55 protein-coding genes (2 of these 55 cut by a window edge) are annotated in these 56457 nt (G+C 66.4%); 34 read left to right on the top strand and 21 right to left on the bottom strand.

What is annotated here, in order from left to right:
• The 11 genes from J2T23_RS01915 to J2T23_RS01865 form a co-directional block, all read left to right on the top strand.
• Positions 1-590: the 3' portion of a lysophospholipid acyltransferase family protein gene (locus J2T23_RS01915; protein ID WP_307356644.1), read on the top strand. It extends 79 nt beyond the left edge of the window; the window shows 590 of its 669 coding nt (coding positions 80-669); its start codon lies beyond the left edge, outside the window; it ends in the stop codon at positions 588-590.
• 79 nt (positions 591-669) lie between these two features.
• Positions 670-2670, top strand: coding sequence for an excinuclease ABC subunit UvrC (gene uvrC / locus J2T23_RS01910; protein ID WP_307356641.1), 2001 nt, complete (start codon positions 670-672; stop codon positions 2668-2670).
• A gap of 67 nt (positions 2671-2737) precedes the next feature.
• Positions 2738-3658, top strand: coding sequence for an RNase adapter RapZ (gene rapZ, locus J2T23_RS01905; protein ID WP_141160510.1), 921 nt, complete (start codon positions 2738-2740; stop codon positions 3656-3658).
• The gene (locus tag J2T23_RS01900; protein WP_141160509.1) at positions 3658-4677 is read left to right on the top strand and encodes a gluconeogenesis factor YvcK family protein; all 1020 of its coding nucleotides are present in this window, start codon (positions 3658-3660) and stop codon (positions 4675-4677) included. Before rapZ ends, J2T23_RS01900 begins: the two co-directional genes overlap by 1 nt.
• 9 nt (positions 4678-4686) lie before the next feature.
• Entirely contained in the window at positions 4687-5667 is a 981-nt protein-coding gene (gene whiA, locus J2T23_RS01895) for a DNA-binding protein WhiA (protein WP_043454785.1), read from the top strand.
• A 102-nt stretch (positions 5668-5769) separates the two neighbouring features.
• Positions 5770-6396, top strand: coding sequence for a superoxide dismutase (locus J2T23_RS01890; RefSeq protein ID WP_141181542.1), 627 nt, complete (start codon positions 5770-5772; stop codon positions 6394-6396).
• Between the two features lie 259 nt (positions 6397-6655).
• Positions 6656-7666 (top strand): type I glyceraldehyde-3-phosphate dehydrogenase, encoded by a 1011-nt coding sequence (gene gap, locus J2T23_RS01885; RefSeq protein ID WP_141160507.1) that lies wholly within the window; start codon positions 6656-6658, stop codon positions 7664-7666.
• Positions 7667-7676: 10 nt separating this feature from the next.
• Entirely contained in the window at positions 7677-8903 is a 1227-nt protein-coding gene (locus J2T23_RS01880) for a phosphoglycerate kinase (protein WP_307356638.1), read from the top strand.
• Between the two features lie 106 nt (positions 8904-9009).
• The gene (gene tpiA, locus J2T23_RS01875; protein ID WP_307356636.1) at positions 9010-9825 is read left to right on the top strand and encodes a triose-phosphate isomerase; all 816 of its coding nucleotides are present in this window, start codon (positions 9010-9012) and stop codon (positions 9823-9825) included.
• Between the two features lie 48 nt (positions 9826-9873).
• Positions 9874-10131 (top strand): preprotein translocase subunit SecG, encoded by a 258-nt coding sequence (secG, locus tag J2T23_RS01870; RefSeq protein WP_141160504.1) that lies wholly within the window; start codon positions 9874-9876, stop codon positions 10129-10131.
• 140 nt (positions 10132-10271) lie between these two features.
• Complete coding sequence (locus tag J2T23_RS01865; RefSeq protein WP_141160503.1) at positions 10272-10664, top strand: RNA polymerase-binding protein RbpA; 393 nt, start codon at positions 10272-10274, stop codon at positions 10662-10664.
• Here J2T23_RS01865 and pgl read toward each other — a convergent pair.
• From pgl to tkt, 6 genes are read right to left on the bottom strand one after another with little or no spacing between them, the layout of a single operon-like run.
• Positions 10617-11435 carry a 6-phosphogluconolactonase gene (pgl, locus tag J2T23_RS01860; RefSeq protein WP_141160502.1) on the bottom strand — a complete coding sequence of 273 codons (819 nt, stop codon included), beginning with the start codon at positions 11433-11435 and terminating at the stop codon, positions 10617-10619. The genes J2T23_RS01865 and pgl overlap by 48 nt on opposite strands.
• Positions 11425-12366: a glucose-6-phosphate dehydrogenase assembly protein OpcA gene (locus J2T23_RS01855; RefSeq protein WP_307356632.1), complete on the bottom strand. Its 942-nt coding sequence runs from the start codon at positions 12364-12366 to the stop codon at positions 11425-11427. Before J2T23_RS01855 ends, pgl begins: the two co-directional genes overlap by 11 nt.
• Positions 12363-13922: a glucose-6-phosphate dehydrogenase gene (zwf, locus tag J2T23_RS01850; protein WP_141160500.1), complete on the bottom strand. Its 1560-nt coding sequence runs from the start codon at positions 13920-13922 to the stop codon at positions 12363-12365. Before zwf ends, J2T23_RS01855 begins: the two co-directional genes overlap by 4 nt.
• A 15-nt stretch (positions 13923-13937) precedes the next feature.
• Positions 13938-15569, bottom strand: a complete 1632-nt coding sequence (locus tag J2T23_RS01845) for a phosphoglucose isomerase-related protein (protein WP_307356629.1) — start codon at positions 15567-15569, stop codon at positions 13938-13940.
• A gap of 5 nt (positions 15570-15574) precedes the next feature.
• Positions 15575-16690: a transaldolase gene (tal, locus tag J2T23_RS01840; protein ID WP_141181546.1), complete on the bottom strand. Its 1116-nt coding sequence runs from the start codon at positions 16688-16690 to the stop codon at positions 15575-15577.
• A 26-nt stretch (positions 16691-16716) separates the two neighbouring features.
• On the bottom strand, positions 16717-18834 hold the full coding sequence (tkt, locus tag J2T23_RS01835) for a transketolase (protein WP_141160497.1): 2118 nt from the start codon (positions 18832-18834) through the stop codon (positions 16717-16719).
• A gap of 519 nt (positions 18835-19353) precedes the next feature.
• On the opposite strand from tkt, the gene J2T23_RS01830 reads away from it, so the two are divergent.
• Complete coding sequence (locus J2T23_RS01830; RefSeq protein WP_141160496.1) at positions 19354-20313, top strand: heme o synthase; 960 nt, start codon at positions 19354-19356, stop codon at positions 20311-20313.
• A gap of 212 nt (positions 20314-20525) precedes the next feature.
• Positions 20526-22793: a SulP family inorganic anion transporter gene (locus tag J2T23_RS01825; protein WP_307356625.1), complete on the top strand. Its 2268-nt coding sequence runs from the start codon at positions 20526-20528 to the stop codon at positions 22791-22793.
• Positions 22794-22882: 89 nt separating this feature from the next.
• Here J2T23_RS01825 and J2T23_RS01820 read toward each other — a convergent pair whose 3' ends face one another.
• The 3 genes from J2T23_RS01820 to J2T23_RS01810 are packed head-to-tail and all read right to left on the bottom strand — an operon-like array spanning position 22883 to position 25567.
• Entirely contained in the window at positions 22883-23827 is a 945-nt protein-coding gene (locus J2T23_RS01820) for a COX15/CtaA family protein (protein WP_307356623.1), read from the bottom strand.
• 7 nt (positions 23828-23834) lie between these two features.
• Complete coding sequence (locus J2T23_RS01815) at positions 23835-24602, bottom strand: ABC transporter permease (protein WP_307356622.1); 768 nt, start codon at positions 24600-24602, stop codon at positions 23835-23837.
• Positions 24599-25567, bottom strand: coding sequence for an ABC transporter ATP-binding protein (locus J2T23_RS01810; protein ID WP_141181550.1), 969 nt, complete (start codon positions 25565-25567; stop codon positions 24599-24601). The genes J2T23_RS01815 and J2T23_RS01810 overlap by 4 nt, the downstream gene beginning before the upstream one ends.
• Before the next feature lie 156 nt (positions 25568-25723).
• Here J2T23_RS01810 and J2T23_RS01805 point away from each other — a divergent pair, with 156 nt between their 5' ends.
• From J2T23_RS01805 to J2T23_RS01780, 6 genes are read left to right on the top strand one after another with little or no spacing between them, the layout of a single operon-like run.
• Positions 25724-26530 (top strand): helix-turn-helix transcriptional regulator, encoded by an 807-nt coding sequence (locus tag J2T23_RS01805; RefSeq protein WP_246839683.1) that lies wholly within the window; start codon positions 25724-25726, stop codon positions 26528-26530.
• Entirely contained in the window at positions 26530-27993 is a 1464-nt protein-coding gene (sufB, locus tag J2T23_RS01800) for a Fe-S cluster assembly protein SufB (protein WP_141160490.1), read from the top strand. The genes J2T23_RS01805 and sufB overlap by 1 nt, the downstream gene beginning before the upstream one ends.
• A complete protein-coding gene (gene sufD / locus J2T23_RS01795) occupies positions 27993-29234 on the top strand; it encodes a Fe-S cluster assembly protein SufD (RefSeq protein WP_141160489.1) in 1242 nt (413 codons plus the stop codon). The genes sufB and sufD overlap by 1 nt, the downstream gene beginning before the upstream one ends.
• A 20-nt stretch (positions 29235-29254) precedes the next feature.
• A complete protein-coding gene (locus tag J2T23_RS01790) occupies positions 29255-29611 on the top strand; it encodes a non-heme iron oxygenase ferredoxin subunit (RefSeq protein ID WP_141160488.1) in 357 nt (118 codons plus the stop codon).
• 42 nt (positions 29612-29653) lie between these two features.
• Positions 29654-30448: a Fe-S cluster assembly ATPase SufC gene (gene sufC / locus J2T23_RS01785; protein WP_141160487.1), complete on the top strand. Its 795-nt coding sequence runs from the start codon at positions 29654-29656 to the stop codon at positions 30446-30448.
• A gap of 12 nt (positions 30449-30460) precedes the next feature.
• A complete protein-coding gene (locus J2T23_RS01780) occupies positions 30461-30793 on the top strand; it encodes a metal-sulfur cluster assembly factor (protein ID WP_018761278.1) in 333 nt (110 codons plus the stop codon).
• Between the two features lie 92 nt (positions 30794-30885).
• Here J2T23_RS01780 and ypfJ read toward each other — a convergent pair whose 3' ends face one another.
• Positions 30886-31767, bottom strand: a complete 882-nt coding sequence (gene ypfJ, locus J2T23_RS01775; RefSeq protein WP_307356619.1) for a KPN_02809 family neutral zinc metallopeptidase — start codon at positions 31765-31767, stop codon at positions 30886-30888.
• Between the two features lie 57 nt (positions 31768-31824).
• Between ypfJ and J2T23_RS01770 the strand changes: the two genes are divergently transcribed.
• Positions 31825-33231, top strand: a complete 1407-nt coding sequence (locus tag J2T23_RS01770) for a class I adenylate-forming enzyme family protein (RefSeq protein ID WP_307356617.1) — start codon at positions 31825-31827, stop codon at positions 33229-33231.
• On the top strand, positions 33194-34411 hold the full coding sequence (locus J2T23_RS01765) for a thiolase family protein (protein WP_307356615.1): 1218 nt from the start codon (positions 33194-33196) through the stop codon (positions 34409-34411). The genes J2T23_RS01770 and J2T23_RS01765 overlap by 38 nt, the downstream gene beginning before the upstream one ends.
• Before the next feature lie 22 nt (positions 34412-34433).
• Here the strand turns inward: J2T23_RS01765 and J2T23_RS01760 are convergent, their stop codons facing one another.
• The 3 genes from J2T23_RS01760 to J2T23_RS01750 are packed head-to-tail and all read right to left on the bottom strand — an operon-like array spanning position 34434 to position 36439.
• A complete protein-coding gene (locus J2T23_RS01760; RefSeq protein WP_141181556.1) occupies positions 34434-35057 on the bottom strand; it encodes an energy-coupling factor transporter transmembrane component T family protein in 624 nt (207 codons plus the stop codon).
• Positions 35054-35785: an energy-coupling factor ABC transporter ATP-binding protein gene (locus J2T23_RS01755; protein WP_307356613.1), complete on the bottom strand. Its 732-nt coding sequence runs from the start codon at positions 35783-35785 to the stop codon at positions 35054-35056. Before J2T23_RS01755 ends, J2T23_RS01760 begins: the two co-directional genes overlap by 4 nt.
• A gap of 9 nt (positions 35786-35794) precedes the next feature.
• Entirely contained in the window at positions 35795-36439 is a 645-nt protein-coding gene (locus J2T23_RS01750; RefSeq protein ID WP_307356611.1) for a biotin transporter BioY, read from the bottom strand.
• Between the two features lie 188 nt (positions 36440-36627).
• Between J2T23_RS01750 and J2T23_RS01745 the strand changes: the two genes are divergently transcribed.
• The 3 genes from J2T23_RS01745 (at position 36628) to J2T23_RS01735 (ending at position 38781) form a co-directional block, all read left to right on the top strand.
• Positions 36628-37191, top strand: coding sequence for a dihydrofolate reductase family protein (locus J2T23_RS01745; RefSeq protein WP_141160480.1), 564 nt, complete (start codon positions 36628-36630; stop codon positions 37189-37191).
• 48 nt (positions 37192-37239) lie between these two features.
• A complete protein-coding gene (locus J2T23_RS01740; RefSeq protein WP_307356609.1) occupies positions 37240-37677 on the top strand; it encodes a VOC family protein in 438 nt (145 codons plus the stop codon).
• Positions 37678-37773: 96 nt separating this feature from the next.
• Positions 37774-38781 (top strand): DUF808 domain-containing protein, encoded by a 1008-nt coding sequence (locus J2T23_RS01735; protein ID WP_141160478.1) that lies wholly within the window; start codon positions 37774-37776, stop codon positions 38779-38781.
• 24 nt (positions 38782-38805) lie between these two features.
• Here J2T23_RS01735 and J2T23_RS01730 read toward each other — a convergent pair whose 3' ends face one another.
• Positions 38806-39870: a spore photoproduct lyase family protein gene (locus J2T23_RS01730; protein WP_307356607.1), complete on the bottom strand. Its 1065-nt coding sequence runs from the start codon at positions 39868-39870 to the stop codon at positions 38806-38808.
• Between the two features lie 210 nt (positions 39871-40080).
• Here J2T23_RS01730 and J2T23_RS01725 point away from each other — a divergent pair, with 210 nt between their 5' ends.
• Positions 40081-41679, top strand: a complete 1599-nt coding sequence (locus tag J2T23_RS01725) for an ABC-F family ATP-binding cassette domain-containing protein (protein ID WP_141181562.1) — start codon at positions 40081-40083, stop codon at positions 41677-41679.
• On the opposite strand, the gene J2T23_RS01720 is transcribed toward J2T23_RS01725, so the two are convergent.
• Genes J2T23_RS01720 through J2T23_RS01705 form a run of 4 tightly spaced genes read right to left on the bottom strand, consistent with a single transcriptional unit; the run spans position 41676 to position 43726 of the window.
• Entirely contained in the window at positions 41676-42152 is a 477-nt protein-coding gene (locus tag J2T23_RS01720; protein ID WP_307356604.1) for a YbaK/EbsC family protein, read from the bottom strand. The genes J2T23_RS01725 and J2T23_RS01720 overlap by 4 nt on opposite strands.
• A 3-nt stretch (positions 42153-42155) precedes the next feature.
• Positions 42156-43034: an SURF1 family cytochrome oxidase biogenesis protein gene (locus J2T23_RS01715; protein WP_307356603.1), complete on the bottom strand. Its 879-nt coding sequence runs from the start codon at positions 43032-43034 to the stop codon at positions 42156-42158.
• On the bottom strand, positions 43035-43298 hold the full coding sequence (locus tag J2T23_RS01710) for a hypothetical protein (protein WP_307356601.1): 264 nt from the start codon (positions 43296-43298) through the stop codon (positions 43035-43037). It abuts the gene before it with no gap.
• Positions 43295-43726 carry a DUF3099 domain-containing protein gene (locus tag J2T23_RS01705; protein ID WP_141160472.1) on the bottom strand — a complete coding sequence of 144 codons (432 nt, stop codon included), beginning with the start codon at positions 43724-43726 and terminating at the stop codon, positions 43295-43297. The genes J2T23_RS01710 and J2T23_RS01705 overlap by 4 nt, the downstream gene beginning before the upstream one ends.
• A gap of 151 nt (positions 43727-43877) precedes the next feature.
• Here J2T23_RS01705 and J2T23_RS01700 point away from each other — a divergent pair, with 151 nt between their 5' ends.
• Positions 43878-44603: a beta-ketoacyl-ACP reductase gene (locus tag J2T23_RS01700; protein ID WP_141160471.1), complete on the top strand. Its 726-nt coding sequence runs from the start codon at positions 43878-43880 to the stop codon at positions 44601-44603.
• Between the two features lie 140 nt (positions 44604-44743).
• Complete coding sequence (locus tag J2T23_RS01695) at positions 44744-45505, top strand: SDR family oxidoreductase (protein WP_141160470.1); 762 nt, start codon at positions 44744-44746, stop codon at positions 45503-45505.
• 84 nt (positions 45506-45589) lie between these two features.
• On the opposite strand, the gene serB is transcribed toward J2T23_RS01695, so the two are convergent.
• Positions 45590-46483, bottom strand: a complete 894-nt coding sequence (gene serB, locus J2T23_RS01690) for a phosphoserine phosphatase SerB (RefSeq protein WP_307356598.1) — start codon at positions 46481-46483, stop codon at positions 45590-45592.
• 126 nt (positions 46484-46609) lie between these two features.
• On the opposite strand from serB, the gene J2T23_RS01685 reads away from it, so the two are divergent.
• The 5 genes from J2T23_RS01685 to lplAB all read left to right on the top strand — a co-directional run bounded on the left by J2T23_RS01685 (position 46610) and on the right by lplAB (position 50644).
• Complete coding sequence (locus J2T23_RS01685; RefSeq protein WP_307356595.1) at positions 46610-47395, top strand: ABC transporter ATP-binding protein; 786 nt, start codon at positions 46610-46612, stop codon at positions 47393-47395.
• 20 nt (positions 47396-47415) lie between these two features.
• Positions 47416-48201, top strand: coding sequence for a sulfite exporter TauE/SafE family protein (locus J2T23_RS01680; protein ID WP_141160467.1), 786 nt, complete (start codon positions 47416-47418; stop codon positions 48199-48201).
• Positions 48202-48208: 7 nt separating this feature from the next.
• The gene (locus J2T23_RS01675; RefSeq protein ID WP_307356593.1) at positions 48209-49018 is read left to right on the top strand and encodes a TrmH family RNA methyltransferase; all 810 of its coding nucleotides are present in this window, start codon (positions 48209-48211) and stop codon (positions 49016-49018) included.
• Positions 49019-49194: 176 nt separating this feature from the next.
• Entirely contained in the window at positions 49195-49452 is a 258-nt protein-coding gene (locus tag J2T23_RS01670) for a type B 50S ribosomal protein L31 (RefSeq protein WP_018761303.1), read from the top strand.
• A gap of 97 nt (positions 49453-49549) precedes the next feature.
• Complete coding sequence (lplAB, locus tag J2T23_RS01665) at positions 49550-50644, top strand: lipoate-protein ligase LplAB (protein WP_307356591.1); 1095 nt, start codon at positions 49550-49552, stop codon at positions 50642-50644.
• 82 nt (positions 50645-50726) lie between these two features.
• On the opposite strand, the gene pepN is transcribed toward lplAB, so the two are convergent.
• Positions 50727-53381: an aminopeptidase N gene (pepN, locus tag J2T23_RS01660; protein WP_307356589.1), complete on the bottom strand. Its 2655-nt coding sequence runs from the start codon at positions 53379-53381 to the stop codon at positions 50727-50729.
• A 33-nt stretch (positions 53382-53414) separates the two neighbouring features.
• The gene (locus J2T23_RS01655; protein ID WP_307356587.1) at positions 53415-54473 is read right to left on the bottom strand and encodes a YeiH family protein; all 1059 of its coding nucleotides are present in this window, start codon (positions 54471-54473) and stop codon (positions 53415-53417) included.
• Positions 54474-54586: 113 nt separating this feature from the next.
• On the opposite strand from J2T23_RS01655, the gene J2T23_RS01650 reads away from it, so the two are divergent.
• Both J2T23_RS01650 and J2T23_RS01645 read left to right on the top strand, forming a co-directional pair.
• Positions 54587-56143 (top strand): circularly permuted type 2 ATP-grasp protein, encoded by a 1557-nt coding sequence (locus J2T23_RS01650; RefSeq protein ID WP_307356585.1) that lies wholly within the window; start codon positions 54587-54589, stop codon positions 56141-56143.
• A 75-nt stretch (positions 56144-56218) separates the two neighbouring features.
• A protein-coding gene (locus J2T23_RS01645) for an alpha-E domain-containing protein (protein ID WP_141160461.1) crosses the window boundary here: on the top strand, positions 56219-56457 show its beginning. The gene runs 688 nt beyond the window's last position; 239 of the gene's 927 nt are visible here — the first part of the coding sequence; its start codon is at positions 56219-56221; the stop codon falls past the right edge of the window.

Raw genomic sequence — 56457 nt, 5'->3', positions numbered from 1 at the left:
AAAACGTTCCGTCCGACGGCCCCTTTATCGTGGCGCCCAACCACCTCTCCTTTTTTGACAGCGTGATCGTCCAGGCGCTGATGCCCCGTCCGGTGGCTTTCTTCGCCAAGGCCGAGTACTTCACCACGGGCGGTGTCAAGGGCAAAGTCATGAAAGCCTTCTTCGAGTCCGTGGGCTCCATTCCCGTCGAGCGCGGCGAACAAGCCGCCAGCGTCCAGGCGCTGAAGACCCTGCTCGACATCCTCGAGGCCGGACGCGGAATCGGCATCTACCCCGAAGGGACCCGCTCCCGGGACGGCATCCTGTACCGTGGCCGCACCGGCGTCGGCTGGCTCGCGCTCACCACCGGGGCCCCCGTAATTCCCGTTGGCCTGATTGGGACCGAGAAGCTCCAGCGCGCCGGGGAAAAGGGCGTCCGGCCCCAGCACTTCACCATGAAGGTGGGGGAGCCGCTGTACTTCGACAAGACGGGGCCGGACCACTCGCTGCCGGCCCGCCGTGAGGTCACGGACCGGATCATGGACGCGATCGCCGCCCTCAGCGGACAGGAGCGGTCCGCCAGCTACAACCAGAGCAAGTCAGCAGAGTAGTCCGGCGCTCCGGGCTGCCCGGCCGGTGCGGATGCGCCGGCCGACAAGGACACCCGGTTGGACTCAGTAGACTTGATAGGTGGCAAATCCAGCAAGTTACCGGCCCAAGACTGGTGAAATCCCCACCAACCCGGGCGTGTACCGGTTCCGTGATCCGCACGGCCGGGTTATCTACGTGGGCAAGGCCAAGAGCCTCCGGTCCCGCCTGAACTCCTACTTCGCCAATCCGGCCGGGCTGCTGCCGAAAACCTATGCGATGGTCCATGCGGCCAGCAGCGTGGAGTGGACCGTGGTGGGCAGCGAGCTTGAGTCGCTGCAGCTCGAATACACCTGGATCAAGGAATTCAAGCCGCGCTTCAACGTGGTGTTCCGGGACGACAAGACCTATCCCTACCTTGCCGTGACCATGAGTGAGAAGTACCCCCGGGTGCAGGTCATGCGGGGGGACAAACGGAAGGGAACCCGCTACTTCGGCCCCTACACCGCCGGCGCCATCCGGGAAACCATGGACACCCTGCTCCGGGTCTTCCCCGTCAGGAGCTGCAGCGCCGGCGTCTTCAAACGCGCCCAGGCCAGCGGGCGGCCATGCCTGCTGGGCTACATCGACAAGTGTTCCGCGCCCTGCGTTGGACGGATTTCGCCAGAGGACCACCGGGCCCTGGCCGATGATTTCTGTGCCTTCATGGGCGGCGAGGCCAAGAGATTCATCAACAAGCTGGAAAAGCAGATGTCCGACGCCGTGGCGAAGCTCGACTACGAGCACGCCGCCCGGCTGCGCGACGACATCACCGCGCTGCGGAAGGTATTCGAACGCAATGCCGTGGTGCTGTCCGAGGACACCGACGCCGACGTCTTCGCCCTGCACGAGGATGAGCTGGAGGCTGCGGTCCAGGTGTTCCACGTCCGCGGCGGCAGGATCCGCGGCCAGCGGGGCTGGGTGGTGGAAAAGGTGGAAGACTTCACCACTCCGGACCTGGTGGAGCACCTGATGCAGCAGGTCTACGGGGAGGACGGCGACACGCACGGCCGGCTGCCCCGCGAGGTCCTGGTTCCGGTAGCGCCGAGCAACCTGGAAGACCTGGCCACCTGGCTGGCCGGGATCCGCGGGGCGAAAGTGGACATCCGGGTGCCCCAGCGCGGGGACAAGGCGGCGCTGATGTCCACGGTCCGCGAAAACGCCGAACATGCACTCAAGCTCCACAAGACACGCCGCGCCGGGGACATCACCGTCAGGTCGCAGGCCCTGCAGGAGCTGCAGGAAGCCCTGGACCTCCCCGTCCCCCTGCTCCGGATCGAATGTTTCGACGTCTCCCACGTCCAGGGCACCAATGTGGTGGCCTCCATGGTGGTGGTCGAGGACGGACTGCCGAAGAAGTCCGACTACCGCAAGTTCTCCATCACCGGCGCCGCGGCCGCCGACGACACTGCCGCCATGCATGACGTCCTGACCCGCAGGTTCCGCCACTACCTCCAGGACAAGTCGGCGCAGGTGGACGAAGCGGTACTGGAAGCTGACGGCCAGGACCCGGCACCGGGCACTGCTGCCCTGGACACCACCACTCCGGCGCCCAAGGCCAAGTTCGCCTACCCGCCCAACCTGGTGGTGGTGGATGGCGGCCAGCCGCAGGTTAACGCAGCGGCCCGCGCCCTGAAGGACCTGGGCATCGATGATGTGTACGTGGTGGGCCTGGCCAAGCGGCTCGAGGAAGTGTGGCTTCCGGACAGCGACTTCCCGGTGATCCTGCCCCGTACATCCCAAGGCCTGTACCTGCTCCAGCGGATCCGAGACGAGGCACACCGCTTCGCCATCACGTTCCACCGGCAGAAGCGCGGCAAGGCCATGACGGTGTCCGCGCTGGACGCCGTCCCAGGCCTTGGCGCCTCCAAGCGCAAGGCCCTGCTGGCACACTTCGGATCGGTCAAGGGCGTGAAGGCAGCCACTGCGGAGGAGCTCGCCGAGGCGAAGGGCATTGGCCCTGCCTTGGCCGGGGCCATCGTCAGCCATTTTGCCGCAGAGGGTCCCGAGGCCGTGACGGTGCCCGCGATCAACATGGCGACCGGCGAAATCATGGAAACTTAGCTAGGGTAAAGGGCGGGCCCTGCCATCGCGGGGACCGGCAGGACAACGAGGAAACGGGGCAGGCTTCATGGCAGACACGACGGCGGAATCCGGAGGCCACGACGGGCTGGAGCCCGTCAAGCCGCTCGAAGCGGAACTGCTGGTGGTCACCGGGATGTCCGGCGCCGGACGAAGCACCGCCGCGGACGCGCTGGAGGACCACGGCTGGTACGTCGTGGAGAACCTGCCCCCGCAGATGCTTGGCACGCTCGCCGAGCTCGTCTCCCACGCCCCGCAGTCGATTCCCCGGCTGGCAGTGGTCATCGATGTCCGCAGCAAAGGCCTGTTTGCGGACATCCGGGCGGCGCTGGGCGCCCTCGCAGCCAGCGGCGTCACTTTCCGCGTCCTGTTCCTCGACGCCAGCGACAACGTCCTGGTCCGGCGGTTCGAACAGGGCCGCCGGCCGCACCCCCTCCAGGGCGGCGGCCGGATCCTGGACGGCATCGCAGCCGAACGCGAGCTGCTGCAGGAACTGCGCGACAGCTCCGACGTCGTCCTCGATACCTCCAACTACAACGTCCACGGGCTGGCCACCGCCATCACGGAACTGTTCAGTGAAACCGGCCCGGTGGCGCTGCGGCTCAACGTCATGAGCTTTGGCTTCAAGTACGGGCTCCCGGTGGATGCGAACTATGTTGCCGACGTCAGGTTCATCCCCAACCCGCACTGGGTGCCGCAGCTCCGTCCGCAGACGGGCCTGGACAAGGATGTCAGCGACTACGTCCTGGAGGCCGAGGGAGTCAAGAACTTCGTGGACCGCTACGTCCTCGCCCTGGAACCCGTCCTGGAGGGGTACCGCCGGGAGAACAAGCACTACGCCACCATCGCCGTCGGCTGCACCGGCGGCAAGCACCGCTCCGTTGCTGTCGCAGTGGAACTTTCAAAGAAGCTCGCACAGTACCCGCGGGTCACGGTGACTACCGCGCACCGGGATCTGGGCCGAGAGTAATGGCACTGTTCACCGGAGCCCTGCCCCTGGTGCCGCCGGCCGCTGGTAAGGGCTCGGGCCAGCAGGACAAGGGTCCCAACGTCGTGGCCCTGGGTGGCGGGCACGGCCTGGCGGCCTCACTGTCGGCACTGCGCCTGCTCACCTCCGAGCTCACGGCTATCGTCACGGTAGCGGACGACGGCGGCTCGTCCGGGCGCCTGCGCGAAGAGTACGGCGTCCTCCCGCCGGGAGACCTGCGCATGGCTTTGTCCGCGCTCTGCGACGACACCGACTGGGGACGCACCTGGCGCGACGTCATGCAGCACCGGTTCCGCGCCGGGAAGGGCCCCGGCGGCTCCCTGGATGAGCACGCCATGGGCAACCTGCTGATCGTTACGCTGTGGGAGCTGCTCGGTGACGCCGTCGCTGGGCTCAAATGGGCCGGTGCGCTGCTGGGCGCCCGTGGCCAGGTCCTGCCCATGTCCACCGTCCCGCTGACCATCGAAGGCGACGTCAGGGTTACCGCCCCGGACGGCGGGACAGCCCTGCAGACCCTCCGCGGCCAGGCCCGCTGCGCAGTGGCCGGATCGCTGGAGGAGGTCCGGCTTCTGCCCCCCGCCGCGCCGGCCTGCCCTGAAGCCTTGACGGCAATCGAACTGGCGGACTGGGTGGTCCTGGGCCCGGGTTCCTGGTACACCTCCGTCCTGCCGCACCTGCTCCTGCCGGAGATGCGGCAGGCACTGTGCAGCACCCCTGCCAAACGCTGCCTCACCATGAACCTCGCCACGGACACCAAGGAAACCACCGGCATGACCGCGGCCGACCACCTCCACGTCCTCCGGCGCTACGCCCCTGAGTTCAGCGTGGACGTGGTCCTGGCCGATCCGGCGTCCGTGCCCGACCGGCAGGAGTTCGAGAAGGCCGCCGGCATGATCGGCGCGGAGGTTGTCTTGGGTAAAGTAGGGGCGTCGGGACGCCGCCCCGTCCACGAGCCGCTCAGGCTGGCCACGGCGTACCAGGACATTTTTGGGAACAGTTAGGAAGGTGCCATGGCACTGACAGCATCGGTCAAAGAAGAACTGTCCCGTTTGGACATCAAGAAGTCATCAGTGCGCAAGGCTGAGGTCTCCGCAATGCTCCGGTTCGCCGGCGGGCTGCACATCATCTCCGGCAGGATCGTGATCGAGGCGGAAGTGGACCTGGCGTCCACCGCACGCCGGCTCCGCGCCGCCATCGCGGAAGTCTACGGACACCAGAGCGAGATCATCGTAGTGTCCGCCGGCGGACTCCGGCGCGCCAGCCGCTACGTAGTCCGCGTGGTCCGCGACGGCGAAGCGCTGGCCCGGCAGACCGGCCTTTTGGACGGACGGGGCCGCCCCGTGCGCGGGCTGCCATCCGCCGTCGTCAACGGTTCCGCCGCGGACGCCGAGGCCGTGTGGCGCGGGGCGTTCCTGGCGCATGGGTCACTTACCGAACCGGGCCGGTCGTCGTCGCTGGAGGTCACCTGCCCGGGACCGGAATCGGCACTGGCCCTGGTGGGGGCCGCCCGCCGGCTCGATATCCAGGCCAAGGCCCGTGAAGTCAGGGGAGTGGACCGCGTTGTGATCCGCGACGGCGACACCATCGCCGCCCTCCTGACCCGGATGGGCGCCCATGACGCCCTGATGGTGTGGGAGGAGCGCCGCATGCGCAAGGAGGTCCGGGCCACCGCCAACCGGCTCGCCAACTTTGACGACGCCAACCTCCGCCGCTCCGCGCAGGCAGCAGTCGCCGCCGGCGCAAGGGTCGAACGCGCCCTGGAAATCCTCGGCGACGACGTCCCCGACCACCTCAAGTACGCCGGTGAGCTGCGGGTGGCGCACAAGCAGGCAAGCCTTGACGAGCTGGGCCGGCTGGCCGACCCCGTGATGACCAAGGATGCGATCGCTGGCCGGATCCGCCGCCTGCTGGCCATGGCGGACAAGCGTGCACTTGACCTGGGCATTCCCGGAACGGACGCCAATGTGACGCCTGAAATGCTGGACGAGTAGGCGCCCCATAGAATCAGAAATAATTCCGGGCACCAGCTGCCCGGATGCACAATCCGAGAGTTACCAACCGGGCCTTCCTGGTCCACGATATTGGAGGATTTTGTGACCGAGTACGTATTGCCGGAACTCAGCTACGATTACGCCGCCCTCGAACCGCACATCTCTGCGCGGATCATGGAGCTGCACCACAGCAAGCACCACGCCACCTACGTGGCAGGCGCCAACAACGCACTGGCCCAGCTGGCCGAGGCACGTGAAAAGGGCGACTTCGCCAACATCAACCGGCTCTCCAAGGACCTCGCGTTCCACACCGGCGGCCACATCAACCACTCGGTGTTCTGGAAGAACCTCTCCCCGGACGGCGGCGACAAGCCCGAGGGCGAACTGGCCGCCGCAATCGACGACGCCTTCGGCTCCTTCGATGCCTTCCGCGCGCAGTTCTCCGCGGCCGCCCTCGGCCTGCAGGGCTCGGGCTGGGGCTTCCTGGCCTACGAACCCATCGGCGGGAACCTGGTCATCGAGCAGCTCTACGACCAGCAGGGCAACGTGGCGCTCGGCACCACCCCGCTGCTGATGCTCGACATGTGGGAGCACGCTTTCTACCTGGACTACGTCAACGTCAAGGCTGACTACGTCAAGGCGTTCTGGAACATCGTCAACTGGGCAGACGTCGCCCAGCGCTTCGAGGCAGCACGCGCCAACGCCACGGGCCTGATCACCCTCCCGTAGTGACCGGCGTTATACACAGCTGTAACAAACTTCACATTCTGACTTAAACCAGCCGGGATGTGGACCGTCCGCCCCCGCACTTGCGGGGGCGGACCCAGTTAAACGTAAGATAGGTCACGGAAGGCGGTTAGCCTTCAGCAATGAGGCTGGTCGCCCTCCGTGTAAATCATCTCTGCCCAATGGCGTGCGGGATCTGTTAGTTGGCTTGAACGCCCGCTCAACTAGTAGTGCTTTTCAGAGCACCAAGGAGACTGTAAAAGTGACGACCCGTATTGGTATCAACGGCTTCGGCCGCATTGGCCGCAACTACTTCCGCGCAGCACTGGCCCAGGGTGCGGACCTGGAGATCGTTGCCGTCAACGACCTCACCAGCCCCGAAGCGCTGGCCCACCTTTTCAAGTACGACTCCGTCGGCGGCCGGCTGAAGGAAACCATCGAGGTCAAGGACGGCAACATCGTCGTCAACGGCAATGTGGTCAAGGTCCTGGCGGAACGCGATCCGGCCAACCTCCCCTGGGGTGAACTGGGCGTTGACATCGTCATCGAATCCACCGGTTTCTTCACCAAGGCAGCCGACGCCAGGAAGCACATCGATGCCGGCGCCAAGAAGGTCCTGATCTCCGCCCCCGCCTCGGACGAGGACATCACCATCGTGATGGGCGTCAACCACGACCTCTACGACAACGCCAAGCACAACATCATTTCCAACGCGTCCTGCACCACCAACTGCCTCGGCCCGCTGGCCAAGGTGGTCAACGACGAGTTCGGCATCGAGCGTGGCCTCATGACCACCGTGCACGCCTACACTGCGGACCAGAACCTCCAGGACGGCCCCCACAAGGACCTGCGCCGTGCCCGTGCCGCCGCCATCAACATGGTTCCCACCTCCACGGGTGCCGCCAAGGCCATTGGCCTGGTGCTCCCCGAACTGAAGGGCAAGCTGGACGGCTACGCCATCCGCGTCCCCGTCCCCACGGGCTCTGCCACCGACCTCACCGTTACCGTCTCCCGCGAAACCACCGTGGAGGAAGTCAACGCAGCGCTCAAGCGTGCCTCCGAGTCCGACGCGCTGCAGGGTTTCCTGACCTACACGGAGGAGCCCATCGTGTCCTCCGACATCGTTGGTGACCCTGCTTCCTCGATCTTCGATGCCGGCCTCACCAAGGTTATTGGCAACCAGGTCAAGGTTGTTTCCTGGTATGACAACGAATGGGGCTACTCCAACCGCCTCGTCGACCTCACGGAGCTTGTGGCAGCCAAGCTGGGCTAGGGTTAGACACATGACATCACACACCCTCAACGAACTGATCGCTGAAGGTGTCCGCGGGCGGTACATTCTGGTTCGAAGTGACCTGAATGTGCCGCTCGACGGCTCTACAGTCACTGACGATGGCCGCATCAAGGCCTCGCTCCCAGTGCTGGCAAAGCTCACGGACGCCGGTGCCCGCGTGCTGGTAACAGCCCACCTCGGACGCCCCAAGGGCGCCCCGGAGGACAAATACTCCCTGCGCCCTGCAGTGGACCGCCTCGCCGAACTTGCCGGCTTCAAGGCCACCCTGGCCGCCGACACCGTCGGTGACGCCGCCAAGGCAGCTGCGGCGTCCTTGCAGGACGGTGAAGCCCTTGTCCTCGAGAACGTCCGTTTCGACGCCCGCGAGACCAGCAAGGATGACGCTGAACGCGGTGCCTTCGCTGACGAGCTGGTGGCCCTCACCGGCAGCAACGGCGCTTACGTGGACGACGCCTTCGGCGCCGTCCACCGCAAGCACGCGAGCGTCTACGACGTCGCCACGCGGCTCCCGTCGTACCAGGGCGACCTGGTGCACACCGAGGTGGAGGTCCTGCGGAAGCTGACCGCCGACACCCAGCGTCCCTACGTGGTGGTTCTGGGCGGTTCCAAGGTCTCGGACAAGCTTGCAGTGATCGACAACCTGATTGGCAAGGCTGACACCATCCTGGTGGGCGGCGGCATGCTCTTCACGTTCCTGGCGGCAGCCGGTCACAAGGTTGGCTCAAGCCTCCTTGAGGAAGACCAGATCCCTGTGGTCAAGGACTACCTGAAGCGCGCGGCTGACGCCGGAACCGAATTCGTGGTTCCCACTGACGTGGTGGTAGCGGAGAAGTTCGCTGCCGACGCCGCGCATGAGACGGTGCCTGCCGACGCCATCGAGGGCAGCACCTTTGGTGACCAGGGCATCGGCCTGGACATTGGACCGGATACCGCTGCGGCCTTCGCCGAGCGGATCAAGGGAGCCCGGACGGTCTTCTGGAACGGCCCAATGGGTGTCTTCGAATTCGAGGCGTTCTCTGCAGGCACCCGTGCCATCGCGCAGGCCCTGACGGAAACCGACGGATTCACAGTGGTGGGCGGCGGCGATTCGGCTGCCGCAGTCCGCACCCTGGGATTCAGCGATGACCAGTTCGGACACATTTCCACCGGTGGCGGCGCCAGCCTGGAATACCTCGAAGGCAAGGAACTCCCCGGCCTCAGCGTCCTGGACCGGTAGAACCACCGCTGCCGTCCCGCAGTACCGGACTTCGCAGTCCTCCGGCCGGCAGGTTGCCCGCGGCAGCCTGCCGGCCGAACACATATCAAGAACTTTTGGAGATCACGTGACTACGTCAACGAACGGCGCCTTCGACCGCAAGCCCTTCATTGCGGGCAACTGGAAAATGAACATGGACCACGTGCAGGGCATCACCCTGCTGCAGAAGCTGGCCTGGACGCTGTCCGACGCCAAGCACGACTACAGCCGCGTTGAGGTCGCGGTCTTCCCGCCGTTCACCGACCTCCGCGGCGTCCAGACCCTGGTCCAGGGCGACGACCTGGAGATCGCCTACGGTGGGCAGGACCTGTCGCAATTCGATTCGGGGGCGTACACCGGCGACATTTCCGGGCAGTTCCTGAACAAGCTGGGATGCAAGTACGTCCTGGTGGGCCACAGCGAACGCCGCACCATCCACAACGAGTCAGACGACGTCCTCAACGCCAAGGTCAAGGCGGCCTTCAAGCACGGCGTTACCCCTGTCCTCTGCGTCGGCGAGGGACTGGAAATCCGCCAGGCCGGGACCCACGTTGAGCACACGCTGCAGCAACTCCGCGCCGGCGTGGCCGGGCTCACCAACGAGCAGGCCGCTGAACTGGTGGTAGCCTACGAACCCGTTTGGGCCATCGGCACCGGCGAAGTGGCAGGACCGGAGGACGCCCAGGAAATGTGCGCCGCCATCCGCACCGAGCTGGAAAAGCTGTTCGGCGCTGATGTGGCGGCCAAGACGCGCCTGCTCTACGGTGGTTCGGTCAAGGCCAACAATGCTGCCGCCATCCTGCAGGAGCGTGACGTGGACGGCGTCCTGGTGGGCGGTGCCAGCCTTGACCCCGCCGAGTTTGCTAATATTGTCAGGTTCGAGAGCCACTTGGTGACGGACTAGTCTGCCACCGGTACACCCTCCCGCAATTCCAACTTCCGAAAGGCCGTCGTGGACGTTCTTCATGTCATTCTGCAGATCCTCCTGGGGATCACCAGCCTCCTGCTGACGCTGCTGATCCTCCTGCACAAGGGACGCGGCGGCGGGCTGTCCGACATGTTCGGTGGCGGCATGAGTTCAGGGCTCAGCTCTTCGGGCGTGGCAGAACGCAACCTGAACCGCTTCACCATCGTCCTGGGCGTCACTTGGGGCATAGTAATCATCGCACTCGGCCTGATCATGCGGTTCAGCGGTACTGCTGACTCGTAACGAATTCGCTGAATAGGGTCCAGTGGCACTCCCGCCACGCGGCCCCTGCCCCTAAACTGTGGCTGTCGGTTCACCCGGCAGCCACAGTTTTTTGGTTTAAGCTGCAGGGCTCCGTTCACGGGTTCGAGGGAGGCGTTTCCATGGTCCATCCGTCATCAGGCTTTCGGGGCACCCGGGCCGGGGTGGTTGCAGGCTCCGGTTCGAGCCTGCAGTCCAACGACTTATCCCCGGGGTCCCTCCCGCGGATCCGGGTGTCCTACTGGTGTGCCAAGGGCCATGAGACCCAGCCGGTGTTCCTGAAGATGCCGGAGGAGCAGATTCCCCGCATCTGGGACTGCCGGCGCTGCGGCGCGCCCGCGTCCAGGGACGGCCAGGCGGTAGCGGACGACCCGTTTGAGGACGGCTATAAGAGCCATCTTGAGTACGTTAAAGAACGGCGCTCCGGCCAGGACGCCGAGGACGTCCTGGCCGGAGCGCTGGAGAAGCTACGCGCCCGCGGCGTCCTTCCGGACCAGTTGCTCGGGGACACGTGACGCCGCGTTTTCGTCGATAAGCCACAATGTGCGGGACGTTCCACGCGGCCCGGACGCGGGCACCTGCACCGGATTTGCCCCGGCCAGGGCGAGTCCCACGGCTCCTGCCTTGTCCTCGCCGGCCACAACCATCCAGACCTCCGCTGCCGTGTTGATGGCAGGCAGGGTTAGGGAGATGCGCAGCGGGGGCGGCTTGGGCGAATTCCGCACACCCACCACCGTGCGCTCCTTCTCGCGGACTCCGGCCTGCTCCGGGAACAGCGAAGCAATGTGGGCGTCAGGGCCCACACCCAGCAGGACGACGTCCAGGCGGGGGAGTGCGGATGGCTCCTCGGGCCTGTCGTCGGACATGTCGGCTGCGTGCTCCGCTGCTGCGGCATCGCGAAGCTGGCGCGCATAGTCCTCAGCCGCTTCCTCCGGCGTGCCGAACTCATCGGATGAACCCGGCGAGTGGACCCGTTCCGGGTCCACTGGAATGTGCGAGAGCAATGCGTCGAAGGCCTGCTTGGTATTCCGCTCCGGATCCGCGGAACCGACGAAGCGTTCGTCACCCCACCAGAAGTTGACCTTGGACCAGTCGACGGCGGGCGCTGCCGGGGAGTCCGCGACAGCTTTCAACGTGCCGATTCCCACGGTTCCCCCGGTGAGCACCACCGTGGCTTCGCCGTACTTGTCCTGGACATCAACGAGCTTGGTGATCAGGCGTGCCGCTATGGCGGCCATGAGGACGGACGAATCAGGATGGATACTTACTCGTGGGTCAACGCTCACTGGGTCGGACGCTCCTTAGATTGGTACGTGGCAGTCCAATAGTAATCACTTCGCCAAATACTTCGTCGGGGTCCAGGCGGCGGAGTTCTTCGGCGAGGCAGTCGCGGAGGCTGCGGCGCGGGAGCGAGATCCGTTGGGCGGGTTGGCCCGGCTGGGTGAGTTCGGCGATGGAAAGTCCCGGGCGGAACAGCTGGACGTCACCGCCGGGACGGCTGAGGCGGACACGGCGGATGCCCGTCCCGGCCGGGTCCGCGACGATGGTCACCGGGGCGTCCAGGGTCAGGGTGAGCCAGGCCGCCAGCAGGATGGTGGAGGGTGAGTCCGAAGCGCCTTCGACTGCTACCGCGGTCACCGGCGAAGAGTCCACTTCGTCGAGGGCAGCTGCGAGCTGGATGCGCCAGTTGGTCAGGCGGGTCCAAGCGAGGTCGGTGTCCCCGGCCTTGTAGGTTTGGTGGATCCGCTCCAGGGCAGCCTGCGGGTCGGGTTCGTTCGCCGAATCGGTGATGCGGCGGTGCGCGATCGCGCCGATGGATGTTTCGCAGGCGTTCTCGGGCGCGCCGTGCGGCCACCAGGCCACAATCGGAGCGTCCGGGAGCAGCAGCGCTGCGACCAGCGACTCACTTTCGTGGGCGAGCTGTCCGTACCCGCGCAGCACGATGACCTCTGACGCGCCGGCGTCCCCGCCGACCCTGATCTGTGCGTCCAGCCGGTCCTGGCCGTCCTTCCCGGCGTCGGCGAGCACGATGATCCGGCAGGGGTGTTCCCGGGACGCGTCGTTGGCGGCCTCGATCGCTTCTTCCTCCAGCCCGGACTTGGTCACCACAACGAGGGTCAGGACCCTGCCCAAGGCGATCACCCCGCCCTGCTCGCGCAGGGACATGAGCTTCTTGGAAACCTTCGAGGTGGTGGTATCTGGCAGGTTTACGATCATGGCCTTCTCCAGGTTCGTCCGTCACGGGCCAGCAACTCATCCGCGCTGGCCGGGCCCCAGGAGCCGGGGGCGTAGGGTTCGGGCTGTTCAGACAGTGATGCCCAATATTCCTCGAACGGGTCGAGGATCTTCCAGGACAGCTCCACTTCCTCGTGCCGGGGGAACAGCGGCGGCTCACCCAGCAGCACGTCCAGGATCAACCGCTCGTACGCCTCAGGGGAGGATTCGGTGAACGAGTGCCCGTACCCGAAGTCCATGGTCACATCCCGGACTTCCATCTGCGTGCCGGGGACCTTGGACCCAAACCGGATCGTCACGCCCTCATCGGGCTGGACCCGGATGACCACAGCGTTCTGCCCGAAATCGTCCTCACCGTGATCTGTGAACAGCAGGTTCGGTGCGCGCTTGAACACCACCGCGATCTCGGTGACCCGCCGGCCCAGGCGCTTGCCGGCCCGCAGGTAGAACGGCACCCCGGACCAGCGGCGGGTGTGGATGTCCACCCGCACCGCGGCATAGGTTTCCGTGGTCGAATCGGCGGGAATGCCTTCTTCTTCCAGGTAGCCCAGGACCTGCTCGCCGCCCTGCCAGCCGCCCGTGAACTGGCCCCGCGCCGAATGTGTCGACAAATCCTCCGGAAGCTTTACCGCTGCAAGGACTTTTTCCTTCTCCGCCCGCAGGTCATCTGCGTTGAACGAGATCGGTTCCTCCATCGCGGTCAGCGCAAGCAGCTGCAGCAGATGGTTCTGGATCACGTCCCGTGCCGCACCGACACCGTCGTAGTAACCCGCCCGGCCACCGGTGCCGATGTCCTCGGCCATGGTGATCTGGACATGGTCCACGTAGTTCGCGTTCCACAACGGCTCGAACAACTGGTTTGCGAACCGCAACGCCAGGATGTTCTGCACCGTTTCCTTGCCCAGGTAATGGTCAATCCGGAACACCGCATCCGGCGGGAACACCGATTCAACAATGTCATTGAGCTGCCGGGCCGATTCCAGGTCGTGGCCGAACGGCTTCTCAATCACCACCCGGCGCCATTTGTCCCCGTCGGCCTGCGCGAGGCCGTGCTTGGACAGCTGACGGCAGACCTGCTCGAACGCCTTCGGCGGGATCGACAGGTAAAACGCGTGGTTCCCCCGGGTGCCCCGGACATCGTCGAGTTCCTTGATCGTTTCGCCGAGCCGCTCAAAGGCCGCGTCGTCGTCGAACTCGCCCTGGACAAACCTGATGCCCTCGGAGAGCTGATTCCACACTGCCTCGTCAAACGGGGTCCGGGCGTGTGCCTGCACCGAGGCCTTCACCTCCGCGGCGAAATCCTCCTTGTCCCACTCCCGGCGGGCGAAGCCCACCAAGGCGAAACTGGGCGGCAACAGGCCACGGTTGGCGAGGTCGTAGACCGCCGGCATGAGCTTCTTGCGGGCAAGATCGCCCGTGACCCCGAAAAGAACCAACGAGGACGGACCGGCGATCCGGTTCAAACGGCGGTCGCGCGGATCGCGCAGCGGATTACGCCCGCGGCCCGTGCCTTTCCGGCCGTATTCAGTTTCTGGCATGGTTGCTTTTGTGCCTTAGCTTTCGGTTGCGGATGCGCGGGTGGACAGTGCGGCGACGATGTCCTGCAGCTGTGCCACGCCGGCCGCACGGTCGGTGAGGTGGAGGCGCAGCACGGGACGGCCGTGCCCACCCAGGACCTGGGCGTCGCCTGCAGCCTGGGCAGCGATGAGCTCACCAAAGGTGAACGGCCGGTCCGGAATGCCCAGGTCCTCCGCCGGGGTGGCAGTGACCTGGAGGAACACTCCGATGGCGGGGCCACCCTTGTGGAACTGACCGGTGGAGTGCAGGAACCGCGGGCCCCAGCCGAAGGTCACCGGGCGGCCGGTGGCAGCTGCCAGGTCGTCGCGGATGCCTTCGAGTCCTGCGAAAGCCAACCGGTCAAAGTACGCCTGCACACTCAGGTAGCTGTCGGACGCCAAGGTGCCGAGGAGTGCCTTGACGGCACCTTCCGCCGTTGCTGCGTCGCCGAGCCAGTCACCGCCGCGCACCTCGATGGCGCCGTCGACGAACGCTGCCGGAGTGGGTTCCGGCTGGGCGTCCAGCAACCCGCGTGCCGCTACCTTGGCGGCTTCGACGTCGGGCTGGTCGAAGGGGTTGATCCCCAGCAGGCGGCCCGCCACGGCGGTGGCGAATTCCCACACCATCATCTGGGTGGCGAGGCCGCCGGCAATGGCTGCCTGGTTCTCGCCGAGTTCGATGTCGGCATCGGCTGCCACGAGCCGGACCACCAGCACGTCGGGAGCCCCGGACGTTACCTCCGGGGCCTGAGGACCTGCGACCACCGGAAGGATGCCCGTGCCGAGCTTGCCGGTGGATTCAGCGATGAGCTGTTCAGCCCAGTCGGCGAATCCAACAATGCCGGAGCCGTCCTCTGCGATGACGATCTTGTTCCGCAGCGGGCTGGTTCCGCCCAGGGTGGCACCCAAAGCCAGCCCGATGTTGTCCGCGGCATCGTCGTTCAGGATTTCGGCAGCTTCCTCCGCCTCGTCCAGGAAAGCCTGGATGTCCACGCCGGCCAGGCCGGAGGGGACCAGGCCAAACGCCGTCAGGGCCGAGTAGCGGCCACCGACATTGGGATCGGCGTTGAAGACCGCCCGGTAGCCGGCCTCCCGGGAAGCCTTGTCCAACGGTGAGCCGGGATCGGTCACGATGATGATCCGGCTCTTGGCGTCCACCCCGGCCTCGGTGAAGGCCTGCTCGAAGATCCGGCGCTGGGAGTCCGTTTCCAGGGTGGAGCCGGACTTGGACGACACCACAATGGCCGTGTGGGCCAGCCGGTCGGCGAGGGCGGCACGGACCTGGTCCGGGTCCGTGCTGTCCAGCACAGTCAGCTCGACGCCTGCCGTGCCTGCGATGACCTCGGGGGCCAGCGAGGACCCGCCCATGCCGCAAAGCACGATCCGTGTCACGCCCTCGGAGCGCAGCGCGTCCCGGAGTTCCAGGATGTCCTTGACCAGGGGCTGTGAAACGGTGGCGGCCTCCACCCAGCCCAGGCGGACCGCTGACTCGGATTCGGCGTCCGGACCCCACAACGTGTGGTCCTTCGCGAAGATCCGGGTGGCGACCCGGTCCTGGACCAGGCCGGGAAGGTGCTGTTCAAGCGCCTGCTGTGCAGCGCCGGTGGCGTCGTAGCTGAGAGTGCTCATAGGTGTTAGGAAGCCTTTCGTGCAGAAGCGAGGGCGCCTTCGACGTCGGCCAGGAGTTCCTTCCAGCTGGCCACGAACTTGTCCAGGCCTTCGGTTTCAAGGAGTGCGACGACGTCATTGTAGGAGACGCCGAGCTTCTCCAGGGCGTCCAGGGTTGCGTTTGCCTCCTCGTAGGTGCCGGAGACGGTGTCGCCGGTGACCACGCCGTGGTCGAAGGTGGCATCGAGCGTCTTCTCCGGCATGGTGTTCACGACGCCGGGGGCCACGAGTTCGGTCACGTACAGGGTGTCCGGGTAGGCCGGGTCCTTCACACCGGTGGAGGCCCACAGGGGGCGCTGGGGGAGTGCGCCGGCGTCGGCCAGCAGGCCCCAGCGTTCGGTGGCAAAGAGCTCCTCGTAGACCTGGTAGGCCAGGCGCGCGTTGGCAACGCCGGCCTTGCCTTTGAGGGCCTTGGCTTCTTCGGTGCCGATCTTGTCGAGGCGCTTGTCGATCTCGGTGTCAACGCGCGAAACGAAGAAGGATGCAACCGAGTGGATCTTTGAAAGATCGTGCCCGTTTTCCTTGGCCTGCTCCAGACCGGCCTGGAAGGCGTTGATGACTGCCCGGTAGCGCTCCAGGGAGAAGATCAGCGTGACGTTGACGCTGATGCCCTCTGCCAGCGTGGCCGTGATGGCTTCGAGGCCCTCGACGGTTGCAGGGATCTTAATGTGGACGTTGGCCTTGTTGACGCGCTGGTAGAGGTGCTTGGCCTCGGCGATGGTCCCGGCGGTGTCCCAGGCAAGCCGAGGGTCGACCTCGATGGAGACCCGGCCATCGATTCCCCGGGTGGCGGCGGCGACGGGCGCGAACAGGTCGCAGGCATCGGCGACGTCGGTGGTGGTGATCTCGAAGATCGTGTCCTCCACGCTGGCGCCCTCTGCCGCCTTGGCGGCGATGATGTGGTCGTAGTCGGTGCCCGACGTGATGGCCGCGTGGAAGATGGAGGGGTTGGTGGTCACGCCAACCACGTTCTTTTCTTCGATGAGCTTGCGGAGGGTGCCGGTTTCCAGGCGTCCGCGGGAGAGGTCGTCGAGCCAGATGGAAACACCGGCGTCGGAGAGCTGCTGGGTGGGAGTTGTCATTGTTCTATCTCCTAAAAGTTTAGGTTTCAGGCCTGCAGGCCGGCGAGGGAGTCCTTGGCGGCGGCGGCCACTGCTTCCGCCGTGATGCCGAACTCCTGGAAGAGGCGCTTGTAGTCCGCGGAAGCGCCATAGTGCTCAAGGCTGATGGAGCGGCCTGCGTCGCCAACGAATTCGCGCCAGCTAAGGGCCAGCCCGGCTTCGACGGACACGCGTGCCTTGACTGCCGCGGGCAGGACCGATTCGCGGTAGGCGGCGTCCTGCTTCTTGAACCATTCAACGCAGGGCATGGATACCACGCGGGCCGCGATGCCGTCGGCCTGCAGCGCTTCGCGGGCCTGGACGGCCAGCTGGACTTCCGAGCCGGTGGCGATCAGGATCACGTCGGCCGGCACCGTGGCGCCGTCCTTCGATGCTTCGGCCAGCACGTAGCCGCCCTTCGCCACGCCTGCGGTCGACGCGAAAGTGTCGCCGTCGGCGTCGCCCTCGCCGCGTTCCCACGTGGGGATGTTCTGGCGGGTCAGGACGATGCCTGCGGGGTTGGTGTGGTTTTCCAGCATGGTCTTCCAGGCGGCTGCCACTTCGTTGGCATCGCCGGGGCGGACGACGTCCAGGCCCACGATGGCGCGCAGTGAAGCGAGCTGTTCCACTGGCTGGTGGGTGGGGCCGTCCTCGCCCAGGCCGATGGAGTCGTGCGTCCATACGTACAGGGACGGGACACCCATCAGGGCGCCCAGGCGGATGGCGGGGCGCTGGTAGTCGCTGAAGATCAGGAACGTACCGGAGAACGCGCGGGTGTTGCCGGCCAGGCTGATGCCGTTCACGATTGATGCCGCGGCGTGCTCACGGATACCAAAGTGCAGCACCCGGCCGTACGGGTTCCCGGACCAGGCACCGGTCTGCTTGGAGGCCGGCACGAAGGACGGGGAACCTTCGATGGTGGTGTTGTTGGACTCTGCGAGGTCGGCTGAGCCGCCCCACAGCTCGGGCAGGACCGGGCCGAGGGCGTTCAGGACCTTGCCGGAGGCTGCGCGGGTGGAGACATCCTTGCCGGCCGGGAAGACCGGCAGCGCGGCGTCGACGTCGGCAGGAAGTTCCTGCGCTTCGATGCGCTGCAGGAGGGCGGCGCCCTCGGGGTTGGCTGCCTGCCAGGCGTTGAAGGATTCTTCCCATTCCTTGTGTTCGGCCGCGCCACGTTCCACCACTGCGCGTGCATGGTCCAGGACTTCCTGGTCCACCTCGAAGGACTTCGCGGGGTCGAAGCCCAGCACCTCCTTCAGCGCGGCAACCTCGTCGGCGCCGAGGGCGGAGCCGTGGATCTTGCCGGTGTTCTGCTTCTTGGGGGCCGGGTAGCCGATGATGGTGCGCAGCGAAATGATGGACGGCCTGGAGGTCTCGGCCTTGGCGGCGAGCAGGGCACTGTAGAGCTCCTGGACGTCTTCCTTGTATTCGCCGGTCCGGGTCCAGTCCACGCGCTGGGTGTGCCAGCCGTAGGCTTCGTAGCGCTTCAGGACATCCTCGGTGAATGCGATGTCGGTATCGTCCTCGATGGAGATGTGGTTCTCGTCATAGATCACCACGAGGTTGCCCAGTTCCTGGTGGCCGGCCAGCGACGAAGCCTCCGCCGTGACGCCTTCCTGGAGGTCGCCGTCGGACGCGATGACCCAAATGGTGTGGTCGAACGGCGACTCGCCGGCCGGCGCATCGGCGTCGAACAGGCCACGCTGGCGGCGCTGGGAGTAGGCGAATCCGACCGAGGACGCGAGTCCCTGGCCGAGCGGGCCGGTGGTGATCTCCACGCCGGCGGTGTGCTTGTACTCCGGGTGTCCCGGGGTGAGTGAACCCCAGGTGCGCAGCGCCTCGAGGTCCTTCAGTTCCAGCCCGTAGCCTGAGAGGAAGAGCTGGATGTAAAGCGTCAGGGAGGTGTGGCCGGGGGACAGGATGAACCGGTCACGGCCAAGCCACTGCGGATCCCGCGGGTCGTGGCGCATCAGCTTCTGGAAGAGAAGGTAAGCGGCGGGTGCCAGGCTCATGGCAGTTCCGGGGTGGCCGTTGCCCACCTTCTCGACGGCGTCCGCGGCCAGGACACGGATGGTGTCCACGGCTCGCTGGTCCAAGCTGGTCCATGACAGTTCTTGCTCTTCCAAATGTGGCACGAAAACCGGGCCCCTCTCTGTGCTGGCGTGGGTGGTACACCGGATCCGGTCAAGGGTGCTCTGCTTGGCGCCCGCTGCGGTGTGTACCAGCCGTTCACCATCGAAACGTTGATCCTTGCATTCAGTCACGGACAGCAACGGGAATGCGTTTTCCACCGCTTTCTTGCTGCGTGCTGATCTGGTGACAGCTTAGCTCTTATCCATCCTTCGGGCGCCGCAAATCTCACGTTTTGGACGCAATTTCCCCTTTTGTGAATCACTATTCCGGCGCGGTGACTTAATCTGCTCGAATGGGCCTGCGAGCAATCAATTGCGCATATTGCGGGGCAGGGGAAGTGCTTGCGGCGCGGTATGATATTTGGAGGCCAACGCCGGGTGCGCATCACTATCGCCACCCGGAGTGTCCCGGCTGTTGCACGCACCTGGCGCTTTTCCATCCCTGAGTGCCGTGCCCGGGTCCGGGCCGCACGACCGGAGCTGCCCTGCAGCCTCAACTGCCACACAGAACGGGTGACTGCCACCGTGAGCACAACAGATACGCCGCTGAACGCATCCCGGGCCTCCGGCATCGGGTTTGCCCGTAAGGCCAAGGCGTATCTCGCCCTCACCAAGCCGCGCGTGATCGAACTTCTCCTGGTCAGCACGCTTCCCACGATGATTTACGCGGAGCGGGGCTTCCCTTCCATCGGGCTGATCCTTGCCACCCTGGTGGGCGGGGCTTTCGCCGCCGGCAGCGCGGGAGCGTTCAACTGCTACATCGACCGGGATATCGACAAGCTGATGCACCGGACGGAAAACCGGCCGCTCGTCACGGGTGAAGTCACCCCGCGGGAAGCATTGGTCTTCTCCTGGCTGCTGGGTGCGGCGGCGATCGTGATCCTCTGGTTCGGCGCCAATCCGCTCTCGGCATGGCTGGGACTGGGCGCTATCTTCTTCTATGTCGTCATCTACACCATGATCCTCAAGCGCCGCACGGCGCAGAACATCGTATGGGGCGGCGCCGCAGGCTGCTTCCCGGTACTGATTGCCTGGGCCGCCGTAACGAACTCCGTCGAATGGCCCGCCGTCATTCTGTTCCTGGTGATCTTCCTCTGGACGCCCCCGCACTACTGGCCCCTGTCGATGCGGTACGGCGAGGACTACCGGAACGCCAACGTCCCCATGCTCGGGGCCATTGCCGGGGCAAAGGTGGTGTCCGTCCAGGTGGTCCTTTACGCCTGGGCCATGGTGGCCTCATCCCTGCTGATGATCCCGGCCGGCGGGGCGGGCTGGGTGTACACGGCAACTGCTGTCATCGCGGGCGCCTGGTTCCTTTACGAGTCCCATGCGCTGTACTCCCGCGCCCACCGGGAGGATATTCCCGACAAGCGCGCCATGAAGGTGTTCCACGGTTCCATCAGCTACCTGACGCTGCTCTTCATCGCCCTCGCTGTGGACCCGTTCGTCGGAAGTGCAGTGGCGGGCGGCTAGCCAAACCGCCCCATTAAGCCGCAGGCGGCCGCCACCTCAAGGTGGGGGCCGCCTTCTTTGTTGGCATGCTGCGCGTGGGCCGCAAACCACCGGTTTCGTTGCCTCGGTGAACGATATGACATGCTTGTCATATCTGTCACGTTAACTGTCATTAAACATGACAACCTGCTTACGGTGGAACGGACCCTTCCCGCAAGCAAAGGAAACAGCCCATGGAAGCCCGTCCCTCAGCCGTCCCCACGCCCAGCCACAGTCCACCGGGCGGAAACGGGAACCCGGTCCGGAAAAAACCCGGTCTCCCCGGATTTGCCTCCCACCTCGGCGCCGACGTCCCCGCTTCCCTGGTGGTGTTCCTCGTGGCGCTCCCGCTCTCGCTTGGCATCGCGGCTGCCTCCGGCGCCCCGATCATGGCAGGATTGATCGCCGCCGCCATCGGCGGCATTGTGGCCGGCAGCCTTGGCGGCTCACCGCTCCAGGTGAGTGGACCCGCCGCCGGGCTGACCGTCGTCGTGGCCGGCCTGGTGCAGGAGTTCGGCTGGCAGGTGACGTGCGCCATCACCGTGGCCGCCGGCGCCGTGCAGCTGCTGCTGGGTATAAGCCGCGTCGGCCGGGCAGCCCTGGCCGTTTCCCCCGTGGTGGTCAAGGCCATGCTCGCCGGCATCGGCGTCACCATCATCCTGCAGCAGCTCCACGTACTACTGGGATCGGAGCCTGCGGGCTCTGCGCTTGAGAACCTCGCAGGACTGCCTGCCGCCATCACCAACCTGGAACTGCATGCGGCCCTGCTGGGCCTGGCGGTCATCGTGATCCTGCTGTGCTGGCGGTTCCTTCCCCCCATTGTCCGCCGGGTGCCGGGCCCGCTGGCGGCAGTTGCCGCCGGTACCGCGTTGGCGGTCGCCTTTGCCCCGGGGGTGGAACGGATCTCCCTCGACGGCTCGATCTTCGATGCGATCGCGCTGCCGCAGCTTCCCGACGGAAACTGGCGGGCCTTCGCCTTCGCAGTCCTGACCATGGCCCTGATCGCGAGCATCGAATCCCTCCTTTCCGCGGTTGCAGTGGACAAAATGCACACCGGCCCGCGCACCAACCTTAACAAGGAACTCGTCGGCCAGGGCGCCGCAAACATCGTCTCCGGATCACTGGGCGGCCTTCCCGTCACGGGGGTCATCGTCCGCAGCGCCACCAACGTGGAAGCCGGCGCAGCCACCCGGACCTCCGCCGTGCTGCACGGCGTGTGGGTCCTTGCCTTCTCGGCGCTCTTCGCCGGGCTGATCCAGCTCATCCCGCTGGCCGTCCTCGCCGGCCTGCTGGTGGTCATCGGCGCGCGCCTGATCAAGGTGGCGGATATCCGCACCAGCCTGCGGACCGGAGACCTCCTGATCTACGCCGTGACCCTTGCATGCGTTGTCTTCCTGAACCTACTGGAGGGCGTCATGATCGGGCTCGCGCTGGCCGCCGCGTGCGTGCTGTGGCGGGTCCTGCGCGCCCCGATCCAGGCCCATCCTCCCGCCACTACGTCGTCGCCCTGGCGGGTGACCGTTGCAGGATCCTGCAGCTTCTTCGCGCTGCCGCGGTTGAACGGTACGCTGCAGTCCATCCCCGCCGCCGTGGACGTCGTGGTGGAGCTGAATGCGGACTACGTGGACCATTCGTTCCGCGAAGCCCTGCTGGCCTGGCGGGTCCAGCACCAGGCCACGGGCGGCACCGTGAACCTCGAAGAGCACGGGAACACCCTGTTCCGGGACGCGGCGCACCAATCGCCCCGGCGCGGAGAAGCCAGCGAGCTTCCGCTTCCGCCCCGGAAGGAATCCCTGCTGCAGGGGATCAACAAGTATCACCGCCGCTTCGCGGACCAGGTGCGCCCGCTGGTGCACGACCTGGCCGAGGCACAGAATCCGGACAGCCTGTTTGTGGCCTGCGTCGACTCCCGCGTTAACCCCAACCTGATCACCAGCAGCGGTCCGGGAGATCTGCTCACCCTGCGGAACATCGGCAACGTTGTGTGCAACCAGGGCCAGGATGCCTCGATCGACTCGGCCCTGTCCTTCGCCGTCAATGGCCTGGGCGTGAAGTCGCTGGTGATCTGCGGGCATTCAAACTGTGGCGCCATGAAGGCGCTGATCGCCGAGGCGGACGGCGCGGACCACGCCTCCCTGGGCCCGGCGTTCGGGCGCTGGCTGGGGCACTCCCGGCAAAGCCATGCCGAACTGCTGGCTGGCCACCCGGTGGGGAAGCAGGCCGCCGCCGCGGGCTACGGCACGGTGGACCAGTTGGCGATGGTCAATGTGGCCGTGCAGCTGGGCAAGCTCCACAACCATCCGCACGCGGGGCCCGCCCTGGCCGGCGGGCAGGTCCAGGCAACCGGCCTGTTCTACGACATTGCCACCGCGCGGGTCCTCGAAGTGACGCCGGACGGCATAGCGGACCTCGACCCGGCGCTCGGGGCCAGGTTGCAGGACGACGCCCTGGCGTCCGGCTAGTCCGGGTACCTGCGGCAAGGCCTGCCAGTAAAGGAAAGGCGCCCCGGTCCACAAAGGGACCGGGGCGCCTTTTTTATGGGTGCGTGAACCTACTTGGCCGTGCTTGAGCGGGCGATGTCCCAGGCGTTCGTCGATGCTGCCATGAGCAGCGCGGCACCGAGCATGTGGGCCGCCACCAGCAACGCGGGAATGCCGTTGTAATACTGCGTAAACCCGATGATGGCCTGGAGGACGGTGACTCCCAGGAGCATCAGGACCGCGGTCCGGAAGGGGCCGGTAATGCGCCGCCGGATGACCAGCACCAGCGCCACCACCGTTCCCGCGGTAACCAGGTAGGCAGGCACTGCGTGGATGTGGGAGAACAAGTCCCAGTCGAGGTCGTTCCGGGGAGCATCTGCGTCACCCGCGTGCGGACCTGCACCCGTGACCACCACCCCGAGCATCACTGCAACCGCGGAGAACAGGGCGACGGCGGCAGTCACCGGGCGCAGGGCCGCGGGCAGGACGGCCGGCCGGGCCGCCAGGAAACGGCCGGTCCGGCCGAAGGCGCGGTTCACCAGCAGGGTTGAGAACACCACCAGGGCCATCGACACCAGGAAGTGCAGGCCCACCACCCACGGATTGAGGTTGGTGAGCACGGTGACGCCGCCGATGACCGCCTGCGCCGGGATGCTGGCGAGCAGCCCGAGGGCCAGCAGGAAGAGGTCCTTGCGTTCCTTGCGCAGGTTCCACAAGTAGACCAGCATGAGCGCGGCCACGGCGGCCAGCGCGAAGGTCAGGAGCCGGTTGCCGAACTCGATGAAGCCATGGATGCCCATCTCGGGGGTGTTTACGATCGAGTCCGAGGTGCAGCGGGGCCAGGTGGGGCAGCCAAGGCCTGACGCCGTCAGGCGGACAGCCCCGCCCGTGACCACCAAAAGCGTCTGGCCGATCAGGGAGGCAACGGCGAGGCGGCGGATGCGGACGTCCACCGTACGGGGAAGCCGCGACGCCAGGCGGCCGGCAATCTGGGGAAGGCGTGAAGCCGTGGTCACGATTATCTCAATTCCACTTGAACCAACGGATGGCTGCGGCTCCGGCAATGACGGTCCAGAGCAGCAGGATCAGGGCGGCGCCGCCGTTCACGGCCCCGCCCAGGAAAGCGGCGCGCATCGATTCCCCGAGGGCGCCGGAAGGCAGGAAATGGACCACGGCCTGCGCCGCGGCGGGCAACCTTTCGGCCGGGATGACGATGCCGCCCATGGCTCCCAGGAGGATCCACAGCAGGTTGGTAATCGCCAGCGTCGCTTCCGGCCGGACGGTACCGGCCACCAGCAGCCCCAGTGCGGTGAATGCCGCTGCACCCAGCGCAAGCAGGGCTAGCCCGGGGAGCCAGCCCGACGCCGTCGGCTGCCAGCCCAGCACCAGGGCGACCAGGCCCACCACTACCACCTGGAGGCACAGGACGGCCAGGACCGAGAGAACCTTCCCGGCAATCAGGCCGCCGCGGCCCAGGGGCGTCGTGGACAGGAAACGCAGCACCCCATAGCGGCGGTCGAAGCCGGTGGCGATGCCCTGCCCGGTGAAAGCCGTTGACATGGCACACAGAGCGAGGATCCCCGGAACAGCCACATTGATGCGGCTGGAGCCCATACCGTCGAGGAAAGGCGTCACCGTCAGGCCGACCAGTGCCAGCAGCGGCAACACCACGGCCAGGATCAGCTGCTCGCCGTTCCGCAGCATTGTCAGTGCCTCGTATTTGCCTTGCAGGAGGACGCGGCGGGGCAGGGACGCGGGCTTCTGCGTCTCCCGGATCGCTGCGGTACTCATCGGATGTCCTTTCCTGAGATGTCCAGAAAGACGTCTTCAAGGCTACGCGCCTGGAGGCTCATCGATGCCGGCATGATGCCCTTTGCTTCCCACCACTGGGCCAGGGCGGACAAATGGCGGGGTGTGAGGGCGCCGGTGACGGCGTAGCTGCCGGCACGGGCCTCGGAGACGTCGACGTCGTCCGGCAGCACCGCAGCCAGGTCCAGCCCGGCGGGTGCCTCGAACACCAGGGTCCGGACGTGCTCGCCCGCCTGGTCCGCCACGGGGTTGCGCTGCAGCAGCTCATGGACAGTGCCTTCGGCGACGTTGCGGCCGCCGTCAATGATGTACACGTAGTCCGCAAGGCGCTGGGCGTCGTCCATCAGGTGGGTGGTCAGGATGATGCCCATGCCGCCGTCGCGCAGCTCGGCAATCAGGTCGAACACCAGCTGCCGGGACTGCGGGTCCAGTCCGGCGCTGGGTTCATCCAGGAAGAGGACTTCCGGCCTGCCGATCAAGGCTGCGGCCAGTGCCAGGCGCTGCTTCTGGCCGCCGGAAAGCCGGCGGACGCTGGTCCGGCTGAAGGCATCGATGCCCAGCCTGCCCACCAGGTCTTCCAACGGCCAGGGGCGGGCGTACAGGCCGGCGATATGCCGCAACAACGGGATGGGCCGTGCCGACGGCGGGAGCCCGCCGTCCTGCAGCATCACCCCGACGCGGGAGCGCAGGTCAGCACCGGCCGTGGCGGGGTCCTGGCCCAGCAGGGAAATGCTGCCGCCGGTACGTTTCTGCAGGCCCTGCGCGCATTCCAGGGTGGTCGTCTTGCCGGCTCCGTTTGCGCCCAGCAACGCGGTCACCTGCCCGCGCTCCGCGGTGAGGGAGACGCCGCTGACAACCCTGAGCATCTTTCCGTCCAGGCTGGACAGGGGGCCTACGTCCTTGATGAGCCCATGGATGGACAGGACGGGGGACTGGGGGGATCGCACCACAGTATTCTACGGGATGTAGTATTCCGTGCCGTCCGGCGGGGTCGGGCGGAGCGCCGGGAAACTGCAGGAAGTCATATTCCGTGCAGAGCCAAGGTCAGCCTGCCCTTACTGGAGTGCGGGACTAAATTACGACATGATTGTGTTGTGTATTCCATGACCAACGCTACCGCTGTGCCTGTGGCCGGGCCGGGACCCGCTGCATCCGGTCCTGTGGCAGACGCTGACGAGCGCACCCGGGACCGGGTCCTCGCTGCCGTCCTGGAACACGGTCCCGTCAGCGCGGCCGAGCTGGGGGACATGCTGGGGTTTACCCCGGCCGCTGTCCGGCGCCATTTGGACCACCTTTCCCGGGCCGGAGTCATCGAGGTCAAGCGCCTCGCCAAGCCGGGAACGGGTGCCGGCCGCCCCGCACGCCGTTACGTCCTCAGCTCCCAGGGCCAGTCCAGCCTGGGCAACGACTACCTGGACATCGCCGCCCTTGCGCTCCAGCAGCTGCAAAAGGTAGCCGGCCCCGACGCGGTGCGCGCCTTCGCCGAAGAACGGTTCGCGGATATGGAGCGGCGCTACGCACCCGAAATCGAGCAGGCCGGCCCGGACATCCGGGACCGCGCCACCGCACTCGCAGCGGCGCTGACCCGCGACAACTTCGTGGCTTCCGCTGCGTCCATCGAGGCAAAGGCACCGCTGCCCGCGGCGCTTTCCAGCGTGCAGCTCTGCCAGGGCCACTGCCCCATCCAGCAGCTCGCCGCCCGCTTCCCGGTGTTCTGCGACGTCGAGACCGAAGTTTTTTCAAGGCTGGTGGGCGTTGACGTCCGCCGCCTCTCCACGCTGGCCCGCGGCGGCCACGTCTGCACCACACATATTCCTACAGGCAGGCTGCCTGCCAAACCGGCCACGGTGCCGGCGGCAGCCCCCGCCAGCCTGGACGAAGTAATCAACCATCAGCAAGAAAGGCCGTGATGACGGACCAACTATCAGAGAAAGCAGTCGCCGAAAACACTGTGATCTCGGAGATTCTGGAAAAGAATCCCGAGCTCCACGGCATCGGCAACTACGAGTACGGCTGGGCCGACAAGAACGATGTCGGCGCCAACGCCCGCCGTGGGCTCAACGAAGAGGTAGTCCGGGACATTTCGGCGAAGAAGAGCGAGCCGGAATGGATGCTCGACCTGCGCCTGAAGGGCCTGAAGTATTTCGACCGCAAGCCCATGCCCACCTGGGGCGCGGACCTCTCCGGCATCGACTTCGACAACATCAAGTACTTCGTGCGCTCCACCGAGAAGCAGGCTGCCACCTGGGAGGACCTGCCCGAGGACATCAAGAACACGTATGACAAGCTGGGCATCCCCGAGGCCGAAAAGCAGCGCCTTGTTTCGGGTGTTGCCGCCCAGTACGAGTCTGAGGTTGTTTACCACCAGCTGCGGGAGGACCTTGAGCGGCAGGGTGTCATCTTCCTGGACACCGACACCGCGCTGAAGGAACACCCGGAGATCTTCCAGGAGTACTTCGGCACCGTCATCCCGGTGGGCGACAACAAGTTCGCCTCGCTGAACACCTCCGTCTGGTCCGGCGGCTCGTTCGTGTACGTCCCCAAGGGCGTCCACGTGGAGATCCCCCTGCAGGCCTACTTCCGCATCAACACGGAAAACATGGGTCAGTTCGAACGCACGCTGATCATCGCCGACGAGGACTCCTACGTCCACTACATCGAAGGCTGCACAGCGCCGATCTACACCTCCGACTCGCTGCACTCCGCCGTGGTGGAGATCATCGTCAAGAAGGGCGCCCGCGTCCGGTACACCACCATCCAGAACTGGTCGAACAACGTCTACAACCTGGTGACCAAGCGTGCCGTCTGCGAAGCAGGCGCCACCATGGAGTGGATCGATGGAAACATCGGCTCCAAGGTCACCATGAAGTACCCGGCCGTGTACCTTGTAGGCGAAGGGGCCAAGGGCGAGACCCTGTCCATTGCCTTCGCCGGCGAGGGCCAGCACCAGGACACCGGTTCCAAGATGGTGCACATTGCGCCGAACACCAAGAGCTCGATCATCTCCAAGTCCGTTGCCCGTGGCGGCGGCCGCGCCGCCTACCGCGGCCTGGTCCAGATCCGGGAAGGAGCCAAGCACTCGGCCAACACCGTGCGCTGCGACGCCCTCCTGGTGGACACCATTTCGCGGTCTGACACCTACCCGTACATCGACATCCGCGAGGACGATGTCCAGCTGGGACACGAGGCCACCGTTTCCCGCGTCAGCGAGGAACAGCTGTTCTACCTCATGTCCCGCGGCATGCCCGAGGACGAGGCCATGGCCATGATCGTGCGCGGCTTCATTGAGCCGATCGCCCGCGAACTGCCCATGGAATACGCCCTCGAGCTGAACCGCCTCATCGAACTCCAGATGGAAGGATCCGTCGGTTAATGACTGCCGAAGCAACTACCGAAAAGGCGCGCGTCGGCGCACCGTCGATCGCCGGTTTTACCGAGGAGGGCGAGCACCTCGTCGCCTCCAAGGTGGACCGCCACCATAGCCACGGCACGCAGGTCATGGCCTCCCGCGCCGAGAGGCTCACCAGCCATGACGTGGCCGATTTCGCCCTGCCCAACGGCCGGGAAGAGGAATGGCGCTTCACCCCGGTGCGTGAACTGGCCAACCTGCTGTCCGATACCCCGTCGGAGGCCGGCGCCCTTGGCGTTACGGTCGAGGCACCTGCAGCCGTGGTCCAGCGGACCCTCCGCGCAGGTGAGGCCCCCCGTGGCGCCACCCTCGTCCCCGCCGACCGTGCCGCCGTCGTGGCTTCCGCGAACGCCGGCGACGCCCAGCTCATCTCCATCCCGGCGAACGCCGAGTTGGACGAGCCGGTGCGCCTGGTCCTGACCGGCAACGGCGCAGGCCGCCGGACCAACTCCCACGTGGTGATCGAAGCCGGAGTCAACAGCCGCTCTGTCGTGATCATCGAGCACGACGGCACCTCAGACCACAACGGCAACGTTGAGGTCCTGGTCCGCGAAGGCGCCCACCTCACGGTGGTTTCCCTGCAGCTCTGGGGGGACGACGCCAAGCACCTGGCACAGCATGACGCCGAGGTTGCCAAGGACGCCGTGTACAAGCACATTGCCGTGACTCTTGGCGGCAAGATCGTGCGCCTGAACTCCAACGTCCGCTTCGCCGGGGAGGGTGCCGAGACACAGCTTTTGGGGCTTTACTACGCCGATGCAGGCCAGCACCTGGAGCACCGTTCCTTCGTGGACCACAACGTGGCCAACTGCAAGTCCAACGTCCTGTACAAGGGCGCTCTGCAGGGCAAGGGCGCGCACACCGTGTGGGTTGGCGACGTGCTGATCCAGAAGCAGGCCGAAGGCACCGATTCGTACGAGAAGAACCAGAACCTGGTGCTCACCGACGGCTGCCGCGCGGATTCCGTGCCCAACCTCGAAATCGAGACCGGCCTGATCGAGGGTGCCGGCCACGCCAGCGCCACCGGCCGGTTCGACGACGAGCACCTGTTCTACCTGATGGCCCGCGGTATCCCCGAGGATGTTGCCCGCCGCCTGGTGGTCCGAGGCTTCCTCAACGAGATCATCCAGCAGATCAAGGTTCCGGCCCTCGAAGAGCGCCTGACCGAGGCTGTTGAGCGCGAACTCGCGGCAATCGACTACTAGAGACAGGCGGGCAGGAACGTATGAGCGGCAAACCCAAGGGTGAGCTGGTGTGCAGCGCCAATGACATCAAGGTCAAGCAGGCGCTGCGCATCCTGGTCGACGGCTACCCCGTGGCCGTTGTCCGGGATTCGATGGGAGACATCCACGCCATCGGCGACACGTGCTCGCATGCGGACATTTCACTGTCCGAAGGCGACGTGGAAGGCTGCGCCATCGAGTGCTGGGGGCATGGCTCCCAGTTCGACCTGCGCAGCGGCCAGCCGCTCCAGCTTCCGGCTTACGATCCTGTTCCGGTATTCGCCGTCGAACTCGACGGAGACGACGTCTATGTGGATGTCACCAACGTTTTGAACGGCGCAGCAGTAAACAACTACTGAGCGCCCGCAGCACCAGACTTACGAGCGAAAAGAAAGAAGAGCATGTCAACTCTTGAGATCAAGGACCTGCACGTCAGCATTGAGACGGAGCAGGGCACCAAAGAGATCCTGAAGGGCGTCAGCCTGACCATCAGGACCGGCGAGACGCACGCCATCATGGGACCCAACGGCTCCGGCAAGTCCACCCTCGCCTCCACCATCGCCGGCCACCCGCGCTACACCGTCACCAGCGGCACCATCACGCTGGACGGCGAAGACGTGCTGGCCATGAGTGTTGACGAGCGCGCACGGGCCGGCGTCTTCCTGGCCATGCAGTACCCGGTAGAGGTTCCGGGCGTCACCATGACCAACTTCCTGCGCACCGCCAAGACCGCCATCGACGGCGAAGCACCCAAGCTGCGTACCTGGACCAAGGACGTCAAGGACGCCATGGAGAAGCTGCGCATCGACGCCGACTTCGCGCAGCGCAACGTCAACGAAGGCTTCTCCGGCGGCGAAAAGAAGCGCGTGGAGATCCTGCAGCTGGAACTCTTCAAGCCCAAGTTCGCCGTCCTGGACGAGACCGACTCCGGCCTGGACGTTGACGCTCTGAAGATCGTGTCCGAGGGCGTCAACCGTGCGCACTCCGAGGGAAACATGGGCACCCTGCTCATTACCCACTACACCCGCATCCTGCGCTACATCAAGCCTGACTTCGTGCACGTGTTCGTGGACGGCCAGGTTGTGGAGGAGGGCGGCCCGGAGCTGGCCGACCGCCTCGAAGAAGAAGGCTACGACCGTTACGCCAAGGGCGCCGGCGCAGCCGCCGTCGCGGCTCCGGCCGCAGTCCAGGCCTAGTAAGGACTTGCCATGACCGAAATCAAGCCGGGCCGCACGGCCCTGGAGGATGTCGAAGAGGCGCTCAAGGACGTCATCGACCCCGAGCTTGGCGTCAACGTTGTCGACCTGGGGCTGCTGTACGGCTTGAAGTACTCCGACGACGACGGTGCGCTCCTGATCGACATGACCCTCACCACAGCGGCGTGCCCGCTCACCGATGTGCTCGAGGAGCAGGTGGGACAGGCCCTGGACGGTGTTGTGGACGATTGGCGCCTGAACTGGGTATGGATGCCGCCATGGGGTCCCGAGCGGATCACCGACGACGGCAAGGACCAGATGCGGGCCCTCGGCTTCAACATCTAAGTCCCCACTGCCTTATATACGACGACGGCGGGTCGCCTTTCGCAGGAAAGGCGGCCCGCCGTCGTCGTCGGTCCATCCGGGGTGAACCGGGGTTAGAGGGTGGCGGCGCCGAACGTATCGCACTGGTTGATGTCGCCGGACTGGTAGCCCCGGGAGAACCAGCGCTGCCGTTCCTCGCTGGAGCCGTGCGTCCAACCTTCGGGGGAGACGCGGCCCGTGGCGGCCTTCTGGATCCGGTCGTCGCCAACCGAAGCGGCGGCGGACAATGCGTCGTTCACATCCTGCTGGGTGAGGGGTTCCAGGTACGGCTGGCCCGTAGCCGGGTCCGGGGTGGTGGAGGCGTACTTGGCCCAAAGACCGGCATAGCAATCCGCCTGCAGTTCGGTGCGTACGGACCCTGACTCCGGTCCCTGCGGATCCTGCTGCGCCCGCTGCAGGTCACCGAGCAGATTCTGGACATGGTGGCCGAACTCGTGCGCCACCACATATTCCTGGGCCAGCGGGCCGCCGGAGGAACCAAAACGGTCCACCAGCTCCTGGAAGAACCCGGGATCGAAATACGCCGTGGTGTCCGTGGGGCAGTAGAACGGGCCCACCTCGGAGGTCGCAGCCCCGCACGCGGTGTTGGTGCCGCCGCTGAAGATCACCGCTTCCGGCCGCGGGTACTGCACCTTGTATTGCTTCAGGTAGCCGGGCCAGAACGCATTGAGGCTGTTGACGGTGCCCGTGATCCGGCAGTCCAGGCGGGCGTCCGCGTCCGCGCCGGTGCTGCAGGCAGGTGCCGTGCCCTGGGACTGTCCAGACGAGCCCCCGTCCACCAGTCCGCCGAGCATGTTGGGGTTGATGCCCAGGAGGAGGGCAACGAGCAGGACCAGGCCGCCGCCGATGCCGCCGCCGACTTTCACCCCGGTGCCCATGCCCCGGCGGTCCTGGACCTGGGAGGGATCAAGCTGAACGTTGTCGTTGAAACTCATAACGTCACATTACCCGCGGGCCGGGCGCTCAATCTGCCCTGCCGGTAAAGTTGGTCCGTGCCCTTCCTCGACAAGCTCCAGCGCTGGGCCGGGCAGCGGCCGCACGACACCGCCGTCGTGATAGCCGGGCGCCGCCTCGACTGGGAGCAACTCCGTGACGCCGCGGAAGACGAGGTGGCCGGCACCAAATCCGTCACGGCACTCTGCGAAGCCAATTCCGTGGACTTTGCCGTGAAATTCGCAGCCGCCGTGGCGGGCCGCCGGCAATGCGCCGTCCTGGATCCGGCCTGGCCCCCGTCCCTGCAGGAGGACATCGTCCGGCGGGTTGAGGCATGCGCCGATTCCGCACCGGTGTCTCCGGATGACGGGTTGGCCGACGGGCCGGCGGTATCCACCTTCCTGATTGGCCTCACCTCCGGAACCACGGCTGTGCCCAAGGCCTTCACCCGCTCCCGGCGGTCCTGGCAGCAATCCTTCGATGCCTCGATCGAGTTTTTCGGTCTCCGGCAGGATGACGTGACCCTTGCGCCTGGTCCGCTGGCCGCCAGCCTGAACCTTTATGCCCTGGCTGAGTGCCTGTATGCCGGTTCCGAGTTCCAGACGCTGCAGACGTTCGACGTCGGCGACGTCCATGCGGCCATCACCCACGACCGTGTCACCCGGCTGGTCCTGGTACCCACCATGCTGCGGATGCTCAGCGAGCGCGGCATGACCGGATGCGTCGATGCGTCCGGTATCCGGACCATCATCTGCGCCGGTTCCAAGCTTGATGCGCGCACCCTCGAAGCGGCCAGACGCTGGGCTCCCAACGCCACCATCTACGAGTACTACGGCGCCTCCGAACTGAGTTTCGTGTCCGGTCTTGGCCTGTCCCCCGGCCAGGAGGCCACCGCCGGCGGGACCGGAATCGGCCGGCCGTTTCCGGGGGTCGACGTCCGGATCCTGGATGACGACGGCGCACCGGTCCCCGACGGCGGCTACGGCAACATCTGCGTCCGCAGCGGCATGGTGGGCAACGGTTACCTGTGGGGCGACGACGGTGAAGCGCTGCGGTGCTTCGGCGACTGGTACACGGTGGGGGACCAGGGCTACCTGGCGGACGGCGAACTGCACATCCTCGGCCGCCGCGCCGACATGATCCTGACGGCGGGACGGAACGTCTACCCGCATGAGGTGGAACTGGCATTGGCGGCCGTCCCCGGGGTCTCAGCAGCTGTTGCTGCCGGGATGACTGATGACTTGCGTGGCCAGCGCGTTGTCGCCGGCGTGTTGCCGTCCCACGGCGGAATCAGCGCCACCCAGCTGCGGGCCGGCCTGGAGGACATCCTGTCCCGGCACAAGCGGCCGTCGCAGTACTACCTGCTCGCGGAATTGCCCACCACGGACCGCGGCAAGGTCAGCCGCAACCTCCTGCTGGAGTGGATCAATGCCCGCGACCCCAGGGTGCGTGCCCTTGGCGCCTGACGTCCAACCGCCCGGCCTCCTGCCGCCCGAACGGCAGCCGGTCATCATCGCCGCGCGCCGGACCCCGGTGTGCCCCGTCAACGGAGCGCTGCGGAGCCTGCGCGCCCACGAACTCCTTGCTCCGGTCCTCCGGGAACTGGCCGCAGTGGCGCTGGACCCCGCGTCCGTCACCGACGTTGTTATCGGCAACGCCGTCGGAGGGGGCGGGAACGTTGCACGGCTTGCCCTGCTGGAGGCGGGACTGCCGGCCGCCGTGCCGGGGATCACCGTTGACAGGCAGTGCGGTTCGGGCTTGGATGCAATCGTCCTTGCCGCACGACTCGTTGCGGCCGGCGGCGGACCGCTCTACTTGGCAGGGGGAGTGGAAAGCACCAGCACCGCGCCCCTGCGTGCCCACAGGAAGGACGACGGCGGCCCGGAGTTCTACCGGCGCGCCCAGTTTGTGCCGGACAGCTTCGGGGACCCGGACATGGGCGTGGCGGCGGAAACGGTGGCCGGCGCGTACGGCGTTGCCCGGGAACGCCAGGATGCTTTCGCGCTGGCCAGCCACCGGAAAGCCCTCGCCGCCATCCGGGACGGACGCTTCACGGACGAACTCGTGCCGCTGGAGACTCCCGCGGGGACCGTCTCCGTGGACGGCGGGCCGCGGGCGGGCCTGACGCCGACTGTCATGGCACGCTTCCGGGCCGCCTTTGTGCCAGGAGGGACTGTCACTGCCGGAAATTCCTGCTCTGACGCGGACGCCGCCTCCGCCGTCGTCGTGACGTCCCTTGCGCGGGCCCGCCTGCTCGGGGTGCGTGATGGCCTGCTGGTGCGCGGCACCGGTACCGCCGGGGTGGCTCCGCAGGTGCTGGGGATGGGCGCTGTTCCGGCTGCCAGGGGCGTCCTGGCTGCGGCCGGTGTGAAGGCCAGCGAGCTGGACCTGGTGGAATTCAACGAGGCGTTCGCCTCACAGACCCTCGCGTGCCTCGATGAGCTGGGCATCGATCCCGGCCGGGCAAACCTCGACGGCGGGGCGCTGGCGCTGGGGCACGCCTACGGTGCGTCGGGTGCCGTGCTGGTGACCCGGCTGCTCGCCCAGGCGCGGCGGGCGGGCACCGAGGGCGCCCTGGGGCTGGCCATGATCAGCATGGCCGGTGGAATGGGCACGGCGGCACTGCTGGAGTACCGGCGGCTGTAACACCGCCTGGCGTCCCGCCCGGTCAGTCTTCCGGTTCGCCCAAGCCGCGGGCCGCCAGCGCCTCACCTGTTTGGCGGGCGTACGCCACGGATGTGATGAAGACCGGCAGGACCAGTGCGCGGGGGTTGCGCTCCAGTCCCCGGGCCCGGGCGGAGTCGCGCACGTCAGCGAAGGTGCCCGCGATGAAGGGAATGCTGCGGAGCATGATGCCGATGGTCAGCGCGAAGCGTTCAGGATCGGCGCCGAACCTTTTGAAGGGCCGCGCCAGGTGGACCACGCCGTCCAGGAGCCGCTGGATCGGCGTGGTGGCGGTCAGCAGGGATGCTGCCACGACGCAGACCAGGATGTTCAGCACGATCCGGCCCGCTGTGGGTCCGCCCAGCTGCCACCACTGGAAGAGGCCAATGACCAGGAGCACGGGGGCCAGAGGGCGGACGGCGTGCCACAGCCGGCGCGCCCCGGCGCCCGTGGCGAGGAACAGGCCGCAGAGCAGGGCCAGGACACCTGCAGAGATGCGCCAGTCGACGATGAGGAAGGAAAGCAGGCCACAGCCGATGACCAGGAGGAACTTCAGCGCCAGCGGTGCGCGGTGGACCAGTGAGGTACCGGGCACGTAGTTGGCCAGGAGGAAGCCGTGGCCCCTCACGTGGAATCCCGCCCTGTGGCGTCCAATCCCTGAAGGCACCATGAGCGGTAAGCCGCCACGGCCTCCGCCGGGGCGCCGTCGAAAGCCACGCGGCCCTGCTCAATGACCAGGACCCGGTCCATGTCCAGGGCCAGCTCAAGGTCGTGGGTGGACATGATGATTTGCTGGTCCAGGTGCGCCAAAGTCCTGCGGAGCAGCTCGCGGTTGCGCAGGTCCAGGAGGGTGGAGGGCTCGTCCAGCACCAGCACCCGGGGGTTTACCGCCAGCACGGCGGCGAGCGCCATCAGTTGCCGCTCGCCGCCGGACAGCTCGTAGATGCTTTGGTCCGCCAGGTTCAGCAGGCCCAGGCGTTCGAGGGCTTGTTCCGCCAGGTGCCGCCGTTCCGTACCGTTCTTGGTTGAACGGCGGAGGGACAGTTCGACGTCTTCCCGGCCGGTAGGCATCACCAGCTGGGACAGGGGATCGGTGAAGACGAAGCCCACGTTGCGCCTGACCTTCCGGACGGCACCCACGGTGTCGTCGCCGTCGACCGTGACGGTGCCGCTGGAGGGCTGGATGAGTCCGTTGACGAGGCGCAGCAGCGTGGATTTGCCCGATCCGTTGGCGCCAATGACGCCCACCCGGGCTTCGTCCAGCCTGAGGCTTACTGCGTCCAGGAGGACCTTGGGCTGCTGGGAGTCCTCGCTTTCGACGGCGACACGCACCTGGTCGAACGTTACTGCCGGCATGCGTAGTCCCTAGGCGCTTCGGGTGGGTTGGGTGCGGCGGCGGACGCGGCGGACCAGGACATCGGGGAACGCCCGGTGGAGGGCGACGGCGACGGCGGCGGCCAGGAGGTTCTTGATGATGTCTCCCGGGTAGAAGACCAGGTCGCTAAGGAAGGCCTGCTCCAGCGTGGCCTTGGAGTTGAGGGCAATTCCCAGGACGCCCAGCGTGTGCACGAAGACGATGCTGGTGGCCGTGGCGGCCAGGAAGAACCACAGGGCGCGGGCTTTCGTGGTCCGGCGGATGACCACAGTCGCCAGCCAACCCACTGCCGCAGCGGCGATGGGGAAGGCGATGATGTAGCCGGCCGAAGGCCCCGCAAGGATGGCCAGGCCGCTGCGGCCCTGGCTGAAGATGGGCAGGCCGGCCAGCCCCAGGAGGGTGTAAAGTCCGACGGCGGCGAATCCGCGGGCGGGCCCCAACACCAGGCCGGTGAGCATCACGGCCAGGGTCTGGAAGGTGATGGGGACGCCGAAGCCGTTCAGGGCCAGTCCCGGCACCAGTGCGGCGCCGGCCACGAGGGCGGCGAAGACGGCGATCAGGCCAAGGTCGGTGCCGTTCCAGCGCCGGCGCTCCGTCCGCTTGCTGGTTTCTGTGGTGGTCTCGGTGATGCTCATGGCGGTCCTGTCGGGGTTGTACAAGCGGAATCTAATGTACAGCCGACGCTACCGGCGCGGAACGGGGACGATTTTGTAGGGGTCCTACTAAGGGAGGGCGTGGGTGCTTTTGGGTGGGCACAAAGGGGGCCGGACATGAACTCCGCGGGTCTATGCAACGGCCGGAGAGTCGGGGGAGACTGGGCGCCATGCGCAAGCTGACCTTCGCCATGAACCTGAGCGTCGACGGCTACATAGCCGCACCCGGCGGCGACCTTGGCTGGAGCGTACCCGGCGACGAGTTGTTCCAGTGGTGGTCGGACCGGGTGGGGGCCACGGGCCTGGCGCTGTACGGGCGCAGGCTGTGGGAGACCATGAGTCCGCACTGGCCCACCGCCGACCAACAGCCTGGGGCCACACCGGCTGAGATCGAATTTGCCCGGCGCTGGCGGGACATGCCGAAGGTGGTGTTCTCCTCGACCCTCAGCGCCGTCGACTGGAATGCCCGCCTGGTCACCGGTGACGCGGTCACCGAGATCACCCGGCTCAAGGGCGAAGACGGCGGCCCGATGGACATTGGCGGAGCCACGCTCGCCGCAGCGGCCATGCGGGCCGGGTTGATCGACGAGTACGTGACCGTCACCCATCCGGTCCTGGTGGGCGGCGGCAAACCCTTCTTTACAGCCCTGGACACCTGGGTGAACCTGACGTTGGTGGACACGAGGGCATTTCCCAACGGCGTAGTCATGACGAAGTACCGGACCAGGCGCTGACCCTCCGTTGCTGTCCTGCACGATCCCCGCGTTGGTACCCTGTGGCACATGCCCATCAAACTCGAAAACGTAGGCATCGCCGTCCGCGACCTGGAAGCGGCCATCGCTTTCTTCACCGACCTCGGGCTCACTGTGGTGGGCCGGCAGACCGTGAGCGGGGAATGGGCCGACACCGCCGTCGGACTCGACGGCAACCACGCCAGGATCGCCATGCTCCAGACCCCGGACGGCGGCGGCCGCCTCGAACTGTTCGAATACATCCACCCCGACGCGATCGAAACTGGGCCCACCCGGCCCAACGAAATCGGAATGCACCGCGTCGCCTTCTCCGTCGACGACATCGGGCACGCCCTGGAGATTGCCGCAAGGCACGGCTGCCACCCCCTGCGCGGCGTGGCCACCTATGAAGACGCCTACAAGCTCAGTTACGTCCGGGGTCCCAGCGGCATCATTGTGATGCTTGCCGAGGACCTGACAAAGGGCTGAGCCCACCGGCCGGCTGCAATATACTCCGAACATGCCCATCACGCACCCAACCCTCAATGCTCAACGCCCTGACCACATGACCCTCGGGGGCCGGCCTTGAGCGGCGGCCTCGTAGCCCTTCTGGATGACGTGGCAGCCTTGGCCCGCATAGCGGCAGCATCGGTGGATGACGTAGCAGCCGGCGCCGCCAAGGCAGGTGCCAAGGCGGCCGGCGTCGTCATCGACGACGCCGCGGTCACCCCGCAGTACGTCTCGGGTGCGGACCCGTCCCGTGAACTGCCGATGATCAAGAAGATCTTCTGGGGTTCCATCCGCAACAAGCTCCTGATCATCCTGCCCGCCCTGCTGCTCATCAGCGCCTTCATCCCCTGGATCATTCCGTTCATTCTCATGCTCGGCGGCACCTACCTCTGCTACGAGGGCGCCGAGAAGGTCTGGCATAAGCTCCGCGGCGGCCACCACGAGGAAGACGAAGCCCCCGCGGTGGAACGCGGGCACGATGCCGAGGCCAAGGTGGTCAAGGGCGCGATCACCACCGACTTCATCCTGTCCTGCGAGATCATGGTCATCTCCATGAACGAGGTGGCCACCGAATCCATCTGGGTCCGCGCGTTCATCCTGGTCCTGGTGGCGTTCGCCATCACGGTGCTCGTGTACGGCGCCGTCGCGCTCATCGTCAAAATGGACGACATCGGCGTGCACCTGGTGGGCAAGGATTCTCCCCGCTCCAAGCGCCTCGGAAGGTTGCTGGTCACCGGAATGCCCGCCGTGCTGGCCACCATCACGTTCGTGGGAACCATCGCCATGCTCTGGGTCGGCGGCCACATCATGCTGCAGGGCGCGCACGACCTCGGCTGGCACGCACCCTATGACCTGGTCCATGGGATTGAGCACCCGGTGGCGGGCGTTGCCGTCGTCGGCGGTCTTTTAGCTTGGCTCGTCAACACCCTTTGCTCAACCGTCGTCGGCCTCGCCTGGGGCCTCATAGTGCTGGCAGTGGTCGGCCCGATCCTGAAGGTGCTGCCGTTCGGCAAGGCAAAAGGCGGGCACAGCGAGTCTGCCGCGCCCGCCCCGAACGGTGCGCCCGACGAACACCATGCCTGACAGCTGCCGCAGCCGGTGCGCGTTTCAGAACGCGTAACGGATGCGGCAGTACGGCGTGATTTCCTCAATGAGCGCGGTCAACTGCGCCACATAGCCAGCCTTTGCCCGTGACCGGTAGCGAACGTTGTTGAATCCGTTGGAGGACGTCTTTGACTCCTGGAGGCCGGGACGCCACAGAACCTTTTCAGCCTGCGGATGCCAGCCCAGGTTGACCTCATGCAACTGCTCGTTGTGGGTCAGGAAAATGACCTCCGCCGCGAGTTGGGCCTTGGCTGCCCCGGTCAAGGTCGCGTCGAGCTGGCGGAGAAGTTCTTCCCAGTCGGCCAGCCAGGTGTCGGTGATGATGACGGGGGAGAAGTTCACGTGCACTTCGTAGCCCGCGTCGACGAAGTCGTTAATCGCTGCGATCCGTTCCGCCACCGGCGACGTCCGGACGTCAATGGACCTGGCCAGGTCCGCCGGCATCAGGGAGAAGCGGATCCGGGTGTGGCCGCCATGGTCCCATGCCAGCATCTCCGGGTTGACGAACTTGGTGGCGAAGGACAGCCTGGCGTTGGGCAGTTCGCGGAAGAGCCCCACAAGCTCCTCGACGTTGGGGCTGATCAGTGCATCCACCGAGCAATCGCTGTTCTCGCCGATGTCGTATACCCACAGTTCCGGGTCGCACTGGTTGGGCTCCAGCTTGAGCCCCTGGCGGGTGGCGTGCCGCTCAATGGTCGCCGCGATCTGGTCGATATTGGCGAACACCGTAATTGGATTGCTGTAACCCTTGTGCCGCGGAACGTAGCAGTAGGCGCACGCCATCGCGCAGCCGTTCGCTGTGGAAGGCGCAATGAAATCCGCCGAGCGGCCATTCGGTTTGACGGTCAGCGACTTTTTGATCCCCAGGACCAGCGCTTCCGTTTTGATCCGTGACCAGCGCGGCACGTTGGTTTCGTCACCATGCAGGTCCGGGATGTTCCAATGGCTGTCCACCAGTACGACGTCGGCTCCGGGCCAGCGAGCGAGAATCTGCTGGCCACGTGGCAGCTCCAGGGCGGCCGGCTGTGCGTAGATACGCCGGATCTGCAGCAGCCGATCGAATTCCATGACCCCATTCTGCTTGAACCCTGGCGGCGGCGTCCCCGGTTAAGCCCTCGGCACCATCGCCGTGCAGCCGGGAGTTTCTGCTGCTGAAACCGGCCCGGTCCGCCGGACGGTAGACTGAAGTGTGCCGTTTTCCGGCCACTCTGCCCCAGCGTCCCTTCGCACACACTGCGCGGACCGTGGCGTTCCCTGTTGTGAAAGGCCTTACCTGCTGTGATTACTGTCCAGGATCTTGAACTGCGCGCCGGTGCCCGGCTCCTCATGGACCAGGTGAGCTTCCGCATCGATAAAGGGGACAAGATCGGACTGGTGGGCCGGAACGGCGCGGGCAAGACCACCCTGACCCGTGTCCTCGCGGGTGAAGGCCTGCCAGCCGCCGGCAAGGTGACCCGCAGCGGCGAAATCGGCTACCTGCCCCAGGATCCGCGCACCCCGGACATGGAACAACTGGCGCGGGACCGCATCCTTTCCGCCCGCGGCCTGGACGTCGTCGTCGGCAAACTGCGCAAGGCGCATGACGAAATGGCGAGCGATGACGCCGACGTCCAGCGTAAGGCCATGAACCGGTATGACCGGCTGGAGTCCGAGTTCCTCGCCGCGGGCGGTTACGCGGCGGAGGCCGAGGCGGCGTCGATCTGTTCCAACCTTGCCCTGCCGGACCGGTTGCTGAACCAGCCGCTCAAGACGCTCTCCGGTGGACAGCGGCGCCGCGTGGAGCTGGCCCGCATCCTGTACTCGGATGCCGAAACCATGCTCCTGGACGAACCGACCAACCACCTCGACGCCGATTCCATCGCCTGGCTGCGTGACTTCCTGAAGAACCACCAGGGCGGCCTGATCGTGATCAGCCACGACACCGACCTTTTGGAAGCCACCGTGAACAAGGTGTTCCTGCTGGACGCCAACCGCGCCCAGATTGATTTCTACAACATGGACTGGAAGCGCTACCTCCTGCAGCGCGAAACGGATGAGCGCGCCCGCAAGCGTGAACGCGCCAACGCCGAAAAGAAGGCCCAGGTCCTCATGGACCAGGCCAACAAGATGCGGGCCAAGGCCACCAAGGCTGTCGCCGCGCAGAACATGGCCAAGCGCGCCGAGCGGCTGCTCAGCGGATTGGAAGCGGTCCGGGAGCAGGACCGCGTGGCAGCCCTGCGGTTCCCGGACCCATCCCCCTGCGGCAAGACCCCGCTCACGGCGGACGGGCTCAGCAAGTCCTACGGTTCGCTGGAAATCTTCACCGATGTTGACCTGGCCATCGACCGCGGCTCCAAGGTAGTCATCCTGGGGCTCAACGGTGCCGGCAAGACCACCCTGCTGCGCATGCTCGCCGGCGTGGATGCCCCCGACACCGGAGAGGTCATTCCAGGCCACGGCCTGAAGGTGGGCTACTACGCCCAGGAACACGAGACCCTGGACCACGACCGCACGGTGCTGGAGAACATGCGCTCGTCCGCGCCGGACATGAAGGACGCCGAGGTCCGCGGCATCCTCGGCTCATTCCTGTTCTCCGGCGACGATGTCGACAAGCCCGCAGGCGTGCTCTCCGGCGGCGAGAAGACGCGCCTGGCCCTGGCCACCATCGTGGCCTCGAGCGCCAACGTCCTCCTCCTCGACGAGCCCACCAACAACCTGGACCCCGCCAGCCGCGCGGAAATCCTCGGCGCGCTCCGGAACTACACCGGCGCCGTCGTCCTGGTCAGCCACGACGAAGGCGCTGTCGAAGCCCTGAACCCCGAACGGGTTGTCATGCTTCCGGACGGCGTGGAAGACCTCTGGAACGAGGACTACCTGGACCTGATCACGCTCGCCTAGCGCACCGGCAGTTCCAAGGCCCCGGTCAAGCGGAGCAGGTCCTGGTAGGTGATGCTGAACATCGAGTGGTGGTCACCTGCTCCAGCCCACAGCAGCCGGTGGGCCTGCAGGGTTTCGTCCAGGAGTGTCCTGATCCTCTTCGGGTGGCCTAGAGGGGCGACCCCGCCCACCTCCTGCCCGGTATGTTCCAGGACGAAGGTGGGGGAGGCCCGGCGGATCCTGCCCGTGCCGAGCCGCGAGGCAACCAGCGCCGTATCAACGCGGGCCGCACCGCTGGCCAGTATCAGCAGGGGCTCGCCGTCGAGGTCGAAGATGAGGCTGTTGGTGATGGCGGCAAGATCGCATTCCAGTGCCTGCGCCGCGGCGGCTGCCGTGGGCACACCGGCAGGAAAGGTTCGCACGGTATCGCCGACTCCGGCCTCCACCAGCGCCGAACGCACCACGGCGACCGGCCCGTCGTCGAACGTTGCCATCGCTTAGTACCCCTGCGCGTCCAGCAGGGCGTCTTCTTCTTCCTCTGCCGTCGCCTTCTTACGCTTGCGCGGCGGTGCGGGCCGGCGCCGGGCGGCCGGGACGGCTGAGTGGACCGTTCCGTCCAGTTCCGACTCGTCCTGGTCCTCGGCATCGATCGCGGCGTTGCGTGCCTGCTGCCGCGCCGCGTAGCCGAAGCCCACGAACATCAGGACCCCGAACGCGAACCACTGCAGCGAGTAGGACAAGTGCGTCCCCTCGTCAGTGGACGGTTTGGGGAAGGATACCGGCGCATCCGCCGGCGCCGGCGTTTCCGAGGCGAGCTGGCCGTAAGCGCCCGTGAGCACGGGATAACCCAGCTGCGCGGAGTACGTGGGAAGGTCGATGGATGCCAGCTGCCCCTCAGGTGCCCCGCGCTGCAGTTCCGGCTCGCCGTGCTTCAAACGGACGACGGCGGTGACGTCACCTGTGGGCGGGGCGGGAACGGAGTCAGGACTGCCTGGATTCCTGTTGCCGATGGGGAGCCAGCCGCGGTCGATGACCACCGTTTCGCCATTGGCGAGACGGAACGGGACCACCACTTCGTACCCGGGCTGCCCGTTGAGCGGCCGGTTGCGGACAATCCGCTGGCCGGCGGCGTCGTAGGAGCCCTTCAGCTCCACCTGGGTCCACTCTTTGGCCGGGTCAAGCTGGATGAACTGGTCCCGCGCCTGTGCAAAGGGAATGGGAGTGGCCGAATAGTTGCTGACGACGCGGTTGATCTCGGCCAGGGTCTCGGCGCGGCGGTCCATCTGCCAGCGGCCAAGGAACACGCACGCGGTCGCAAAGACAGCCGCCAGCAGGAGGTAGCCCAGCCACTTGCTGGAAAAGAGGAAACGGTACATTCAGATGTCCTGCTCCAGGGAGGCTTCCCCGGGGGCTTCGAGCGGGAGCGTTTCTTTCCAGAGGCCACGCGTCTGCAGGTAGTCCTCCAGCCAGTCCCGGTGGTCGGTGCAGGCCAGCCAGGTCTTGCGGCGCTCGGGGGCATGGATTTTTGGGTTGTTCCAGAGAATCTGCCAGGATGCCTGGGCCCTGCACGCCTTCCGTGAGCAGACGGCACCGGCCTCTGATGCCACGTCCGATCCAGCTGCGAAATCGAAAATGCTCATAATGCCTGCCGCTCCTCCCCGGGCTCCGGGTCCTCGTCCTTCACCAGCTCGCCCTGCAGTACGGCGCTTCCCGGTTCGTCGTCCTCCACCGGCGCTGGAGGGCTTTCCAGCTCGGCCAGCGGTGCGGAGTCCAGCAGCAGGTCACTGGGCGTCTCGGCTTTGTCGCTGCCGTTGGCGATGATCACGGCGATCCAGGGCAGGAACACAGCTCCGGCAACGGCAATGATCTTCAACCATCCGTCCACCACGAATATCAGGATCAGGCACACCATGCGGATGCCCATGGCCAGGGCATACTTGATCATCCGCTGGCGCATATCCTCCGAATGCGCGCCGGCGGCGTCAGTAATGCTGTGGACTTCGCTGTCGCCGGAGAACCGGCCCGGTTCTTCGGGCGCGGAGTGTCCCGCATGGTTTTCAAGGGTCACAGTGAATGATCACGCTCCAAAGGCTTCCCTTAATTCTCGCACCATCGGCAGTGCTGCCCAAACCCGCCGGGAGCCTGCCGCTAAGATCGGAGGCGGCCCAAACCACACCCGCTACCGCGGCGCAGCCTGCCGCAGAATCCCGGAGCCCTTTATGACTGAAACAGCTTCCGCACCCCGCAGCGTCCTGGTGACCGGCGGCAACCGCGGTATTGGCCTGGCCATCGCCCAGGCGTTCCTCGCCAACGGTGACAAGGTGGCGGTGACCTACCGCAGCGAAACCCAGCTGCCGGAAGGCATTCTTGGCGTCAAGGCGGACGTTACCGATGAGGCTTCAGTGGACGCTGCCTTCAAGGAAGTGGAAGCTGCCCACGGTCCGGTGGAAGTCCTGGTGGCCAACGCCGGCATTACCAAGGACACGCTGTTGCTGCGCATGAGCGAGGACGACTTCACCTCCGTGATTGACACCAACCTGACCGGCGCCTTCCGTGTCATCAAGCGTGCGTCCAAGGGCATGATCCGGCTGCGCAAGGGCCGCGTGGTCCTCATCTCTTCGGTTTCAGGCCTGTATGGGGCCCCGGGGCAGATCAACTACTCCGCCTCCAAGGCCGGGCTGGTGGGCATCGCCCGTTCCCTCACCCGGGAACTCGGGTCGCGCGGCATCACCGCCAACGTGGTGGCACCGGGGTTCATCAACACGGACATGACGGCCGAGCTGCCCGAGGCCACCCAGAAGGATTACCTGGCCAGCATCCCTGCCGGCCGTTTCGCCGAAGCGGCTGAGGTGGCCAACGTGGTCCGCTGGATCGCCAGCGACGAAGCCGCGTACATCTCCGGTGCGGTCATCCCGGTGGACGGCGGCCTGGGCATGGGCCACTGACCCTTTGGCCCACGCCGCTGCAGGAAACTAGCCCCGACGTCCTTATTTGTCGAAGTCAGACAAAGGATGTTGGCAAGGACCGCTGGCATGATGGACTGCAGACCACAACTATTTAGATGTTTCGAACAAAGGAAGCTCGTATGGGACTGCTCGACAACAAGACGGCGATCGTCACCGGATCATCGCGGGGCATTGGCGCCGACGTAGCCAGGATCCTCGCTTCGGAGGGCGCCGCCGTCGTGGTCAACTACCGCCAGAAGGCGCCGCGTGCCAACAAAGTGGTGCAGGGCATCGAAGCCGCCGGTGGCCGCGCCGTCGCCGTCGGGGCGGACCTCACCACCCAGGAAGGGGTGCAGGCCCTGGCCAGCGCCGCCATGGAGAACTTCGGCTCCCTTGACCTCCTGGTCCTGAACGCGTCCGGCGGCATGGAAACCGGGATGGGGGAGGACTACGCGCTCAAGCTTAACCGCGACGCACAGGTGAACATGCTCAACGCCGCCGTGCCCCTGATGAAGGAAGGCTCGCGCGTGGTCTTCGTGACCAGCCACCAGGCCCACTTCATCAACACCGTCCCCACCATGCCGGCCTACGAGCCGGTGGCCCGCAGCAAGCGCGCCGGCGAGGACGCCCTGCGGGACCTGATCCCCAACCTGGCCGACAAAGGCATCTCCCTCGTGGTGGTTTCCGGCGACATGATCGAAGGCACCGTCACCGCCACGCTCCTGGACCGTTCCACCCCGGGTGCCATCGAAGCCCGCCGCGCGGAGGCCGGCAAGCTGTACTCGGTGGAGGAGTTCGCGCAGGTTGTGGCCGGGATGGCTACGGCCGACGTGGAATCCGGACACACCGAGTACGCCGGCGGAGCGGACTACTTCGGCAAGAGCGCAGAAGCTTCCAGCTAGGCTCTGCCCCCACGCGAGATGGCAGTTCGCGGCAATGTTCACGCTGAACACCGCCCGAACTGCCATCTCGCGGTTATAGGAGCGTCAGACCCCGGCGATGTGGCGGACGGCGTCCAGGTATGGCATGTTCAGGGCTGCGTCCGCCACGGCGCGGACAGCGGGCTTGGCGTTGAAGGCCACGCCTATTCCGGCTGCGCCGAGCATATCCAGGTCGTTCGCGCCGTCGCCCACGGCGATGGTGTGTTCAAGCGCAATACCCTCGGCCGCAGCCCATTCCCGCAGGTATTTTTCCTTGGCTGCCCTGTCCACCACCGCGCCCAGCACCTTGCCGGTCAGCGCGCCGTCGACGATCTCCAACTCATTGGCCTGCCAGTAGTCAATGCCCAGGTCCCCGGCGATCGGCTCAAGGATCTGGTTGAAGCCGCCTGACACCACAGCCACTGTATGGCCGGCGGTTTTGAAGGCGGCCACAAGCCGATCGGCACCTTCGCTGAGCTTCACTTCCCTGCGGACGGATTGGACGACGTCGGCGGGCAGTCCCGCGAGCACGGCAACCCGGGCGTGGAGGCTTTGGGCAAAGTCGAGTTCGCCGCGCATGGCGGCTTCCGTGACGGCCGCCACCTCCTCGCGCTTGCCGGCGTACGCGGCAAGGAGTTCGATGACCTCCTGCTGGATCAGGGTGGAGTCCACATCCATGATCAGCAGCTTTCGGGCCGCGGAGCGGAGCCCGGCCGGGACAAGCGCAGTGTCGAAATCATTGGTTGCGGCATCCGCCACGGCCCGCCGGAGGGCGGCCAGGCCGGCGGCGGTGGCATCCGGAAGGGCCAGGTCAAGGACCTGGACCCCGTAACGGCTGTCACCGGCGGAGGATTCGGACAGGACGTCCGCGCCGTGTGCGGCAAGGACGGAACGCAGCTGCTCCAGCCCGGCGGGGGTCACATTGAGGCCATAGCTGACCGCAGTCACGTTCGAAGTCATGCCTGCAATCTTAGCCAGCGCCGACTGGGCGACTGGAATTCGTTGCGGGGCTGCCCGCGCCGGGCCCTTAGGGGACCTTGACACCGGTTATCAGTCATCTTCTTTTTTGTCCTAGTGTCTACTCCTATGAGTGATGTTCTGGAACTGGACTCCGTCAGCGTTGTCCGAGGTAAAAAGACCCTGCTGGACAAGGTCGACTGGCAGGTCAACGAAGGCGAACGCTGGGTCATCCTGGGACCCAACGGCGCCGGAAAGACCACCCTCCTCCAGATCGCCGCGGCCCGCCTGCACCCCAGCAGCGGCAAAGCCGGAATCCTCGACGAGACGCTGGGCCGTACCGACGTCTTCGAACTTCGCCCCCGCATCGGGCTTTCCTCGGCTGCACTTGCCACCCAGATCCCGGAACACGAGAACGTCCTCAACGTCGTGGTCACGGCCGCCTACGGCGTCACCGGCCGCTGGCGGGAAGGCTACGAGCGCGACGACGAACGGCGCGCCTTCCGGCTCCTGAACGACTGGGGCATTGGCCCGCTGCTCAACAGGACGTTCGCCACCCTGTCCGAAGGCGAGCGCAAGCGCGTCCAGATCGCCCGGGCCCTCATGACCGACCCCGAACTGCTGCTGCTGGATGAGCCCGGCGCCGGGCTGGACCTGGGCGGCCGCGAGGAACTGGTCCACAAGCTGGGCGAGCTGGCCCGGGACGAGTCGGCTCCGGCCATGGTCCTGGTCACGCACCACCTTGAAGAGGTCCCGCCCGGCTTCACCCATGCCATGCTGCTGCGCGACGGCGGCGTGGTGGCTGCCGGACCCATCACCGATGTCCTGACGGAGGAGCACCTGAGCACCACCTTCGGGCTTCCTTTGGATGTCTCCGAGAACGCGGGACGCTACACGGCCACAGCACGCCGCTAGACGAGGCCTGCGCTACTATCTTGGAACTCTTCAGCAGCATCATTGTGTTCATTGCCGGCCTGTGGGCCGGCACCATCAACGCGGTGGTGGGATCCGGCACCCTGGTCACCTTCCCGGTACTTATCGCCCTGGGCGTGGCTCCGGTGACCGCCTCCATGAGCAATGCCATGGGCCTGGTCTTCGGAACGGGCGCAGGGGCCTTCGGCTACCGCCGCGAGCTGGCCGGCCGGGGACGGCAGGTGCTGCGGCTCCTGCCCGCCTCGGTCCTGGGCGGTGTCACCGGCGCCTGGCTCCTGCTGCACCTGCCGGAGAAGGTTTTCCACTACGTCGCCCCGGTCCTCCTGGTCCTGGCCCTGCTGATGGTGGTGTTCCAGCCGCGGCTCCAGGACTGGGTGCGCAACCGCGAGGCCAACCCCGAACACGCAGTCCGGGACAAACGCCACGGGTTCCTCCTGGTGGTTCTGGTCTACCTGGCCGGTGTCTACGGAGGCTACTTCGTCGCGGCGCAGGGAATCCTCCTGGTCGGGATCCTTGGCGTGTTCCTCACCGGCACCATCCAGAACGCCAACGCCATGAAGAACATCCTGGTCCTCGGCGTGAACATGGTGGCCGCCATCTCCTACCTGTTGTTCGCCTTCGACCGCGTCAACTGGCTCGTGGTGCTGCTGATCGCCATCAGCTCCACCATCGGCGGCCTGGCTGGTTCAAAGGTAGGCCGGAAGCTTTCGCCGCGGGTCCTGCGCGCCGTGATCTTCAGCCTGGGCATCGTGGCCCTCGCCGTCATGATCGCCAACCTGCTGAAATAATCTCCCGGTGACCTTCCACTACCTCGAATCCGCCGCGGACCCCCGGGTCAGCGACTACACCACCCTGACGGACGTGCACCTGCGCAAGCTCCGGGAACCGGCCGAGGGGATGTACATTGCCGAATCCTCGCGGGTCCTTCGCCGGGCCCTGGCGGCCGGCCACCAGCCCCGGTCCTTCTTCCTCGCGGAGAAGCGGATGGCGGACCTTGAGGATGTCTTCCAGGCGTACCCGGACGTCCCGGCGTTCATCGGCCCGGCCGCCCTCCTGGAGGAAATCACCGGGTTCCACCTGCACCGCGGCGCCATGGCGGCCATGCATCGCCCGGCCCCGGTGCCGCTGCCGGACCTTCTCGCCGGGGCGCGCCGCGTGGCTGTGCTGGAGGACATCGTGGACCACACCAATGTGGGTGCCATTTTCCGCTCAGCGGCGGCGTTGGACATCGACGCTGTGCTGGTTTCGCCCCGCTGTGGCGACCCGCTGTACCGCCGCAGCGTCCGGGTCAGCATGGGGACCGTGTTCCAGGTACGCTGGGCCCGCCTGCAGGACTGGCCCGGTGACCTCCAGGTGCTCAAGGACCACGGCTTCACCGTCGCGGCGCTGGAACTGACGCCGGACGCAGAAGATGTCGACGCCGTCGCCTCCCGCAACGTGGACAAGCTCGCCCTGGTGCTTGGCACCGAAGGTGCCGGCATGAGCCCGGAGACCCTCGCCGCCGTCGACCTCGCTGTCAAAATCCCGATGCGGAACGGTGTGGATTCACTGAACGTTGCGGCTGCCTCGGCCGTCGCCTTCTGGGAGTTGCGCGCCCGGGGCTGACCTGCGGGGTCGCCGGATGCCGCGGTGGGGCGCCGGTTCGTCAGCCCCCTCCGCTTGGTCTATGATGGATAGCTGGTTGTCCTGCTTTTTCAGCTTCGGCTGATCCGACAGATCCCAGCCATCCCATTCATACCTGGCAACTGGCAAAATCCAGTTGCGCGAACAAAGGTCCAATTATGAAGTCTGATACCCACCCGAAGTACGAAGCTGTTGTCTTCAACGACCTGGCCTCCGGCACCAAGTTCCTGACCCGCTCCACCGTGTCTTCCTCCAAGACCATCGAGTGGGAAGACGGCAACACCTACCCGGTCATCGACGTCGAAATCTCTTCCGAGTCCCACCCGTTCTACACGGGCAAGCAGCGCATCATGGACTCCGCAGGCCGCGTCGAGCGCTTCAACGCTCGCTTCAAGGGCTTCGGCGGCAAGAAGTAATTCCTTCGCCAAAGCTTGTCGCTGGACGCCCGCACCCGAAATGGTGCGGGCGTTCTGTGTTAACCGTGCACCCGTTTTCTGGGGCAGGATGGGAAGCATGAGCCAGACCTCTCCTGCCACTGATCCTGCCGGCACCCGGCGACACCACGGCGAATATAAGGTCCCGGGCGGAAAGCTCGTCGTGGTCGACCTTTCCGTCGAGGACGGCGCCCTGGCGCAGGTCTCCGTCAGCGGCGACTTCTTCCTCGAACCCGACGAAGCCCTGGAGGACATCAACCGGGCACTGACCGGACTGCCGGAGACGACGACGGCCGCGGACCTCGCTGCCACCGTCACGGCCGCCCTTCCGGCCGGGGCCGTCCTGTTCGGCTTCTCCGCCGACGCCGTGGCCGTCACGGTCCGCCGCGCGCTTGCCAAGGCGACCTCCTGGACGGACCACCACTGGAACGTCATTGCGCCCACGGTGCTTCCCACGGAAATCAACGTTGCCCTGGACGAGGTTCTCACCGAGGCCGTCGGCGCCGGGGAGCGGACCCCCACCCTGCGGTTCTGGGACTGGCAGGAACCCTCCGTCGTGATCGGCAGCTTCCAGTCCGTCCAGAACGAGGTGGATCCCGACGGCGTGGCCAAGCACGGCATCAACGTGGTCCGGCGGATCAGCGGCGGCGGCGCGATGTTCATGGAGGCCGGCAACTGCATCACGTACTCCCTCTACCTGCCGCAGACGCTGGTGGACGGGCTGAGCTTCGCCGACTCCTACCCGTTCCTGGATGCCTGGGTCATGGCGGCGCTGGAACGGCTGGGCATCAACGCGTTCTACATCCCGCTGAATGACATCGCCACGGACCAGGGAAAGATCGGCGGCGCCGCGCAGAAGCGGCTGGCCAACGGCGGCATGCTGCACCACGTCACCATGAGCTACGACATCGACGCCGACAAGATGGTGGAGGTCCTCCGGATCGGCAAGGAGAAGCTCTCGGATAAGGGCACCCGAAGCGCCAAGAAGCGGGTGGATCCGCTCCGCCGCCAGACCGGCCTGGCCCGCACAGCCATCATTGAGGCCATGATTGAGGTCTTCAGCGAGCGTTACGGGGCCACGCCGTCAACGCTGGCGGGACACGAGCTGGCAGCGGCCGAGGACCGTGTGGCCGCCAAATTCGGCACGGAGGAGTGGCTCCACCGCGTTCCCTAAACCACGGGGTTCCTTGACCCAGTGGTGGAGTGACAGCCGGGCTCACTGCGCAGGGACAGTCCCGGCGCAGTGAGCCGCAGCGTCAGTGCGCCGGCGCGGCCTGGGGCCGGTGGGGACCGACGGCGGCCTGGGCCGTGAGTGCCCGCAGCAGGTGGCTGCGCTGCTCGACGACGATCCGGCGCAGCGCCCGTGGGGCGTCCGGGTTAGCGTCCAGCCAGGCGTCTGTCCGCCGGACCACCAAATGTTCTGCGGGCTGCATGGTGACCCCAAGGTCCTGGGCTGCAGGGTACAGGCCCCGGACAATCCGGCTGGCGATCTCGATGCTCCGCGAGTCCCACACAGTCCGCAGGCACTCAAAGTACGGCTCCACATAGCGCGCCAGCAATTCGGGCGGCGCGGTGGTGAAGCCGCTGATGGTGGCCGTGAGGAGCTGGTTGGACAGCTCATTTCCATGCACCGCCGCGTTCCACGCCGCATCCTTGACGGCAGCCTCCGGACGGGCCGCCATCGCCGTTGCATGGCCTGCCCGGCCCGATGCCGTGGTGTCCCGCGCCAGCTCGGCGTCGATCTCGGCAGCAGTGGCCTCCCCATGGGCGGCCAGCGCGTGCCACAGCTGCCAGCGCAGGTCGGCGTCCACGGCCAGGCCCGCCACCGGCCCCGAGCCGTCGAGCAGGCCGCGGAGCCGGGGGAGCACGGCGCTGTCATGCCTGCCCAGGGCGGCAAGGGTGCGGGCCCAGGCCAGCTGTGCGTCCGATCCCGGGGCGGCCCGGTCCAGTTCCGCGGCGGCCGCGGACACGAAGGTTGACCGCACCGAGGACCTGGCGGCGGCGGGGGTGTAACGCTCAATGGCGGTGGCGGCGTTGTCCAGGATGTTCAGCAGGACGCCGATGCCGGTCTCCGCCGGTGCGAAGGCGGCCACGGCGTCGACATACTGGGCCGCAGGGCTTTCGCCGTCGCGGGCGGAGTTCCACAGGGCCGTCCAGCACAGGGCGCGCGCCATCGGGTCGGAAATCCGGTCCAGCGACCCCCGGACGGTGGCCTCCGAGACCGGGTCCAGCCTCACCTTGGCGTACGCCAGGTCATCGTCATTGACCAGCAGGAGCGCCGGCCGTGGCTGCCCTGCAAGCTGGGGGAGTCCGGTCCGCCCGCCAATAACATCGGTCTCCAGGCTCGCGGTCTTTACAAGCGCGCCGGAACCGTCAAAATCGTAGGAACCGACGCGGAGGCGGTGCGGACGCAGCTCATCCCGTCCCGTAACAGGGTCCACCGCCTCCTGGACGATCGCCACTTGTCCCAGGACGCCGTCGTCGTCCGCTGCCGCGCCCTGCGGAGCAATGTCAACGGACAGCGTGGAAATCCCCGAGGTCTGCAGCCACTGCCTGGCCCAACCGGACAGGTCGCGGCCTGAGGCCGCGCCCAGGGCCGCCAGCAAGTCCTGGAGCGTCGTGTTTCCGTAGGCGTGCTTGCGGAAGTACTCCCGGGAGCCTGCGATGAACGCGTCGAACCCCACATAGGCCACCAGCTGCTTCAGCACGGATGCGCCTTTGGCGTAGGTGATGCCGTCGAAGTTCTGCTTCGCCGCTTCAAGATCGGGAATGTCCGCAACGATTGGGTGGGTGGTGGGCAGCTGGTCCTGGACGTAGGCCCACGCCTTGCGCTTGTTGGCGAAGTTGACCCAGGCCGTGTCCCAGTCCGTTGCCCGGTCCACGGCCAGCGTTCCCATGTAGTCAGCGAAGGATTCCTTCAGCCAGAGATCATCCCACCATTGCATGGTCACCAGGTCGCCGAACCACATATGCGCCATCTCGTGCATCAGGGTATTCGCGCGTGCCTGGTACTGGGCATCGGTGGCGCGGGAGGTGAACACGTAGCTCTCGGTGAACGTCACCAACCCGGGATTCTCCATGGCACCCAGGTTGTATTCGGGGACGAACGCCTGGTCATACTTGCCCCACGGGTACGGGAAATCGAAAAGGCGGTTGAAGAAGTCCAGGCCCTTCTTCGTGAGGGCAAATAGCTCTTCCGTGTCGAAGGATTCCGCCATGGAAGCCCGGCAGTAGAGCGCCAGCGGGACGTCCAGGTGCGTGCCGTCGTCGAGCGTTGCCTGCCAGCGGTCCTCCGCCCTGAAGTAGGGCCCGGCCAGGATGCTGGTGATGTAGGTGGACATCGGCAGGGTGGTGGCGAAGTCCCAGCAGGCAGTCGCTGGATCGCTGGTCAGCGGGGTCCGGGCCACCTCGGCGCCGTTGGAGGCCACTTTCCACTCCGCCGGAGCCATCACGTGGAAGGTGTAGGTTGCCTTCAGGTCGGGCTGTTCGAAGTTGGCGAAGACCCGTCGCGCGTCAGCCGGCTCGTACTGGGTGTACAGGTAGGTCTGGCCGTCGGCGGGGTCAACGAACCGGTGCATGCCTTCACCGGAACGGCTGTAGAGGGCGGTGCCGGTGACGGTCACCTGGTTCTGGGCCCCGAGGTCGTCCAGCCTGATCCGTGCGCCCTCCACCACGTCCCCGACCTGCAGGCTCTTGCCGTTGAGGAGGACGCTGTGGACGCTGCTGCCGATGAAGTCCAGGAAGGTGCTGCTGCCGGGTTCGGCGGTAAAGGTGATGACACTGCGGCTGGGGTAGCCGGGAACGGCCGGATCTGCTGCCTGCCGCACATCGAGCGAGACGTCGTAGCTGGTGGTGCTGATCCGGGCTGAACGTTCGGCGGCTTCGCTGCGCTTCAGATTCTCATGTGACACCCGGCTATCTAATCACGCTGCCGGTGCGTCCACTCAGCCCGCGATCAGGAAGGCGGCCGCCAGGCCCAGTACGGCAATCAGGAGCCAGGACGCCAGCGCAGCCAGGAGCGCCTGGCCTCCCGTATGCAGCAGCGTGCGGATCCGCACCGCCGATCCCAGTCCGAACAGGGCCGCCCCCAGGAGGACGTCCTGCAGCATGGCCCCGATCTCCAGCCAGGCAGGAGCCAGCCAGCCGGAGGAGCGCAGGGCCACCATCGCCACAAAACCCAGCACGAACAGCGGCACCACCGGCGGCATTTTGGAGGTGGTGCCGTTGGCTGCACCCAGGGCCCGTTCACCACTCCTGTGGTGCACGCCGGCGATTGCGGCGACAGGTGCCAGCAGCAGCACGCGGGTGAGCTTGACGACGACGGCGATCGCCAGTGCGCCAGCCCCTGCAGTTTGTGCTGTGGCCACCACCTGGCCCACGTCGTGGACCGACGCCCCGGTCCAGGCCCCGAAGACCGTGGCCGTCAGCCCCAGGGGGTGGGCGATGAGGGGCAGGACACCGATGGCAAGTGTGCCGCAAAGCGTCACCAGGGCCACTGGCAGGACTGTTTCCGCATGCCGGATCCGGCGGACGGCGGCCACGGCACCGATAGCTGATGCGCCGCAGATGGAGAACCCGGTGGCCACCAGCAGCGACGTCACGGGCGGGAGGCGGAACAGGCGGGAGATGGCATACGTGCCCCCGAAACTCGCCGCCACGACGGCCACGATCAGGACAAGGGCCAGCCACCCCAGGTCAAGGACGTCCATGATGCTGACTTTCAGCCCCAGCAGCACGATCCCGCCGCGCATCAGGTGCTTGCCGGCGAAGTCGAGTCCTGCGCGGGCGCGGCCCCCGGTCCAGCCCGCCGTGCCGGGCAGGTTGGCGGCAAGGACGCCAAGGACCACAGCCAGGGTCATCCCAGGCAATGCCGGCACGAGCCCGTGCACCAGGAACGCCACCGTAACGGCAGCCGCCGCCGTCAGCAGGCCCGGAGCCAGCCGCGCCGCCGCGGGCCGGAAACGGCCGTGGCCCGGCTCGGGGAGGCTTCTGCTGACTGGCACTCACCTACTGTGCCCGACGAGGCCAGTAAAGTACGAACCGGACTGCCGGCGACAACACGCCAGAATGGATGGCAGTAATGAACTCGAAACAAAAAGATGGTTGGCTATTGGACATGTCAGACCTATTCCAGGATTACTCCGAGGCCGCGGGCCGCACCGGAGCGTACGACGAGATGTTCGCCCCGGGGCAACAGGCCAGGGACTCGTACGGGCAGGTGGCCGAGGCCCTCCGGAAGCTCTCCCTGGCGGACGTCAGCGCACGCGCGGACTCCATGGCCCGCACCTTCCTGGACCGCGGTGTCACGTTCGACTACGCGGGCGAGGAGCGGCCTTTCCCGCTCGACATCGTGCCCAGGGTCATCCCTGCGGCGGAGTGGGATGTCCTGGAACGCGGGGTGGCCCAGCGCGTCCGTGCCCTGGAAGCATTCCTGAACGACGTCTACGACAAGATGACCGTGGTGTCCGACGGCGTGATTCCCCGCCAGCTCGTGACCACCAGCGCCCACTTCCACCGGCAGGTCCACGGGTTCGAACCGGCCGGCGGGGTCCGGGTGCATATCTCCGGCATCGACGTGGTCCGCGACGCAGCCGGCACCTTCCGGGTCCTGGAAGACAACGTCCGCGTTCCGTCCGGCGTCAGCTACGTGCTGGAGAACCGGCGCGCCATGGCCAAGGGCCTGCCCGAAGCGTTCGGCCAGCAGCTCATCCGGCCCGTGGAGGAATACCCCCGCCGCCTGCTCTCGGCCCTGCGCAAAACCGCGCCCGCCGGCGTGGACGATCCCACCGTCGTCGTCCTGACCCCCGGCGTCTTCAACAGCGCCTATTTCGAGCACACCCTCCTGGCCGGCCTCATGGGTGTTGAGCTGGTGGAGGGCCGGGACCTGATCTGCCGTGGAAACCGCGTGTACATGCGGACGACGGCCGGCGAGCAGCGGGTGGATGTGATCTACAAGCGCATCGACGATGACTTCCTGGACCCGCTGCAGTTCCGTTCCGACTCGATGCTCGGCTGCCCCGGCCTGGTCAACGCTGCCCGTGCCGGCGGCGTGACGATCGCCAACGCGGTAGGCAATGGCGTGGCCGACGACAAACTGGTTTACAGTTACGTGCCTGACCTGATCCGCTACTACCTCAGCGAGGAGCCCATCATCGCCAACGTGGACACCTACCGCCTCGAGGAGAAGGAAGCCCGGGAGTACACCCTGGACAACCTCGCGGAACTGGTGGTCAAGCCGGTGGACGGCTCCGGCGGCAAGGGCCTGGTCATCGGCCCGGATGCCTCCCGGGACGAACTGGACGCCCTCCGCCAGCGGATCATCTCCGATCCCCGCGGCTGGATCGCCCAGCCGGTGCTGCAGCTCTCCACCGTTCCCACCCTTGGCGGTGACAAGTTCGGCCCCCGCCACGTGGACCTGCGGCCCTTTGCGGTGAACGACGGCGACGACGTCTGGGTGCTCCCGGGCGGCCTGACCCGCGTTGCGCTGAAGGAAGGGTCGCTGATCGTGAACTCCAGCCAGGGCGGCGGATCCAAGGACACGTGGGTCCTGGCCGACTCGCCGCAGATGCCGGTGGAAACCATGCCCCGCCAGTCCGTCACGGTCCGCGAGCGGGTCTCGGTATGGCCGGTGGAGAGCAACTGGCGCGACCGCCAGTCGGAGCAGCAGCAGTGAGGCCGGCACGTGAAGGCGTGGCCGGCGTCGCACATTTCTTAGACATCGTTCCGGGCGCGCAGGAGGTAGCCGCGAATGCTTAGCCGTATTGCCGAGTCCCTGTTTTGGATTGGCCGCTATGTGGAACGGGCCGACGGTACCGCCCGCATCCTGGATGTCCACCTTGAACGCCTCAACCACCTCCCCATGGAGGAACGGAAGAGCGTGGCGCAGGAACTCCTGGCCGTCATGGGAGCCAAGCCGCAGAGCGAGGATTTCGGCCTCCCGGAACTCCTTCACGCCCTGGCGTATGACAAGACCAGCGCCACCTCGAT

The sequence above is a fragment of the Pseudarthrobacter niigatensis genome, from assembly GCF_030812615.1.
In the GTDB taxonomy this organism is placed as follows: domain Bacteria; phylum Actinomycetota; class Actinomycetes; order Actinomycetales; family Micrococcaceae; genus Arthrobacter; species Arthrobacter niigatensis.
This window is presented reverse-complemented; position numbering and strand designations above follow the sequence as displayed.

What these genes read in the sequence shown, in the direction of transcription:
- rapZ (WP_141160510.1), top strand. Translation starts at nt 2,738, where the DNA reads ATGGCAGACACGACGGCGGAATCCGGAGGCCACGACGGGCTGGAGCCC.
- J2T23_RS01900 (WP_141160509.1), top strand. Translation starts at nt 3,658, where the DNA reads ATGGCACTGTTCACCGGAGCCCTGCCCCTGGTGCCGCCGGCCGCTGGT.
- whiA (WP_043454785.1), top strand. Translation starts at nt 4,687, where the DNA reads ATGGCACTGACAGCATCGGTCAAAGAAGAACTGTCCCGTTTGGACATC.
- J2T23_RS01880 (WP_307356638.1), top strand. Translation starts at nt 7,677, where the DNA reads ATGACATCACACACCCTCAACGAACTGATCGCTGAAGGTGTCCGCGGG.
- J2T23_RS01865 (WP_141160503.1), top strand. Translation starts at nt 10,272, where the DNA reads ATGGTCCATCCGTCATCAGGCTTTCGGGGCACCCGGGCCGGGGTGGTT.
- J2T23_RS01855 (WP_307356632.1), bottom strand. Translation starts at nt 12,366, where the DNA reads ATGATCGTAAACCTGCCAGATACCACCACCTCGAAGGTTTCCAAGAAG.
- zwf (WP_141160500.1), bottom strand. Translation starts at nt 13,922, where the DNA reads ATGCCAGAAACTGAATACGGCCGGAAAGGCACGGGCCGCGGGCGTAAT.
- J2T23_RS01845 (WP_307356629.1), bottom strand. Translation starts at nt 15,569, where the DNA reads ATGAGCACTCTCAGCTACGACGCCACCGGCGCTGCACAGCAGGCGCTT.
- tal (WP_141181546.1), bottom strand. Translation starts at nt 16,690, where the DNA reads ATGACAACTCCCACCCAGCAGCTCTCCGACGCCGGTGTTTCCATCTGG.
- J2T23_RS01825 (WP_307356625.1), top strand. Translation starts at nt 20,526, where the DNA reads ATGGAAGCCCGTCCCTCAGCCGTCCCCACGCCCAGCCACAGTCCACCG.
- J2T23_RS01815 (WP_307356622.1), bottom strand. Translation starts at nt 24,602, where the DNA reads ATGAGTACCGCAGCGATCCGGGAGACGCAGAAGCCCGCGTCCCTGCCC.
- J2T23_RS01805 (WP_246839683.1), top strand. Translation starts at nt 25,724, where the DNA reads ATGACCAACGCTACCGCTGTGCCTGTGGCCGGGCCGGGACCCGCTGCA.
- sufB (WP_141160490.1), top strand. Translation starts at nt 26,530, where the DNA reads ATGACGGACCAACTATCAGAGAAAGCAGTCGCCGAAAACACTGTGATC.
- sufD (WP_141160489.1), top strand. Translation starts at nt 27,993, where the DNA reads ATGACTGCCGAAGCAACTACCGAAAAGGCGCGCGTCGGCGCACCGTCG.
- J2T23_RS01790 (WP_141160488.1), top strand. Translation starts at nt 29,255, where the DNA reads ATGAGCGGCAAACCCAAGGGTGAGCTGGTGTGCAGCGCCAATGACATC.
- sufC (WP_141160487.1), top strand. Translation starts at nt 29,654, where the DNA reads ATGTCAACTCTTGAGATCAAGGACCTGCACGTCAGCATTGAGACGGAG.
- J2T23_RS01780 (WP_018761278.1), top strand. Translation starts at nt 30,461, where the DNA reads ATGACCGAAATCAAGCCGGGCCGCACGGCCCTGGAGGATGTCGAAGAG.
- ypfJ (WP_307356619.1), bottom strand. Translation starts at nt 31,767, where the DNA reads ATGAGTTTCAACGACAACGTTCAGCTTGATCCCTCCCAGGTCCAGGAC.
- J2T23_RS01765 (WP_307356615.1), top strand. Translation starts at nt 33,194, where the DNA reads ATGCCCGCGACCCCAGGGTGCGTGCCCTTGGCGCCTGACGTCCAACCG.
- J2T23_RS01755 (WP_307356613.1), bottom strand. Translation starts at nt 35,785, where the DNA reads ATGCCGGCAGTAACGTTCGACCAGGTGCGTGTCGCCGTCGAAAGCGAG.
- J2T23_RS01750 (WP_307356611.1), bottom strand. Translation starts at nt 36,439, where the DNA reads ATGAGCATCACCGAGACCACCACAGAAACCAGCAAGCGGACGGAGCGC.
- J2T23_RS01745 (WP_141160480.1), top strand. Translation starts at nt 36,628, where the DNA reads ATGCGCAAGCTGACCTTCGCCATGAACCTGAGCGTCGACGGCTACATA.
- J2T23_RS01740 (WP_307356609.1), top strand. Translation starts at nt 37,240, where the DNA reads ATGCCCATCAAACTCGAAAACGTAGGCATCGCCGTCCGCGACCTGGAA.
- J2T23_RS01730 (WP_307356607.1), bottom strand. Translation starts at nt 39,870, where the DNA reads ATGGAATTCGATCGGCTGCTGCAGATCCGGCGTATCTACGCACAGCCG.
- J2T23_RS01720 (WP_307356604.1), bottom strand. Translation starts at nt 42,152, where the DNA reads ATGGCAACGTTCGACGACGGGCCGGTCGCCGTGGTGCGTTCGGCGCTG.
- J2T23_RS01715 (WP_307356603.1), bottom strand. Translation starts at nt 43,034, where the DNA reads ATGTACCGTTTCCTCTTTTCCAGCAAGTGGCTGGGCTACCTCCTGCTG.
- J2T23_RS01710 (WP_307356601.1), bottom strand. Translation starts at nt 43,298, where the DNA reads ATGAGCATTTTCGATTTCGCAGCTGGATCGGACGTGGCATCAGAGGCC.
- J2T23_RS01700 (WP_141160471.1), top strand. Translation starts at nt 43,878, where the DNA reads ATGACTGAAACAGCTTCCGCACCCCGCAGCGTCCTGGTGACCGGCGGC.
- J2T23_RS01695 (WP_141160470.1), top strand. Translation starts at nt 44,744, where the DNA reads ATGGGACTGCTCGACAACAAGACGGCGATCGTCACCGGATCATCGCGG.
- serB (WP_307356598.1), bottom strand. Translation starts at nt 46,483, where the DNA reads ATGACTTCGAACGTGACTGCGGTCAGCTATGGCCTCAATGTGACCCCC.
- J2T23_RS01685 (WP_307356595.1), top strand. Translation starts at nt 46,610, where the DNA reads ATGAGTGATGTTCTGGAACTGGACTCCGTCAGCGTTGTCCGAGGTAAA.
- J2T23_RS01670 (WP_018761303.1), top strand. Translation starts at nt 49,195, where the DNA reads ATGAAGTCTGATACCCACCCGAAGTACGAAGCTGTTGTCTTCAACGAC.
- lplAB (WP_307356591.1), top strand. Translation starts at nt 49,550, where the DNA reads ATGAGCCAGACCTCTCCTGCCACTGATCCTGCCGGCACCCGGCGACAC.
- J2T23_RS01650 (WP_307356585.1), top strand. Translation starts at nt 54,587, where the DNA reads ATGTCAGACCTATTCCAGGATTACTCCGAGGCCGCGGGCCGCACCGGA.